The organism is Gilliamella sp. BG7, assembly GCF_046635565.1.
Classification (GTDB): Bacteria; Pseudomonadota; Gammaproteobacteria; order Enterobacterales; family Orbaceae; genus Gilliamella; species Gilliamella apicola_P.
The window spans coordinates 5318-62988 of record NZ_JBIDFB010000008.1; the positions used below are offsets into that span (position 1 = coordinate 5318).

The 57671-nt window shown below is 32.3% G+C and carries 54 protein-coding genes, 3 tRNA genes, 1 other RNA gene and 4 pseudogenes; 23 read left to right on the forward strand and 39 right to left on the reverse strand.

Going from position 1 to position 57671, the window contains the following annotated elements; all coding sequences use genetic code 11:
- The 18 genes and pseudogenes from ACGH49_RS06430 to thrS form a co-directional block, all read right to left on the reverse strand.
- On the reverse strand, positions 1–2886 hold a 2886-nt coding region (locus tag ACGH49_RS06430; protein ID WP_411588702.1), incomplete at its 3' end, for a CDP-glycerol:glycerophosphate glycerophosphotransferase.
- A 77-nt stretch (positions 2887–2963) separates the two neighbouring features.
- Positions 2964–4046 carry a capsule biosynthesis protein CapC gene (locus ACGH49_RS06435; RefSeq protein WP_411588703.1) on the reverse strand — a complete coding sequence of 361 codons (1083 nt, stop codon included), beginning with the start codon at positions 4044–4046 and terminating at the stop codon, positions 2964–2966.
- 34 nt (positions 4047–4080) lie between these two features.
- Complete coding sequence (locus ACGH49_RS06440) at positions 4081–4377, reverse strand: hypothetical protein (RefSeq protein WP_411588704.1); 297 nt, start codon at positions 4375–4377, stop codon at positions 4081–4083.
- A gap of 54 nt (positions 4378–4431) precedes the next feature.
- Positions 4432–5625 carry a capsule biosynthesis protein gene (locus ACGH49_RS06445; protein WP_411588705.1) on the reverse strand — a complete coding sequence of 398 codons (1194 nt, stop codon included), beginning with the start codon at positions 5623–5625 and terminating at the stop codon, positions 4432–4434.
- 298 nt (positions 5626–5923) lie between these two features.
- Positions 5924–7008, reverse strand: a pseudogene (locus tag ACGH49_RS06450) (IS3 family transposase).
- Positions 7009–7325: 317 nt separating this feature from the next.
- Positions 7326–9404, reverse strand: coding sequence for a capsular polysaccharide biosynthesis protein (locus ACGH49_RS06455; RefSeq protein ID WP_065608450.1), 2079 nt, complete (start codon positions 9402–9404; stop codon positions 7326–7328).
- A gap of 23 nt (positions 9405–9427) precedes the next feature.
- Positions 9428–10087, reverse strand: coding sequence for an ABC transporter ATP-binding protein (locus ACGH49_RS06460; RefSeq protein ID WP_065608448.1), 660 nt, complete (start codon positions 10085–10087; stop codon positions 9428–9430).
- Positions 10087–10890: an ABC transporter permease gene (locus ACGH49_RS06465; RefSeq protein WP_065608446.1), complete on the reverse strand. Its 804-nt coding sequence runs from the start codon at positions 10888–10890 to the stop codon at positions 10087–10089. Before ACGH49_RS06465 ends, ACGH49_RS06460 begins: the two co-directional genes overlap by 1 nt.
- Complete coding sequence (locus ACGH49_RS06470) at positions 10890–11789, reverse strand: hypothetical protein (RefSeq protein WP_065608444.1); 900 nt, start codon at positions 11787–11789, stop codon at positions 10890–10892. The genes ACGH49_RS06465 and ACGH49_RS06470 overlap by 1 nt, the downstream gene beginning before the upstream one ends.
- A gap of 29 nt (positions 11790–11818) precedes the next feature.
- Entirely contained in the window at positions 11819–12964 is a 1146-nt protein-coding gene (locus tag ACGH49_RS06475) for a polysaccharide biosynthesis/export family protein (RefSeq protein WP_411588708.1), read from the reverse strand.
- Between the two features lie 142 nt (positions 12965–13106).
- Positions 13107–13202: signal recognition particle sRNA small type (gene ffs / locus ACGH49_RS06480), an RNA gene on the reverse strand.
- A 144-nt stretch (positions 13203–13346) separates the two neighbouring features.
- Positions 13347–13640 (reverse strand): integration host factor subunit alpha, encoded by a 294-nt coding sequence (locus ACGH49_RS06485; RefSeq protein ID WP_034913150.1) that lies wholly within the window; start codon positions 13638–13640, stop codon positions 13347–13349.
- Between the two features lie 5 nt (positions 13641–13645).
- Positions 13646–16033 (reverse strand): phenylalanine--tRNA ligase subunit beta, encoded by a 2388-nt coding sequence (gene pheT / locus ACGH49_RS06490; protein ID WP_411588710.1) that lies wholly within the window; start codon positions 16031–16033, stop codon positions 13646–13648.
- Between the two features lie 16 nt (positions 16034–16049).
- Positions 16050–17033, reverse strand: coding sequence for a phenylalanine--tRNA ligase subunit alpha (pheS, locus tag ACGH49_RS06495; RefSeq protein ID WP_034913145.1), 984 nt, complete (start codon positions 17031–17033; stop codon positions 16050–16052).
- Between the two features lie 209 nt (positions 17034–17242).
- Positions 17243–17596, reverse strand: coding sequence for a 50S ribosomal protein L20 (rplT, locus tag ACGH49_RS06500; RefSeq protein WP_024496189.1), 354 nt, complete (start codon positions 17594–17596; stop codon positions 17243–17245).
- Positions 17597–17626: 30 nt separating this feature from the next.
- On the reverse strand, positions 17627–17824 hold the full coding sequence (gene rpmI, locus ACGH49_RS06505; protein WP_034913143.1) for a 50S ribosomal protein L35: 198 nt from the start codon (positions 17822–17824) through the stop codon (positions 17627–17629).
- Positions 17825–17909: 85 nt separating this feature from the next.
- Positions 17910–18449, reverse strand: a complete 540-nt coding sequence (infC, locus tag ACGH49_RS06510) for a translation initiation factor IF-3 (RefSeq protein ID WP_411588787.1) — start codon at positions 18447–18449, stop codon at positions 17910–17912.
- 27 nt (positions 18450–18476) lie between these two features.
- Positions 18477–20402, reverse strand: coding sequence for a threonine--tRNA ligase (thrS, locus tag ACGH49_RS06515; RefSeq protein WP_411588712.1), 1926 nt, complete (start codon positions 20400–20402; stop codon positions 18477–18479).
- A gap of 242 nt (positions 20403–20644) precedes the next feature.
- On the opposite strand from thrS, the gene ACGH49_RS06520 reads away from it, so the two are divergent.
- Positions 20645–21094: a YaiI/YqxD family protein gene (locus ACGH49_RS06520; protein ID WP_411588788.1), complete on the forward strand. Its 450-nt coding sequence runs from the start codon at positions 20645–20647 to the stop codon at positions 21092–21094.
- A 42-nt stretch (positions 21095–21136) separates the two neighbouring features.
- Here ACGH49_RS06520 and recO read toward each other — a convergent pair whose 3' ends face one another.
- The gene (recO, locus tag ACGH49_RS06525; RefSeq protein WP_411588713.1) at positions 21137–21829 is read right to left on the reverse strand and encodes a DNA repair protein RecO; all 693 of its coding nucleotides are present in this window, start codon (positions 21827–21829) and stop codon (positions 21137–21139) included.
- A gap of 156 nt (positions 21830–21985) precedes the next feature.
- Between recO and ACGH49_RS06530 the strand changes: the two genes are divergently transcribed.
- The 14 genes and pseudogenes from ACGH49_RS06530 (at position 21986) to ACGH49_RS06595 (ending at position 33761) form a co-directional block, all read left to right on the forward strand.
- Positions 21986–23617 carry a Na+/H+ antiporter gene (locus ACGH49_RS06530; RefSeq protein ID WP_065608432.1) on the forward strand — a complete coding sequence of 544 codons (1632 nt, stop codon included), beginning with the start codon at positions 21986–21988 and terminating at the stop codon, positions 23615–23617.
- 21 nt (positions 23618–23638) lie between these two features.
- Entirely contained in the window at positions 23639–24124 is a 486-nt protein-coding gene (locus tag ACGH49_RS06535; RefSeq protein WP_411588789.1) for an SCP2 domain-containing protein, read from the forward strand.
- A gap of 213 nt (positions 24125–24337) precedes the next feature.
- Positions 24338–25783, forward strand: coding sequence for an exodeoxyribonuclease I (sbcB, locus tag ACGH49_RS06540; protein ID WP_411588714.1), 1446 nt, complete (start codon positions 24338–24340; stop codon positions 25781–25783).
- Positions 25784–25870: 87 nt separating this feature from the next.
- Positions 25871–26326: a CidA/LrgA family protein gene (locus ACGH49_RS06545; RefSeq protein WP_081296801.1), complete on the forward strand. Its 456-nt coding sequence runs from the start codon at positions 25871–25873 to the stop codon at positions 26324–26326.
- The gene (locus ACGH49_RS06550) at positions 26323–27012 is read left to right on the forward strand and encodes a CidB/LrgB family autolysis modulator (RefSeq protein ID WP_065608427.1); all 690 of its coding nucleotides are present in this window, start codon (positions 26323–26325) and stop codon (positions 27010–27012) included. Before ACGH49_RS06545 ends, ACGH49_RS06550 begins: the two co-directional genes overlap by 4 nt.
- 1 nt (position 27013) lies before the next feature.
- Positions 27014–27643, forward strand: a pseudogene (locus tag ACGH49_RS06555) (ElyC/SanA/YdcF family protein); the annotation flags it as partial.
- 180 nt (positions 27644–27823) lie between these two features.
- Complete coding sequence (gene artP / locus ACGH49_RS06560) at positions 27824–28552, forward strand: arginine ABC transporter ATP-binding protein ArtP (protein WP_065590899.1); 729 nt, start codon at positions 27824–27826, stop codon at positions 28550–28552.
- 23 nt (positions 28553–28575) lie between these two features.
- Entirely contained in the window at positions 28576–29310 is a 735-nt protein-coding gene (locus tag ACGH49_RS06565; protein ID WP_411588715.1) for a transporter substrate-binding domain-containing protein, read from the forward strand.
- 133 nt (positions 29311–29443) lie between these two features.
- Positions 29444–30172, forward strand: a complete 729-nt coding sequence (gene artQ, locus ACGH49_RS06570) for an arginine ABC transporter permease ArtQ (protein ID WP_411588790.1) — start codon at positions 29444–29446, stop codon at positions 30170–30172.
- 12 nt (positions 30173–30184) lie between these two features.
- Positions 30185–30862 carry an arginine ABC transporter permease ArtM gene (gene artM / locus ACGH49_RS06575; RefSeq protein WP_411588716.1) on the forward strand — a complete coding sequence of 226 codons (678 nt, stop codon included), beginning with the start codon at positions 30185–30187 and terminating at the stop codon, positions 30860–30862.
- A 1-nt stretch (position 30863) separates the two neighbouring features.
- Positions 30864–32699: an excinuclease ABC subunit UvrC gene (gene uvrC / locus ACGH49_RS06580; RefSeq protein ID WP_411588717.1), complete on the forward strand. Its 1836-nt coding sequence runs from the start codon at positions 30864–30866 to the stop codon at positions 32697–32699.
- Positions 32700–32812: 113 nt separating this feature from the next.
- Positions 32813–33367 (forward strand): CDP-diacylglycerol--glycerol-3-phosphate 3-phosphatidyltransferase, encoded by a 555-nt coding sequence (gene pgsA / locus ACGH49_RS06585; RefSeq protein ID WP_296210280.1) that lies wholly within the window; start codon positions 32813–32815, stop codon positions 33365–33367.
- Positions 33368–33585: 218 nt separating this feature from the next.
- A tRNA-Leu gene (locus ACGH49_RS06590) sits at positions 33586–33673 on the forward strand.
- A gap of 12 nt (positions 33674–33685) precedes the next feature.
- A tRNA-Gly gene (locus ACGH49_RS06595) sits at positions 33686–33761 on the forward strand.
- A gap of 87 nt (positions 33762–33848) precedes the next feature.
- Here ACGH49_RS06595 and ACGH49_RS06600 read toward each other — a convergent pair.
- Both ACGH49_RS06600 and ACGH49_RS06605 read right to left on the reverse strand, forming a co-directional pair.
- Positions 33849–34130, reverse strand: a complete 282-nt coding sequence (locus ACGH49_RS06600; protein WP_411588719.1) for a hypothetical protein — start codon at positions 34128–34130, stop codon at positions 33849–33851.
- 112 nt (positions 34131–34242) lie between these two features.
- Positions 34243–34435 (reverse strand): annotated as a pseudogene (locus ACGH49_RS06605) (transposase); the annotation flags it as partial.
- 774 nt (positions 34436–35209) lie between these two features.
- Here ACGH49_RS06605 and ACGH49_RS06610 point away from each other — a divergent pair.
- The 3 genes from ACGH49_RS06610 to ACGH49_RS06620 all read left to right on the forward strand — a co-directional run bounded on the left by ACGH49_RS06610 (position 35210) and on the right by ACGH49_RS06620 (position 37472).
- The gene (locus tag ACGH49_RS06610; protein ID WP_411588720.1) at positions 35210–36802 is read left to right on the forward strand and encodes an ABC-F family ATPase; all 1593 of its coding nucleotides are present in this window, start codon (positions 35210–35212) and stop codon (positions 36800–36802) included.
- A 165-nt stretch (positions 36803–36967) separates the two neighbouring features.
- Positions 36968–37222, forward strand: a complete 255-nt coding sequence (locus ACGH49_RS06615; protein WP_411588721.1) for a type II toxin-antitoxin system prevent-host-death family antitoxin — start codon at positions 36968–36970, stop codon at positions 37220–37222.
- Positions 37215–37472: a Txe/YoeB family addiction module toxin gene (locus ACGH49_RS06620; protein ID WP_065607187.1), complete on the forward strand. Its 258-nt coding sequence runs from the start codon at positions 37215–37217 to the stop codon at positions 37470–37472. The genes ACGH49_RS06615 and ACGH49_RS06620 overlap by 8 nt, the downstream gene beginning before the upstream one ends.
- A gap of 83 nt (positions 37473–37555) precedes the next feature.
- Here the strand turns inward: ACGH49_RS06620 and ACGH49_RS06625 are convergent.
- Together ACGH49_RS06625 and ACGH49_RS06630 are read right to left on the reverse strand one after the other, a co-directional pair.
- Positions 37556–37890: pseudogene (locus tag ACGH49_RS06625) on the reverse strand (YggL family protein).
- Between the two features lie 32 nt (positions 37891–37922).
- Entirely contained in the window at positions 37923–39227 is a 1305-nt protein-coding gene (locus ACGH49_RS06630; RefSeq protein WP_081298030.1) for a DEAD/DEAH box helicase, read from the reverse strand.
- Positions 39228–39688: 461 nt separating this feature from the next.
- Here ACGH49_RS06630 and ACGH49_RS06635 point away from each other — a divergent pair, with 461 nt between their 5' ends.
- On the forward strand, positions 39689–39874 hold the full coding sequence (locus ACGH49_RS06635; RefSeq protein WP_411588723.1) for a hypothetical protein: 186 nt from the start codon (positions 39689–39691) through the stop codon (positions 39872–39874).
- 134 nt (positions 39875–40008) lie between these two features.
- Positions 40009–40191, forward strand: coding sequence for a hypothetical protein (locus tag ACGH49_RS06640; protein WP_065607190.1), 183 nt, complete (start codon positions 40009–40011; stop codon positions 40189–40191).
- A gap of 17 nt (positions 40192–40208) precedes the next feature.
- On the opposite strand, the gene ACGH49_RS06645 is transcribed toward ACGH49_RS06640, so the two are convergent.
- From ACGH49_RS06645 to ACGH49_RS06710, 14 genes are all read right to left on the reverse strand, one after another.
- Entirely contained in the window at positions 40209–40640 is a 432-nt protein-coding gene (locus ACGH49_RS06645) for a hypothetical protein (protein WP_065607192.1), read from the reverse strand.
- Positions 40641–40900: 260 nt separating this feature from the next.
- The gene (locus tag ACGH49_RS06650; RefSeq protein ID WP_065560105.1) at positions 40901–41107 is read right to left on the reverse strand and encodes a hypothetical protein; all 207 of its coding nucleotides are present in this window, start codon (positions 41105–41107) and stop codon (positions 40901–40903) included.
- Positions 41108–41477: 370 nt separating this feature from the next.
- Positions 41478–41747 carry a hypothetical protein gene (locus ACGH49_RS06655; RefSeq protein WP_065607195.1) on the reverse strand — a complete coding sequence of 90 codons (270 nt, stop codon included), beginning with the start codon at positions 41745–41747 and terminating at the stop codon, positions 41478–41480.
- A 371-nt stretch (positions 41748–42118) separates the two neighbouring features.
- Entirely contained in the window at positions 42119–43021 is a 903-nt protein-coding gene (locus ACGH49_RS06660) for an endonuclease/exonuclease/phosphatase family protein (RefSeq protein WP_411588725.1), read from the reverse strand.
- Between the two features lie 447 nt (positions 43022–43468).
- Positions 43469–43542, reverse strand: a tRNA-Cys gene (locus ACGH49_RS06665).
- 537 nt (positions 43543–44079) lie between these two features.
- Positions 44080–44484 (reverse strand): DUF4878 domain-containing protein, encoded by a 405-nt coding sequence (locus ACGH49_RS06670; RefSeq protein ID WP_411588727.1) that lies wholly within the window; start codon positions 44482–44484, stop codon positions 44080–44082.
- Between the two features lie 152 nt (positions 44485–44636).
- The gene (gene truC, locus ACGH49_RS06675; protein ID WP_411588728.1) at positions 44637–45344 is read right to left on the reverse strand and encodes a tRNA pseudouridine(65) synthase TruC; all 708 of its coding nucleotides are present in this window, start codon (positions 45342–45344) and stop codon (positions 44637–44639) included.
- Between the two features lie 22 nt (positions 45345–45366).
- On the reverse strand, positions 45367–46185 hold the full coding sequence (locus tag ACGH49_RS06680) for a pyridoxal phosphatase (protein WP_411588729.1): 819 nt from the start codon (positions 46183–46185) through the stop codon (positions 45367–45369).
- A gap of 66 nt (positions 46186–46251) precedes the next feature.
- The gene (recR, locus tag ACGH49_RS06685; RefSeq protein WP_411588730.1) at positions 46252–46857 is read right to left on the reverse strand and encodes a recombination mediator RecR; all 606 of its coding nucleotides are present in this window, start codon (positions 46855–46857) and stop codon (positions 46252–46254) included.
- A gap of 211 nt (positions 46858–47068) precedes the next feature.
- On the reverse strand, positions 47069–47671 hold the full coding sequence (gene plsY, locus ACGH49_RS06690) for a glycerol-3-phosphate 1-O-acyltransferase PlsY (RefSeq protein ID WP_411588731.1): 603 nt from the start codon (positions 47669–47671) through the stop codon (positions 47069–47071).
- 181 nt (positions 47672–47852) lie between these two features.
- A complete protein-coding gene (gene uvrA / locus ACGH49_RS06695; protein ID WP_411588791.1) occupies positions 47853–50693 on the reverse strand; it encodes an excinuclease ABC subunit UvrA in 2841 nt (946 codons plus the stop codon).
- A gap of 232 nt (positions 50694–50925) precedes the next feature.
- Complete coding sequence (locus ACGH49_RS06700) at positions 50926–51861, reverse strand: sugar kinase (protein ID WP_411588732.1); 936 nt, start codon at positions 51859–51861, stop codon at positions 50926–50928.
- A 25-nt stretch (positions 51862–51886) separates the two neighbouring features.
- On the reverse strand, positions 51887–52357 hold the full coding sequence (locus ACGH49_RS06705) for a YhcH/YjgK/YiaL family protein (protein WP_065607208.1): 471 nt from the start codon (positions 52355–52357) through the stop codon (positions 51887–51889).
- An 872-nt stretch (positions 52358–53229) separates the two neighbouring features.
- Entirely contained in the window at positions 53230–53847 is a 618-nt protein-coding gene (locus tag ACGH49_RS06710; protein WP_065607210.1) for a riboflavin synthase, read from the reverse strand.
- A gap of 165 nt (positions 53848–54012) precedes the next feature.
- Here ACGH49_RS06710 and crcB point away from each other — a divergent pair, with 165 nt between their 5' ends.
- Together crcB and ACGH49_RS06720 are read left to right on the forward strand one after the other, a co-directional pair.
- Positions 54013–54390 (forward strand): fluoride efflux transporter CrcB, encoded by a 378-nt coding sequence (gene crcB / locus ACGH49_RS06715; protein ID WP_411588733.1) that lies wholly within the window; start codon positions 54013–54015, stop codon positions 54388–54390.
- Positions 54391–54495: 105 nt separating this feature from the next.
- Entirely contained in the window at positions 54496–54894 is a 399-nt protein-coding gene (locus ACGH49_RS06720) for a cell division inhibitor SulA (RefSeq protein ID WP_411588734.1), read from the forward strand.
- A gap of 440 nt (positions 54895–55334) precedes the next feature.
- Here ACGH49_RS06720 and ACGH49_RS06725 read toward each other — a convergent pair whose 3' ends face one another.
- Positions 55335–56234: a LysR family transcriptional regulator gene (locus ACGH49_RS06725; protein ID WP_065560092.1), complete on the reverse strand. Its 900-nt coding sequence runs from the start codon at positions 56232–56234 to the stop codon at positions 55335–55337.
- A gap of 143 nt (positions 56235–56377) precedes the next feature.
- On the opposite strand from ACGH49_RS06725, the gene ACGH49_RS06730 reads away from it, so the two are divergent.
- Positions 56378–56779: a DoxX family protein gene (locus ACGH49_RS06730; protein ID WP_034913068.1), complete on the forward strand. Its 402-nt coding sequence runs from the start codon at positions 56378–56380 to the stop codon at positions 56777–56779.
- A 211-nt stretch (positions 56780–56990) separates the two neighbouring features.
- Here ACGH49_RS06730 and ACGH49_RS06735 read toward each other — a convergent pair whose 3' ends face one another.
- Entirely contained in the window at positions 56991–57554 is a 564-nt protein-coding gene (locus tag ACGH49_RS06735) for a cysteine hydrolase family protein (protein ID WP_034913065.1), read from the reverse strand.
- Positions 57555–57671 lie beyond the last annotated feature (117 nt).

The following is a 57671-nucleotide window of genomic DNA, read 5'->3' on the forward strand; positions in this document are numbered from 1 at the left end:
AATCTCTTGTTTGTTAATTGCTATATCCCAGTATGAATAAGCTTCTTCCCATTTTTCACAAGCCATTAAAATCAAAGCTTTAGTTTTGTTATCTTTAATTTGTTCAAAATTTATATCAGCATTATTGAAAAATATTGATGGTTGATATTGATGGTAACTCGCTTCGGCTAAAATTTGGTACGCAATATTTTTATGTTTGTTGTAACCAAGTAATAAAATTCTTTTCGAACGTTCTATAGCACTGTTCCAGTCTCTATGATAACTAGACATTAACATAAACCTTTTCAAAATTTCTAAATCAACAAATTTATTTGTTGAAGGCTTATCTAAATTTTTGATGGCTTGAAAAATTCGCTCACAACATTTTCCATCTCTAAAAGGATAAAGATTTTTTATTCTAGATATGTATGGTTGTTCAATAATAAACCCATTACGAACAATTTTATCTATAGCTTCAATTAACTCATTTTCTTTGGTCACTACTGGACCAAATCCATCTTTTCTAAAATCAAAATATCCTTTAGTATAAGTATGTTTCCCTGAATAAAACTCATCTTCATCAAATTGATAATAAATAACTTGTTTTTCCAAAAAAGCCATATCAAAAGCAACAGAGGAATAATCAGTTACCAATAGTGACGATTTTAAAAATAAATTTTGTATACTCTCATCTTGAGATTTCCATGTTTCAATATAAGCAGGCAATTCAAAATTATCAAGATAAGGCTCTATATTTTTATGTGGTGCAAAAATTATCTTAATATTTTTATTTGAAATTTCTTTCAACCTTGAATTTTTTAAAAAACTTTGCCAATAAATTGCATATTGCGTTAGCATAAAATTAGAATTTATATCTCTTTTAAACTGTCCTAATTTAGTCGCAGGTAAAATATAATTTCTCCATGTGGGCATAATTAAAATAATTTTATCATTTGATGAAAATTTTTTATGTTTAAAAAAAAGGGAATCATGCCTTGCTAAACCTGTTAAAACCACTTCTTTTGCTGTCAAATAGTATTGTTGATTAAACGTAATAGAGTCTTTTTCCGCTTTAGTACTTGTAATCATTAAATCAATATTAGGTTTACCATTTAACCATGTTGATAAATCTTGACTTATTACTCCATGTTGCAAAAATACAAATTGTTGTTTTATCATAGAGTTATCACTAAAAAAATTATGGATATGTTTCTCTGCATGACTACTGATAATCTTAGATGCTCTTTTTAATAAAAATTTATGTTGTGCAGAATTAAACTCTAGTAATTTAAAATTATCTGCTTTTAATCTATTCCAATCATGAGAATCTTTTGAAAGTACATAATAAATTTTTTGTTCAGGATGATTTTTATTTATATATCGATATAAGTGCTCAGCGTTATCGTCTGCTTGAATATCTCTATCCATTAATATCCAATGTTCATCTTGGTTTTCAGGCAATAATTTTTTTAGGTGAGTAAATAAACTTTCTCTAGTTAATTTATTAAAAACTTGACCAGAAAGTGAAATTCTCGACAAAATACCGTTAATTATTATTTGAAAATTATTAAAATGATCAGGTAATTTTATCCACATTTTATTTGTTGTAACAAAATACTCTGCAGCGAAGGTATGCCGCTTCTGTTTTATGTATCTTGGTATTGTATCCTCACCATCAAACATCACAGAAATTACACTATCTTCAAAGGAATTATAAGAAATCAATATTTCTTGTTTAGCTTGATCAAATCTCTCGATATAAGCTGTTTGTTTAAAACTATCATCATTTTTAAATGCCCCCAACATTCCTATTTTAAAGAATAACCAGATACCAGCCAATTCAAAGTCTAAAATTACTTTTCTATTAATATATCTAAAAGTTTTTTTTACATTTTGATGAAATTTTTTCTTTTGTTCTTCGTCTAAAATTTCCAAAGGAGATGGATTGTTCAAAAGATACTTACAATACCATGATAAATCATATAATACTTGTCGTTGAATAAACTCTGGTACTTTTCCTTGCATTTTGTTATGATAAAATTCTAGAATAAAAATGTAACCATATTCAAATATATCTAGATATTTGCGAGTATCTTGCCAAGATTTATCAATAGTTGAAGACTCATCTGCTCTTTTCCTGTAATAATATTTTGCGTTAGGTATAAAAGCAGCCTGAAGAGATTGCATATAGAATAAATATTCCGAAATAAATCTTGCATCCTCAAATGTAGGTTTCACTTTCTTATGAAAAAGTAAACCATTATTAATAATTATTTTTAAATCAAAAACAGAAGAACTAGCGGACATAATAATATTTTTTTCAAGATTACTTCCAGAAGTATATACAACGCCATTTTGGAATTTATATTTCAAGGCATGAGTGTCGCTATATTGTCTAGATTTTTCATAAAAAAATACTAAATTACAATTAATAATTCCTAAGTTAGGATTATTATCAATAGTTTTAGCAATTTCTTCGAAATAATCTAAACAGATAAAGTCATCTGGATCAATGAAGCTTACCCATTTTGTTTTCGCAAAATCCATACCTAAATTACGTGCAGATGCTTGCCCACCATTTTCTTTGTGAATATAGGTAATATTATCAGGATATTTTTCTACCCATTCATGAATAATTTTTGCTGAGTTATCAGGAGAATCATCATCAACCAAAATTAAATGAATATGTGATTTAAAACCAATTGTCTGATTTACCAGACTCTTAAAATAATCATTTAGATATTTTTCCACACCATATACAGCTGATATAACCGTAAATACTTGTTCAGTTTTATATCTTCTTTTCGGAGTGTATTTTAATATGTTATTTTTTCTTTTTTGATACATATCAGAGAAAAAGATCTTAGGATTTCTCTTGAATTTTTTCCATTTTTTATCTATTGACATAGTAATATAATCCTTATACATGGTCACAACAACCCAACATTATTATTGTAATTATTTGTAAATTAATAATAAAATTACTAGGTATAAAAAGACTTTAAAAAATTCATTAAATCTTTTTGATACTGTAATCCTATTTTTTTTGTTAGAAAATCATTTGCACAAATAGAATGTGGCAGCATTTTATTATTTTTATAATACAAAATACGGTAATTTGTATTAGCAAATGCTGAACGAATATTAAAGTAATAACAAATATCACGAGCCAATATTGATTGGCTTTCAAGGTACATCATCCATGGCACTAAAAATGTAGCTAAATTAATATCATTATCAGCTCTAAATTTATTATTAATAAATTCCTCAATATCTTTATAAAAATAATCCCATGCAAAATTAAAATAAGTTTTTTTTAACGGTATGTATGTATGAACTAAGGGAATATTTATATCTTTTCCATACTTTTTAAATAATAGTCTTCTAGAGTTTAACGATGCTAATAATGTAGGAGTACTAATTCCTTTTTTGAGCATAACATCTAAATTTTTATTATTTAGGAATAGAGATGATAAATTATTGCCACTTAAAAAATGAGATTTAGGTAAATCTCTAGCGACAAAGACATCATCATTAAAATAAATAAAGTTCTCTGATAAATTAGGTATATTATGTAGATGAGCTTCTATCACATGAGAATTAAAAGTAGGAAGATGTTTTTTATCAATTATTTGATTATGATCAACAATAACAACTTTATCAGGTAACTTAAATTCTGGGATTTGATTGTCCGTAACTAAAAATATATTTCTTACCCATGGCATAAAATTTTTAATACTTTTAATCACATAATACAACTCGCCATGATATTCAAACCGTGCATTATCTATGGAGATGGGATTAATGCCATTAATTTGTTTATTTTTATAATATTCAAACTTTGCTACCCAATCAGGAGCTTGATTATTTACCCATGTAATAACTACATCAACAGGTTCATTACATTCATTTGCAGTAATATCATATAATCTAAAATCATTTTCAATCAAAATATTTTCATGCAATAAATTATGGCCTTGTTCATCTAAGGACAATGGGTATTTTTTTATAAAATAATCTCTAAAAAATATTCCCGGATTTTTTAAAAGTTTATTAAGTTTACTCATATTATGAATCTAATGTATATCAATAGTAAATTTGTTATAACAGAGTCTTGGTTATTTTTTCGAAATAAACATTATTTTGAATAACATATAGTTTTAATATCAATTCATCATTTTGATAAAACGATTCTTTAAAATCCTCACTTTTAAGTTCACTATAATATTCTAATTTATTGAAAGTTAATTTTATCTGTAATTTATAAGTCCCATCAGGAATATCATCAATTGATAAACCTTCATTTCTAAAACTTAACATACCTGCTTTATCATAACTAATATAATCACCATTAAATAACTTCCTACTAATTTCCTTTATTATCTGAATAATAACCATCCACGTTGATATTTGCCACTGTATATTTCATTTATGTTTTCTCTTATGAATAAACTACTCAATATTTAACTTAAAGTCAGCATAATAAATAGATCCCTTAATTTGAGATTTATTACACAAATAACTACGATATCTTTCAAACAACTGAGTGTTGGGTTTCTGCCTTTCCTTCCAAAAACGGTCGAGCCCGTTTTGAAAAGTTAACCCTTTTATATCATAATGTGCTTTACCGAGAGCAATAACAGGTAATCCATGAATCAAAGCTGAAAGTCCACAAGTACTGTTAACTGTTACCAATCCAATTGCTTTTCTAAGTAAAATTGGCATAGGAACGCCGAGGATATATATCACCCGTTTACTAACATCATAACGACTAGCCAATTTTTTTATTAATCGGTTATAATTATTAAAACCTTCATCCATCGGATGATGCTTGATTAGTAAATAGCTTTTTTCATCAGCAAATAAAGAAAATGAGCGTATAACTCTGAAAATATATGATTTCATAGAGTGATAATGACTATGCACTTGAATTTGAAAATCTTGATTGCATTGCAAAGGAAAAATATAGAATGGTTTATACTCATTGTTAATAACATTTTTTATCAATCTAGGTTTTATTAACCTTGATTTCAATTTTCTAATTAAAGCTAAAGCCCAATGGGAAGCATAAAAAGATAATGATGTTTTCCTATGGTGTATATAATTAGAATATTTATATTTCTTTAATAGCATAAAAATATAATAAACAACACTGTAGTAAATCATTGAATAATAATGAGATTTACCATTATTTTCATCTATAGAGGTAATTTCAACATTCTGATAAAAATCATGATTTTTGGGTAAGAGAGAAAAACCATTAACCCCATCTTTCTCAAAAGTAATATAATGAGGTCTAAGATAACCTTCTTCAAACACCCAAAATGACAAATTTGGATTAGAATCTACTACTGACTTGGCTATTTTATGATAAGTACGGCAATCACCAAAAACAACAATGGCATCGATAGTATGTTGTCGAATGTAATTTTCCAAAAATTGAGGGAAGGCCTCAATCGAGTCATAGAAAGAAACACTATTACATGGATAAAAATGCTCATCACCTCCATTTAAATTTATTTTGAAAACATTATTGTTAAAATTTTGTAACCAATCTGCAACTTTGTTAAAGAAAGGACCTACAGGACCTTGTAACAATAGTATATTTCTCTTGGTATGGGCTAGTTCGTGTAAATAGTGGCTCATTTATATCCATTATGTATCAAGTAAATTCTATTAATTATCCATATTTTAAATATGAAACTCATAAGCTTTCAATTTAAGGTCATAATCGCTAATTAGCATCAACATTTACTTTAGTATTTAAAAATAATTTTAAAATACTCTATTACTTTATCATAAATTTATATTAATTTGTAATTTTTTATTAAAAATATTGAAAAAATCAATTTTCTCAATAAAAAAACTGAATACCACTTTTTTTCTAATCAGTAAATGAATTGTAAATCCCCCCCCAAACCTAGTACACAATTCACGTAGAAAATTAAGCTGCTTGTTTTAGTGTTTTATACTCTATCGGTGTCATGTTATTTAATGCCTCATGCGGTCTTTCCGTGTTATCAATCGTTAACCATTCTTCGGTTATTCTCCTTGCTTGTGCTAAGTTGTTAAAAAGATATAAATCGAGTACTTCAGTACGATAGGTACGATTAAATCGTTCAATATAGCCATTTTGATAAGCGCTACCAGGCTTTATATAATCAATGACTATATCATGTGATTTAGCCCAGTTTATAAAGGTTTTTCCTGTAAATTCTGGTCCATTATCGACTCGTATTTTTAATGGATACCCATGATATTCGGCCAGTTTATCTAAGTAACGGGTAATTCTTCCTGCTGGTAAGCTTACTGCAATATTAATACCTAACGCCTCACGATTAAAGTCATCGATGACATTGAATGTTCTAAAGCGACGTTGATTACGGCTACTATCACTCATAAAATCCATTGACCAACATTCACCTTGTTTATTAGGCACCAATAGCTTTTCCGGGCATCGTGGAGGAATGCGTTTTTTACGCTTTACTCTGAGATTAAGCTTTAATTCACAATACACCCGATACACCCGTTTATGATTCCATTTATAGCCGAGCTTTTTGATACGATTAAAGCATTTAGGAAAGCCCCAGCGTAAATGCCGGTCAGTGATAGCACTCAACACCGAAATAATCACTGAATCATCCTGTAACTTAGGTTGATAATAGTAAGCACAACGGCTTAAGCCAACAATGGCACAACTCATAGCAATACTAACCTATTGATTTTGTTGTGGTTGCTGTGCCCACGTTTTACGTGCCGTTGTGGGCACTAAAGCTTTTTTATGATTTCTTCCTGAAGCTGTGATTTTAAGCTCAGTTCGGCAAACATCTGCTTAAACTTGCGGTTTTAAGCTTCAAGCTCCTTTAAGTGTTTGATATCCGAAGTTTCCATTCCGCCGTATTTTTCTCGCCATTTATAAAAAGTTGAATTACCCATGCCATATTTATGGCACAGCTCTTTAACGGAAAGACCAGCTTCAGCTTCTTTTAAAATAGCTACGATTTGATGTTCAGTCATTTTTTTCATCATTAAATCCCCTCTTCTTTTATCATAGAGAATTTTCTACCTTTTTGCTGTACTATTTTAGGAGGTAGTTACAATTGAAGCTTTTTGTGCCTTTAACCAATAAAAATGAACGTTATAAAACCATTTGTTATAGTATTAAACTCTGGTTAAAGTCGAAAAATCTATTGAAGATAAATTAAGACGGCAAGCTAAACGCTATAACAAAACCTATCCGGGTGAAATGCTACACGTTGATACCAAACGTTTACCTTTACTTAAAAATGAAACAACTCAGCGTTTTCCTACAAATAAAATTAATAAAGTCTAAAATTTATATCATATTAATTTAATTTCATATTATAAATAAGAAAAATAATCTGCTTTAACTTATTGAATTGTTTTTTTAACCAAAATTGTCTAATTTGTTTTGAAGTTTTCAATTTTTTATGATTTAAGCAATTAATCAAAGTTTCAGGATCAGTAAAATTTAAAGAATCAGGATGAATATAAATAGCATAATCATACATTACAATATAAATTAATTCGTGTAGTGTTAACTCTCTATTTCTTCTAAAATTAGGGTGCATATCAATTGTTAATCCCCAGCCTGAGTAAAATGGTTGCCCATAACAAATGACGCGTTTGTTTCGAATTAGAGCTTCAAATCCCGCTAGAGAAGTGATTGTATGAATTTCGTCAACCTGCTCAATGCAATCAATAATATCAACAAACTCAATGATATTATCAACATATTTTTTTATTTCGGAGTCATTAACCTTTCCTATTCGATTACCACTTAGAACATCAGGATGTGGTTTATAGATAATATAATCGTTGGGATTATTTTCTCTTACTGTTTTTATTAGTTCTAGGTTTGTTTTTACAACAGGCGAACCGTATAAAATGGAAGCATCATCTTCAACCTGTCCAGGTATTAAAATGATTTTTTCTTTGTTCCCAATAGGCCTAATATTCATTTTCTTACCAACATTGTATTTTCCTAATTTAGTTACAATTAATAAATCTTGTAGTGAGCTAGCTTTTTCTTTTTCTTCTTTATTAACGTTTTTATTTAATAATAAAAATTCTAATTCACTCATGCTCTGAGAATTAAAATAAATACCTAATTTATCAATAACCAGTGAATAAGGCATAACTAGATTAGATCCTAAACCAATAGAACGGATAAAACCATCTTCAATACGAAATGCATTCATACTGTTAATAATTGGAAGTAATGCTTTTTTTCCTTGTCCCCATATTAATAATTTTTCAGTTTTAACTTTGTTTTCTATATCTTTATCATTAAGAATTTTTATATATCTACTGATTGAATAGAATCGACATTTTACAGAAGGTAGTCTTAAATAAGGTAATAATACTTGTTTCTTCCAGAATGAAAATCCAACTAAGTTAATCGTACCTCTAAGTTTATTATTGAGTGTTTTGATTTTTATTAAATAGTTAATAACATCAAATATAGTTCCTTTTTTGCCTGTATAAGGATTAATGTATTTACAATATAATATATAGCTTGCGGTGAACAACTCTAAGACTGTAGCTTGAGTTCTTCTATTAATTACTCGTAAATGGTTTATATTTTTATGCCGATCATCGGTAACTCCCCAACCAGCATACCAGGGCAAACCAAAGGTAATAACCTGTTTACCTAATAAAAGTGCTTCAAATCCCATATGCGATGTAACAACATAAACTTTATTAACATGTTTAAGTAATGAAAAAGTATTTACATCTTCACTAAATAAAATAACAGACTTTTGACCAGCTATTTGAGTTAAATAGCCTTTCTTATATCCATTGATTACATCTGTATGGGTTTTTACATAAATTGTCGAAGATGGATTCTCTTCAATTGCGCAATTTAGCATTGATATAAAAGTTTGTTGACTTGCTCCTCCTAATTCAACAGCCATATCTCCAAAAGTTTGATCAATCACTAACACTTTTTCATTTTGATTGTTAGTTTTATCTTTGAAACCACTAAAATCAGAAGCATGATTATATTTCGTTAACTGTGCTTCAATAATTAATTTTAATGCAGAAGTTGCTTCTTTAATATGTTGATTTAAAATTATTTTATTTTTAATTAATATTTCTAATTCTGAAGGTTTTCTCGAATCATAATAAATTCCAATATTATCAGCAATAAGTGATAGTGGAGGATAGCCTTCTAGTCCTAGACCAATAGAGCGTAAAAAACCATCTTCAAGAGTAATAAATGGTAGTAAATGTTTAGTTGCATATGCCCTAGCTTTAATTGTCGTTGGTCGATATCCCCATCCAGCAACAGCATCAATTTTATTTTTAGTATTTTTATTACTAAACGATAGATCAGAGAAAAAGTGACTAATACTTTTTATAGTTAAAATTTTTTTTGAAAAAACTAGGACATTTTTCATTTAGAGTGCTGTTAATAAAAAGGTTATGTAATTTTCTGTTGATTATTATGGTAAATGTAAGCTTGTTCAATCGTATCAAATTGATATAAGTAACCAGCATCAAGCACCATAGCTCTATCACAATAATTTTTTATAGCATTCATGTTATGTGAAACTAAGATAAGAGCGCGATCTTTTTTATTTTCAAATAATTCTATTTTACATTTTTCTGTAAATCTAGAGTCACCAACGGCAATTACTTCATCAATTAAATAACAATCAAACTCAATTGATAAAGACAAAGCAAAGGCTAGGCGAGCTTTCATTCCTGAAGAATATTTTTTTACTGGCTCATATAAATAATCACCTAATTCCGCAAAATTTTCAACATATTCTTTCGTATTCTCAATGTTACATCCATAAATTCGACAAATAAATCTTAAATTATCCATTCCCGTTAAACTACCTTGAAATGCACCAGAAAAAGCTAATGGCCAAGAGACTGACATATTTCTTATTATTGAACCTGTAGTTGGTTTTTCTATTTCACTTAGAAGTCTAATTAGTGTAGATTTACCCGCACCATTACACCCTAAAATACCAATTTTTTCACCTCTATGTAAAAAGAAATTGATATTATTGAGGACCGTTTTATACCCTTTCCTAGTTAAGTATTGTTTACTTACATTCTTAACAATAATCATCAATTACCCTCAAGAATATAATCTTCATTAATTTTTACCAGAGTTAATCCCAAAAATAACAAAACAATATTACAAAAAACTAAATAACTCACACTTTGATGTGTTATAACTGAGGGACCAAAATATCCGGATCGAAACATTTCTGTTCCATTTATTGGCGGAATATAAAGCAATAATTTTTGAATTTCATGGGGAAAAGTGTCAACCCAAAAAAAAGCTCCAGATAAAGGCATAAGTAGAAAACTTAAAGTTCCCCACATTTTATTGAAAACTTCATATTTAGCAGATAAAACAAAAATAATTAAACTTAGGCCTAAAGAAAACCAACACATTAATCCCCAAGCACACAGCATATAAAAAGGATCATAAGGTGTAGCAATTAGTCCAGCAAATATAAAAATTGATATAACAAATACTTGAGCTGCACTAGCTCCAATCATTTCAAGAAGAAGTCGTGCGTAGACTAAATCTAAAATTTTAATATTACGATGATATAGCAACGCTTGATTGGCGGTTACTGCGCTCTTTGCTCTAGATGAAGCATTACGCCACATCATTACCATTGGATAACCAGTTAATACAAATGCAACAATGTTAAGATTTGATATAGCGTTTATTTTAAAAAAATACCACATTAAACTTATTAGAAAAGTTAGTGACATAGGTTCAACAAATAACCAAAGAAACCCAATATTGTTACGCCCATAACGAGTAATAATTTCTCTTAAAATTAAAGCATTTAATACATTAATTTGTATTTTTAATGAACGTACAAATGAAGTTTTAGTAACTACTTCAGCCATTAATCTTTATGCTCTCTTATACCAGCTATGAACAAATTAATAATGCCATATACTAGAAAACTAATTATAAACGTTGCAATGATGTTATATATACGTGCAGGTTTAAATGAAACATCAGATACACTAGGCTGTTCAATTCGTTCAAGATAGAGTTGCTTTTTTGTAATCTCAACTTGAGCATTACGTAAAGATAAAGTAGCCGCTTCGAATTGTTGTTTGGCCACAGTGTTATTAATTAATATCTGTTGATATTCGGCTAAATTCGCATCCTCATTTTTATTTTTTTGAAATTCAGCAAGCGCTTGAGCCTCTTTTTTCATTTGTAATTCGGCATTTTTAAGTTCTGATAATGATGCTGTTATGAGATCTTGTTTAGCTCGTAAATTTATTTGATTAACAAAACCTTCAGCTTGTTTTAATAATTGTTCGTTAATTTTGAATGCATCTTGCATATCAAAAGCATTCACATTAATAGTAGCAATACCAGTTGAACTATCAAAATTAACACTTATCATATTACTCATATATCTAAAAAAATACTCTTTTTTATTATAATAATTAAGGTTAAATCCATTAAAACGGGATATTATATCTCCTTTTTTTGTATACCATTCTTGTACCGGTAGAATTTTTTCAACAGCAGATAGGGCATCTCTAGATTTTATATATGATAAAACTACGTATGAATCATCATTAGAACGTGAAAGACCAACTTTTGAAAAAAAACTACCCAAACCACCCAATGATGATTGAGTATCCGAAGAACGTATAATATATGTTGCTTCAGATGTATAAATATTTTCAGCAACTAATCCAAAATAAATTATCGATAGTAAAGTTGGTAATGATACAATTAGATGCAATAACCAACTTTTTTTTCTTTTAAAATTTAAAAACATAAAATCTCACTAGTGTAATAATTAAAAACTTATTCACTAATCTGGTTAATTTGATTAACAACTCCAACACCCGGTGAGAAAATCGCATATAAGAATTTTTGTAGTTCTAAAATTGGCGCAGATGCAACGTAAACAATATCATTATTCTTAATTTGAAAATTCTTCATTATAAATAATGAGTTAGGATTATTTAAATCTATTTGGAACACCGTAGGTACAAGTTCTTTCTTATTATCAATTGACAAGGTGTCTTGATACCTAAATACAAATACACCTCGTGCATCAGATTGACTATCTCGTAAACCACCAATACGAGCTAATGCTTGAGACAAATTTATTCCAACAGCTTCAAACCTAATTTCTTTAGTTGCCCCTATCGCACCCATTGAAATGAAAGAGCTAGGTTTATTGATCAAAGTAATAACATCATTTTTTTGAAGTTGAACATTAAATTTAGGATTGGATAATACCAAACTTAAAGGAATTTTATTAACTTTATTATTTCTAGTAATTTGTATTAAAGTATCTTTAATATCATACATACTATTACCCAACATGGCAATAGCATCTAACAGTTGTTCGCCTTTAGCTGTTATCGGTATTTTACCACTAAATCTATCACCAATAACTATAGCACTTGACGAACGTTTTTCTAAAACAGAGACAATTACTTGTGGTCGGTTTGCAATACCAGACAGCCTCTCAACTATCTCTTTTTGTATTTGCGTAGGAGTTTTATTAACAACATTTATATTGCCAACAAATGGCAAAGAAATAAATCCTTGAGAATCAACAACGACTATTGGTAATTCAGTTAATCCTGTTTTTGGTACACCTGTATCACTTGAACCTGTAAATAATATTGCTGGAGGTGTTTCGATTACAGAAATTTTAATGCTATCGCCTTTCCCTATATTATCTACTATTTTTTTATCTTGATTGCCTCTTTCATTGATAAATTTCGTAAAGTTAAATGAATTATTTTGGGAGACTTTTATATATTCAGGTGAAATATTCAAATTGACAATTTTAACTTTGCTATAAATTTTATCTACTTCAGAGCGCTGTTTATTCATATTTTTTATAGATGAAAAATTTGGTCCCGAATGAGGTAATAAAGTACAACCGCTTAAAATAATTGCTAGCGTGATTGGAAGAAGGGGTGGTAATTTCAAAACAAATTTCCTTATTCATCAATTAATTATATATTTTCAAGGTGCGTTAGATTACAAATTCACACTTATTATTATTTAATAAAACATTTTATTTATAATTTAAAAAATAGACAAATTTACTACAAATATGCATTGGAGGAGACTCCATTGGCCACATCCCACACACATATTTTTTACTTTGGCTGCTTCCTTCCGGACCTGACCTAATGAGCAAAAAAATGTTGCAAGAGGACCCATAGAGCCTCCATAGAAGAGAGGTATTATGCTTGAATTATAAAATTTTTACAACTACTTTTTATTAAAAAGTAGTTGTTTGACCCCTTTTTAGTTGTTATATCAAGAAAAAAGCTATTATTTATGATGACAGTATTTAATTCAATGATTAGATTACTAAATTTTTCTCAACTCGCTCTCTAAATTTTATACCAGGTCTGAATGTAACAACTCGGCGGGCTGAAATATCAACACTTTCACCTGTTTTTGGATTTCTACCCGGACGTGAATTTTTATCACGTACTGTAAAATTACCAAATCCAGATAATTTAACTGGTTCCCCTTTTTCTAAAGCCACTCGAATCTCTTCAAAAAATAGCTCTACAAGGATTTTAGATTCTTGTCGATCAATATTAAATTTTTCGGCAAGACGATCTGCAATATCAGCTTTAGTTAATGTCATATTATTTATTCTCTTAATAGGGCTTTAAAACGATTTTGTAAGGCTGCAACGCACTTGCTTACAATATTAGTTATGTCTTCTTCTTCAAGCGTGCGTGATTTATCTTGTAAAATCAAACTAATAGCAATACTTTTTTGATCTTCTTTGATATTTTCACCTTGATACACATCAAAAAGAGTCACTTTAATAAGTTGCTCACCACCCGCTTTTTTACACTCTAAAATAATATCCGCTGCTGGTATTGTATTTGAAACAATAATTGCTATATCACGTTTATTTGACGGATATTTGGATAAATATTGAGCTACAGGCACTTTCCTTTCACTAATTTTAGCTAAATTTATTTCAAAAACAAGCGTTTTACTATTTAAAGACAATTTTTTTTCAATTTCTGGATGTAAAACGCCTAAATGACCTAATAACTCATCATTTAAATAAATCGCTGCGCTTTGTCCTGGATGTAAAGCAGGGAGTTCAGATTTTTTAAACTGTATTTGATCACCGCACCCTAAAAGAGAAAAAATTGATTCAAGATCACCTTTGAGATCATAAAAATCTACGTTTTTTTTAGGGAGTTGCCAGTGTTCTTCATATAAATTACCAGTAACAATACCTGCTAACATTAACTCCTGACGTACGCCAAATTCACAATTTTCATCAGGAATAAAACGCAATCCAGTTTCAAATAATCGGGCACGCGTTTGTTGACGATTTTGGTTATATAGTATCGCATCTAATAACCCAGACCAAAGCGATAAACGCATAACTGACATTTCACTTGAAATCGGATTAGGTAATTTAATTTCTGGATATTCAGGATATAATATTTGCTGAACTTTTGGATCAACAAAGCTATATGTCACCGCTTCCTGATACCCTCTATCAACCAATAAATCCTTTACTCTACGTAATGGGATTTGACTTTCTGGTTTCGGTTTCATTACTGATTCAATTTTCAAATTGGCATTTGGGATATTGTTATATCCGTAAATACGGGCAACTTCCTCAACTAAATCTTCTTCAATTTGCAAATCAAAACGCCAACTTGGTGATTTTACAATCCAAACATTGTCTTTATATTCAACTTCACAACCGAGTCTAATTAAAATATCGGTAATCTTTTGTGTTTCGATTGTATAACCAATAATGCGATCAATTTTATTACGTCGCAATTGGATAGTTGCTTGTGCAGGAAGTTCAGCTTCATGTGTCACATCAATAACTGGACCTGCTTCTCCACCACAAATATCAATTAATAATTGGCTTGCTCGTTCCATTGCTGTAAATTGTAAGAAAGGATCAACTCCTCGTTCATAGCGGTGTGACGCTTCTGTATGTAAACCGTATTCACGTGCTTTACCTGTTATAACTAATGGATTGAAGAATGCTGCTTCAAGAAATATATCTTTGGTTGTTTGTGTTACACCAGATTTTTCACCACCCATAATCCCCGCTAGCGCTAAGATTTTTTGGTGATCGGCAATTACTAAAGTTTTATCATTAAGTTTAACGTCATTACCATTAAGTAAAGTCAGTTTTTCATCTTTGCTTGCATAACGAACAATTATGCCCTTTTCAATCTGCGATAAATCAAATGCATGCATTGGATGGCCAATTTCTAATAATACAAAATTAGTTATATCAACAACGGCATCGATTGAACGAATTCCACCACGACGCAACTTTTCTTTCATCCATAGTGGCGTTTGAGCATTAACATTAATATTTTTAATTACCCTACCCAAATAGCGAGGTGATGCTGTGGGTTCATCTATTTTTATTGATACTGTGTCGGAAATTGTTGCCTGTACACTGTTAACTTTAAGTGCTTGCATTGGAATATTGTTAACTGCAGAAATATCTCTAGCAATCCCAACAATACCAAAGCAATCAGCCCTATTAGGTGTTACACTAATATCAATTGTGACATCGTTTAAATTTAAATATTCACGAATATCTCGTCCCAAAGGAGCATCATCAGGTAATTCAATAATACCATTATGTTCATCAGCAATCCCCAGTTCTGAGTATGAACATAGCATGCCTTCTGACGGTTCACCTCGTAACTTAGCTGATTTGATTTTAAAATTACCTGGTAAAACAGCCCCCACTGTAGCACATGCAACAGTCAAACCTTGTCGACAGTTTGGCGCGCCACAAACGATATCAAGTAATTCTTCTTTGCCTATATCAACTTTTGTTACACGAAGTTTATCAGCATTCGGGTGCTGCATACATTCAACGACTTTACCAATAACGACACCTGTAAAGTCACCTGCTACTTTTTCGACATCATCAACTTCTAAACCAGCCATTGTTAATTGATCAGCTAGCGTTTCGCTACTAATTTCTGGATTGATCCATTCACGTAGCCAACTTTCACTAAATTTCATGTTTTGATCTCCAGAATTAATTAAATTGCTTTAAAAAACGTAAATCATTTTCAAAGAAAGAACGCAAATCAGTGACGCCGTAACGTAACATAGTTAATCGTTCTATCCCCATACCAAATGCAAAACCACTATAAACTTCAGGATCAATGCCTACATTACGTAATACATTAGGATGAACCATTCCGCAGCCTAAGACTTCTAGCCATTTACCATTTTTAGCTTTAATATCAACTTCAGCCGATGGTTCTGTAAATGGAAAGTAACCCGGCCTAAAGCGTATTTCCATATTATCTTCAAAAAAGCAGTGTAGAAAATCATGCAATAACCCTTTTAAATGTGTAAAACTGATATCTTTATCAACCAGCAAACCTTCCATTTGATGGAACATTGGTGTGTGTGTTTGGTCATAATCATTTCGATATGTTCTTCCAGGAGCAATTATTCGAATGGGTGGTTTTTGATTTTCCATTGTGCGAATTTGTACTGTTGAAGTTTGCGTTCTTAATAAGCGTTTTGCATCAAACCAAAATGTATCATGATCTGCACGAGCAGGATGATGAGCAGGAATATTTAATGCATCAAAATTATGGTAGTCATCTTCTATTTCTGGACCGGTTTCAACAACAAAACCCAGTTCACCAAAAAAATCAACTAATCGATTAATTGTTTTTGTAACTGGATGTAATCCGCCTAGTTCAAGTGAGTTGCCAGGCAATGTAATATCAATTGTTTCATTGGCTAGTTTTGCATTAAGAGCCTGACGCTCTAAATAATTGCGCTTTTGATTCAATAGCTGAACAACTTCTTGCTTTGCATCATTGATTTTTTGACCCACAGATGGACGTTCATCGGCAGGAACATCACGTAAAGAAGCCATTTGCATTGTAAAATAGCCTTTTTTACCAAAATATTCCACTCGAATTTGTTCGATCGAATTAATATCATTAGCACTTTCAATAGCGGATTTGGCGTTATTCACCAGTTCAACTAATTGAGACATACAGTTCTCCTGCTTATTGTGTTTATTGCATAAAAAAAGCCTCTTTTGAGGCTTTTATAATTATTTTTTGTTTTTTCTTTGCCTCACGAGTTAGTATTGCTAAAGAAACCAAAAAAGAAACAAAAAATAACTATATTCATAATAAATTTACTCTTAACATATTAAAATTGAATGATAAAAGCCGAGATAACTCGGCTTTTATAAAGCTATTATAGTGCTGCTTTTGCTTTTTCAACTAATGCAGCAAATGCATTTTTGTCAAATACAGCAATATCAGCTAAGATCTTACGATCAATTTCAATTGACGCTTTCTTTAAACCATTGATAAATCGGCTATAAGAAAGACCGCATTGACGAGCTGCAGCATTGATACGAACAATCCATAATTGACGGAATTGACGTTTACGTTGGCGACGGTCACGGTAAGCATATTGTCCAGCTTTAATTACAGCTTGGAAAGCAACACGATATACACGTGAACGAGCTCCATAATAACCTTTTGCTTGTTTTAAAATTTTCTTGTGACGTGCACGAGCAATAACACCACGTTTAACACGAGCCATAAACTATATCCTCTAATAATTAATCAAAACTTAAACGTATGGAACACACGCAGTAACTAAACCTAAATCGCCTTTTGACACAGTAGTCAAACCACGTAAATGACGTTTACGCTTAGTTGATTTTTTAGTTAGGATATGACTCTTGTTAGCTTGCTTATGCTTAAAGCCACCAGAAGCTGTTTTTTTAAAGCGCTTTGCTGCGCCTTTTACAGTTTTAATTTTAGGCATTTTATTAATTTCCACTTCGCATTGTTAATAAAAACAAAATAATGGTGTAGTTTTCAATAGTATCAAAATCTAGCTTGTTGAACCATTATTTCTTCTTCGGCGCTAGCACCATAATCATTTGTCGACCTTCAATCTTAGTTGGATAAGATTCAATAACCGCCAAATCAGCTAAATCCTTTTTAATACGATCAAGCATTTCAGAACCTAACTGTTGGTGAGCCATTTCACGACCACGAAAACGTAACGTTACTTTAGCTTTATCGCCATCTTCAAGAAAGCGAATCAGGCTGCGGAGTTTTACCTGATAGTCGCCTTCGTCTGTACCAGGTCGGAACTTAATTTCCTTAACCTGAACAACCTTTTGCTTCTTCTTCTGCTCTTTTGTTGCTTTACTCTTTTCATAGAGGAACTTGCCATAATCCATAATTCGACAAACAGGTGGCTCTGCATTAGGGCTTATTTCAACTAAATCTAAAGTTGCTTCTTCAGCTTGTTTTAAAGCTTCATCTAAGCTTACTATACCGAGCTGCTCACCATCGACGCCGGTTAACCTCACCTCACGAACTGTAATTTCATCATTGATTTTATGTGCTCGTGTTGACTGAATTCGTTTACTGACTTTAATATCTCATTCCTCCAAATTAATTTATCATTAATTCATTTGTTCTAATGAACGACTATGAATTTCGTTAAGCAACAATTCTATAACATGTTTCACTTCAAAGCTACCAAGATCTTTACCTTGACGAGTTCGAACTGAAATTGTTCCTGATTCCATTTCTTTGTCTCCACAAACAAACATATAAGGAACACGTTTTAGAGTATGCTCGCGAATTTTAAACCCTATTTTCTCATTTCTCAAGTCCGCTTTTGCTCTAATGCCAACTTTTTGTAATTGTGCGGTTAATTGTTTGGCATATTCAGCTTGATTATCGGTAATGTTAATTACTGCAACTTGCAATGGAGCAAGCCAAGTAGGGAAAAAACCTGCACAGTTTTCAGTCAAGATACCCATAAAACGCTCCATAGAACCTAAAATAGCTCTATGAATCATAACCGGGACATGACGTTCATTATCTTCACCTACATAAGTCGCATCTAAACGTTCAGGTAGCATAAAATCAAGCTGAACTGTACCGCATTGCCATGCTCTACCTAAACAGTCATGCAAGGTAAATTCTATTTTTGGGCCATAAAAAGCGCCTTCACCTGGTAAATATTCGAATTCAATGCCATTTTCTGTTAAACATTCAGCTAAATCTTTTTCAGCAAGATCCCAAGTTTCATCCTTACCAATTCGTTTTTCAGGACGGGTTGATAACTTAACAGTAATATCATTAAAACCGAAAGTACTATAAGTATCATAAACCATTTTGATACAGCTATTTACTTCACTGCGAATTTGATCTTCAGTACAAAAGATATGTGCATCATCTTGTGTAAAACCTCGAACGCGCATCAAACCATGTAAAGATCCTGAAGGTTCATTACGATGGCAACTACCAAATTCCGCCATACGTAATGGTAAATCACGATAAGATTTTAAGCCTTGATTAAAAATTTGTACATGTCCTGGACAGTTCATTGGTTTAATACAATATTCACGATTTTCAGAAGAAGTAACAAACATTAACTCTTTATAATTACCCCAGTGACCTGTTTTTTCCCACAAAACACGATCCATCATAAATGGACCTTTTACTTCTTGATAATCGTATTCTTTCAATTTAGTGCGAACAAAAACCTCAAGCTCACGGAAAATAATCCAACCATCATTATGCCAAAACACCATACCAGGCGCCTCTTCTTGCATATGATAAAGATCTAGTTGCTTACCAATTTTGCGATGATCTCGTTTAGCGGCTTCTTCTAAAAATTGTAAATAGCTATCAAGTTGTTTTTTATCTACCCATGCTGTTCCATAAATACGTTGTAACATTTTATTATCACTGTTACCGCGCCAATAAGCTCCAGCAATTTTTTGCAATTTAAAATGATGGCAAAAACGCATATTAGGTACATGTGGTCCACGACACATATCAATATATTCTTCGTGATGATAAAGAGCTGGTTTTGAATCTTTTGGAATATTTTCATCTAAAATAGCAATTTTGTATGGTTCATGTCGCTCCCAAAAAACTTCTCTAGCGCGCTCCCAACTAACCACTTCTTTTTTTACTTCATAATTTTTTTTAGCCAACTCATGCATGCGTTTTTCTAGTGCATCAAGGTCTTCCTGAGTTAAAGAGTGATCTAAATCAACATCATAATAAAAACCATTATCAATTGTTGGACCAATAGCCATTTGTGTATTAGGCCATAGTTGTTTAATTGCGTGACCCAATAAATGTGCACAAGAATGACGAATAATTTCGAGTCCATCTTCATCTTTGGCTGTAATGATGGCTAATGTTGCATCTTGATCAATGACATCACAGGCATCTTTACGCTCGCCATTTACACGCCCAGCTATACAAGCTTTAGCAAGACCTGCTCCAATACTTTGAGCAACTTCTAAAACAGTAACGGGTTTATCGAATTGACGTTGGCTTCCGTCAGGAAGAGTAATAATTGGCATAACAAATCCTTATAACAGTGGTGCGCCACACGAAAGCGCACTTGCTTACTTAAAAAATAGGTCGAATATACTACCACTTATCATCTGGATTTAAAATAGAAAGAATCATATTAATATGAAGCTTAATAAATATACTAAAACACATAGTTACCGGAAACTTTTTTACAAATAAATGGTTATTTTTGTATAACAAAGATTATAATCATTAACTAATAAAAGTTTATAATATGAACACATATGCTATGAATATTTGGATTGATGCTGATGCCTGCCCTAACCCAATTAAAGAGATTTTATATCGAGTTGCAAATCGAAAAGCAATAAATACAACATTAATTGCAAATCAATGTTTAACTATCCCCTTGTCACCTTATATTAAAACTTTATTAGTTGAAAAAGGATTTGATGTAGCAGATAGAAAAATAATTGAGTCGGTTCAAAAAAATGATTTAGTTATTACCTCAGACATTTCACTTGCATCCGAAGTTTTAAATAAAAATGCATTAGTGCTTACGCCACGAGGTAAACAATATACACTAGATATCATTAAAGAACGATTAATTATGAGAGATTTTATGGAAACCATGCGAGCAAGTGGAATACAATCTAAAGGTTCAGCTCCGTTTTCCAGCAAAGACCGAGAAAAATTTGCTAATCAGCTTGATATATTGCTTAATTCAACATCTAAATGAATTTAATAACTCTTTAAAATCGAGTCAGCAAAATTAGCAAAACTAAATTTTTAGAAATAGCTCTCTGCTTTTGAATGGTTTTGATCCTACATAAGGTTTCAACGCCATCCTAGTAAAGCGTTTAGCTGCTTTTAACGTATCGATATTATCAAATTGGCGTTTCCCTAAAGCTAAAACCTGCTCGCCAGTAAAGCTGATACTATTTTGTAATAAACTACTGATAAATCCTTTTTCCGATTGATAATGATAATGCATCGATTTAACAATGTCATCGCCAGTTACAGAGCAGTGAAAAAAATCAACGTGATATCCTAAATTTTCTAATAACGATAATTCAAAAGCTCGCAATACATTTTCAGCTGGAACCTGTTGTGCTAATTGTTGCAGACTTTTTAGATAATCATCAAAAAGAGTTAGCATTTCTACTTCTGCAACTAAAACTCGATGTAATAGTTCATTTAAATAAAATGCGCTATACAAAAAAACAGATACCAATGGCAATGTAAGCGACATAGCTTCAACTTTACGCAATGTTTTTATTTCACCTTGGCCTGAATATTGCACAATAAGTGGAGTAAAAGGTTGTAACATACCCTTCAGGGCTGAACTCTTTCTTCTAGCTCCTTTAGCTAATGCCTTTATTTTTCCGACATTCTCAACAAACAGATCGACTAATAAGCTGCTTTCAGTATAAGAGCGAGTATGTAGTATAAATGCTCTTTGCCAACTTTCCATTCAAAATACCTTTCAATCACACCACTGTTTTCTGATTAATAAATTGTATCTGACCAAAATTTAGATAAATCTATGAAATTTTCAACTGAAATTTAACTAAAGATCCGATATAATCAATGCAAACAATAGGATTATAGGATAAATAAAAGAGAAGCTATGGATCTTTTTTCAATAATTTTACTACTAGTATTAATTGTATCACTTTCTGGCGTCGTTATTAAAATGTTACCGATACAAATCCCATTGCCTCTAATGCAAATATTATTAGGTTGTATATTGGCTGCCTTTGGTGTTTATGTCAAATTTGACCCAGAGTTATTTCTTGTTTTATTCATTCCACCTTTACTCTTTGCCGATGGGCGTAAAACATCAGTAAAAGATTTTGTGCACAATGTTAGAGAAATTGTTGGGCTAGCGCTAGTTTTAGTTGTAATAACAATTGTAGCTGTTGGTTATTTACTTTATTGGATGTTACCAAAAGGAATCGATCTAGCAGCAACATTTGCATTGGCTGCTGTATTATCGCCAACTGATGCCGTAGCATTAAGTGGAATTGTTGGTAAAGGTCGTATCGAAAAAGAAAAGATGGAAATCATCGAAGGTGAAGCACTGATGAATGATGCTTCAGGTTTGGTTTCTTTAAAATTTGCTATTGCTATTGCCGTCGGTGATGCAGTATTTAACATCTTTGATATTAGTGTGCAATTTTTTGTAGTTGCTATTGGTGGATTAGTTATCGGTGTCTTATTTACTTGGTTATATGCACGTATTTTACGTAAAATAAATAAGCTTACTCACAATGACCCTGCAATTCAAATAGTATTACTATTTTTACTACCATTTGCCGCTTATATTATTGCTGAGGAATGCCATTGTTCTGGTATTTTAGCTGCAGTAAGTGCAGGTATGACAGTGAACCATTCTGGTATGATGAGAAATGCACCTTTAACAGCACGTTTGCAATCAGATAGTACATGGTCAATGTTAACGTTTGTCTTTAATGGTTTTGTATTTGTTTTATTAGGTATTCAGTTACCAAGCATTTTTAATAATACTTTTGCAGAAAACCAAATCGATACATCAATTGAAGTATGGCAATTATGTTTAATTGTTTTATTTGTTTTTGTTGTATTGATGGGAACTCGATTTGCTTGGTTATGGTCAATGAAACATATGCCAACGATGCCTTTTGGAACTAAGAGACCTCTTGCATTTAGAGCATACTCAACCAGAGATCTTTTAATTTCAACATTTGCTGGCGTTAGAGGCGCTATTACTCTAGCTGGTGTATTATCCATTACAACGACAATTAATGGACGTTATCAATTGGTCTTTATTGCGACAGGCATCATTTTAATCTCATTGATTGCAGCGGTGATAATCTTACCTATCTTATTACGAGGTAGTGTAATTTTAGATAATTCTGAACAAAAAAATGAAATTTTATCAGTTAAAGGCCAAATGGCAGAAGAAGCGATTATCAGTCTTGAAAAAATGCAAAATAATTTATTACAGGAAACTTCTGAATCTGGCTTAGATCAAGAAATTATACATGAAATTGGTTCTCGTGTTATTGGTTCATTAAGACGCCGAACTGGACTTAAAGATTTAGAACAAAAAGCACTAGAGGCTGAAAACTTAGAAAGACGTATGCGTCTAGTTGCAATTGGTGCAGAACGTACAGCTTTACTACAAATGAAAGTTCGTAATGAAGTGAGCGAAGAGGTTTTTGAGCATTTGAATACCGACTTGGATATTTATGAAAAAATGATTTCTGGGGATGCATAAATGATTGGAGCAAAAAGCCAAATTTTAAACAAAATTCATTCACAGTTTGTCAATAAAGCGCCCCATATTTTGGGGTTTACCTTACGATGCATTCCTTTTAATATCAAAAAACAAACCATAGAGCGATTATTGAAATTACAATTTGAACATTCTCTACAAGATGGTGATCTAGATTTTTTAGAAAATCGTTGGCTTAAAATTCAAGTTACTGATCTGGAACTTGTGTGGTTTGTTAGTTTAATCGATAACAAATTAGTTGTTAGCCGAGAAGAAATTGCTGATGTAAGCTTTATAGGTAATGCTAATGATTTGATTATGATAGCAACTAGACGACAAGATCCCGATACGCTATTTTTTCAACGTCGTTTGATTGTTGAAGGTGATACTGAATTAGGGTTATATGTAAAAAACTTAATGGATTCTATAGAGTTGGAAGCTATGCCAAAATTTTTAAGGCTAACACTTGAAAAATTAGCCGACATTATCGAAAGCGCACCAACCAATTAAGAATAAATTATACTCATTTTAAATCATTCAAAATATTTATTCTGTGTAATGATAGATTTCATTGAAAATTTTGAATTGATTAATTTCTATCTTGTAAATAATAGATTATTCTAACCCCCCATATAAAATGGGGAAAAGAAGCTGATTATTTTGAGTATATATAATGAAATTTATGAGTTTCTTTACAGAAAACATAAAATATATGGTTACAAAATGAAAAATAACCAAGAACAGCCAACTTTTTACTTCCACGATTATGAAACATTTGGAACTCATCCTGCATTAGATCGCCCTGCTCAATTTGCTGGAATTCGAACTGATGAGAATTTTAATATTATTGAAGATCCTTTGGTTATATATTGTTGTCAAGCTCAAGACTATCTACCCAATCCAGAAGCGGTACTAATTACTGGCATAACACCTCAAGAAACTAATAACAAAGGAGTTTGTGAAGCTGAATTTACTCGACAAATTCATCAAGCTTTTAGCAAACCTAATACTTGTATTTTAGGATATAACAATATTCGTTTTGATGATGAAGTAACGCGTAATCTTTTATATCGTAATTTTTATGACCCTTATACTTATTGTTGGCAACACAACAATTCAAGATGGGATCTACTTGATGTAGTTCGTGCTTGTTATGCGCTAAGACCAGAAGGAATTAATTGGCCAACTAATGATGAAGGCCTACCAAGTTTTCGTTTAGAACATCTAACAAAAGCAAATAACATTAAGCATGAACATGCACATGATGCAATGTCTGATGTTTATGCAACTATAGCAATGGCTAAATTAATAAAAGAAAAACAACCTAAACTGTTTAATTATTTTTTCTCATTACGTAAAAAAAATAAAGTTGCTGAACTTATTGATACAGTTAATATGACACCAATAGTTTATGTATCAGGCATGTTAGGTAGCCATCGTGGTAATCTATCTTTAGTTTCACCTATAATTTGGCATCCAGTACAAAATAGTGCCACTGTTATTTGCGATTTAACTGGAGATATAGATCTCTTAATCGATCTCCCCGTTGAGCAAATAAAGGAAAGGCTCTACACCAAAACTGAAGATCTACAATTTGGTGAATCACGAATACCTTTAAAATTGATTCATACCAATAAATGTCCTATTATTGCACCATTAAAGACATTATTACCTGAAAATGCTGAACGGTTTAACATTGATATAGAGCAATGTTTAATAAACCAACATAAATTGTTAGAAAATCAAAATTTATTACAAAATAAAATGCAGACGTTATTTAATATTGATAATAATAGTCCCATTAATACTATTAACGCTGATGTTGATGCTCAAATTTATGGAAAATTTCTAAATAACCAAGATAAGTTACGCTGCGAGACTATTCGAACAACTCCAATCCATCTATTAGGTAGTTTATCATTAACGTTTGATGATCCTCGTTTACCAACACTATTTTTTCGTTATAAAGCGCGAAATTACCCACAAACATTAACAGAGCATGAACAGATTATTTGGAAAGATTACTGTCGTGATAAACTCACCCCCCCAAAAATTCAAGATTACTTATTAGTATTAGAACAATATGCTGAAACTTATATTCACCAACCAGAAAAACTAGCAATAATTAAACAACTTTATCATTACTGCCATTATTTAGTTGGTAATTAATTTTGACGAGCGTATCATATAAACAAATAACTTTATGTCACACTAGCACCGTCATAATTTATAATTAAGATTAATAGCATTTACGTTATGAAACATTTTCTAGCTAAGCACGCCACCATCAGACATAGACTATATTCTTTATACTATACACTTTTTAGTTATGGTCGTGGATTGGTCATATTAACTCTTTGTTTATGGGTGGGTAATATTATTTCTAAAATATTACCTATAATGATTCCTGGCAGTATTATTGGTTTATTGATCCTGTTCTTCTTACTTGCATTTCAGTTAATTCCCACTTGCTGGATCAAAAATAGCTGTAATCTATTCATGCGTTACATGACATTGTTATTTATTCCTGCAGCAATGGGGATTATGGATAATTATTCACTTTTATTACAAAATTGGGTTCCGATTATATTTGGCTGTGTAGGTGGTTCTCTTATTGTATTGATTCTAACTGCATTTTTAACGGAACAATGTCATAAAGTCGCAGCAAAAAATTCAATTTCATCACCAAAAGGTGAGGTCAATCAGCCATGATATGGATGCTACCATTAACACTTTTTGTTTTCTTCATTATTAGAAAAATATCATTTAAAATAAAAAATCCGTTATTTAATCCCCTAGTGATTACGGTCATAGTATTAATTCCAATTTTACTGATAACAAATACCAGCTATACACAATACGTTGACAACGTACAAATCATTAATGACCTATTGCCTTATTCTGTTGTTGCTCTCGCCTATCCTTTATATGAACTTATCCCCCAAATTAAAGCTCGTTGGAAGTCAATAATGATTATTACTTTTACAGCATCGCTTGCTTCAATGATAACCGGTGTTTGTATTGTATTTTGGTTAGGTGGAAGTATCGAGATTGCTGCATCTGTGCTACCTAAATCTGTTACTACTGCCATTGCAGTAACAATTGCAAGTAATCAAGATGGTGTACCGTCAATAGCTGCATTATGCGTGATATTAGTTGGAACATTAGGCGGTATATTTGGACATCAAATATTAAATTTAGTAAAAATAAAATCAGCACCAGCAAGAGGATTAGCTATCGGTGCTGTTTCACATGCTGTCGGCACTGCCCGTTGTATTGAAGTTGATTATAACGAAGGTGCGTATAGTTCGTTATCATTAGTTTTATGTGGTGTTATGACCTCATTGACAGCACCTTTTTTATTTCCAATAATGGTATTTATTTTTAACTGGTTTTAGCATGAAATTAAAAAAGCTTATTGCTTATATTGCTAGTTTCTGCTTGATTTCAATAACTGCTATTGTAAGTTTAGATTATTGGATCAGCTATAAAACGGCTCCTTATATTTATCATGATGAAAACAAACTTCCTTACCGAACTATTGGTGTTGTACTTGGAACATCGAAATATGTTCGAGGAGGAGGTTTAAATGATTTTTATCGTAATCGTATTGATGGAGCAATTGATCTTTATTGGCAAAACAAAGTTGATTACTTATTATTAAGTGGTGATAACGCTCTTTTAAGCTACAACGAACCAATTACTATGAAGAAGGATTTGATAAAAGCTGGAATTCCTAGCGATGTGATCGTTTTGGATTATGCTGGTTTTAGAACTTTCGATTCGGTGGTTCGTGCCAATAAAGTATTTGATGCAAATAATTTTACTATTATCACTCAAGAGTTTCATTGCGAACGAGCTATTTTTATTGCCCTTGCACAAGACATACAAGCGCAATGTTTTGCTGTGCCCTCCCCTAAAAATATGAAGTTAGTCCGTATTCGCGAAATGTTTGCGCGTGTTAGTGCATTTATTGATCTTTATATTCTAAAAAAAGAACCTAGATATCTTGGTCCTGTAATTCCTATTTTATCTAATGCTCAATAACCATCCTAAATAACAAAAGATTGTAAAAACTTTCAGGAAAGTGCATCTTTAAGTATAAAAACCAGACAAAAGAGGGCTTGTCTAATAAATTAGATTGCATTTTTATGCAGAAAAAAGTAATATTTAATCAACTTTAGCATCAAGAAAAATGTATAACTAACAATGAATATTGAATTAAACCATATTAACTGTTTTTATGGTAAACATCAGGCCTTAAATGATGTTTCACTCTGCTATCCACTTGGTGAAACCATTGTATTACTTGGTCAAAGTGGAGCAGGAAAAAGCTCTTTATTAAAAGTTTTTAATTTACTTGAAATACCTAGTTCAGGGCAGATGACCATTGCTAACACTCATTTTGATTTTTCTGAAAAAATCAGTGAATCAACAATTAGACATCTCCGTAAAAATGTAGGCATGGTATTTCAAAACTATAATTTATGGCCGCATTTGACGGTACTAGAAAATTTGATTGAAGCACCTTGCCAAGTATTAAAGTTATCTAAAAAAGAAGCTTGCGATAAAGCAATGGCGATATTACAAAGATTGCAAATTGATGATATGGCACAACGCTACCCGCTCCACCTCTCAGGTGGACAACAGCAACGTGTCGCTATTGCTAGAGCGTTAATGATGGAACCTCAAATATTATTATTCGATGAACCTACAGCAGCATTAGATCCAGCAATTACATCGCAAATTGCCGAAATTATCAATGAGCTATCTCAAACAGGTATTACACAAATTATAGTTACGCATGAAGTTGATTTTGCACGCAAAATTGCTTCACAAGTAATTTATATGGAGCAAGGTAAAATTATTGAGCGAGGACAACTCGAATGTTTTGCTCATCCTAAAACTGAAGAGTTTAAAGCTTATTTGTCACATTAATTAAAATAAAATTAGGTGGGTATATGAAAAAAACGTTACTAGCTATTTGTCTTGCAGGAACAGCTTTTGTAGCTCAAGCAGCAGACACCTTAACAATCGGAACAGAAGCAACTTATGCGCCTTTTGAATTTACTAATGAAAAAAATGAAATCATCGGCTTTGATATTGATGTGATTAATAAGATTTGTGATGAAATAAAAGTTTCATGCAAAATTGTCAATCAATCATTTGATGGTTTAATTCCTAGCTTAAAAACTCGTCGAATTGATGCCGCTATAGCAGGAATTGATATTACGCCAGAACGACAAAAACAAGTTGATTTTACTAAAATTTATTATGATAATAGCTCAATCCAATTTGTTACATTGAAAGATACATTAACTAATCTCGATCAACTAAAAGGTAAACGAGTTGGTCTACAAAAAGGAACAACTTATCCTAAATATTTAAGTGATAAATTCCCAGATATGAAAGCGGTTAGCTATGATAGTTATCAGTACGCTATTTTAGATTTAAAAGCGAAGAGAATTGATGCAATAGTTTCAAGCTCAATTGTAGCTGGAGAATGGCTAGGCAAAGAGGCAGATATTGTTGCTTTAAGCGATAAAATCACTGACCACGACTATTTTGGTGAAGGTTTAGGAATTGCTATCCGTAAGGGTAACGAAAAATTACTTAACCAATTTGATCAAGCGATAGATAAATTAAAAGCTAATGGTGAGTTAGATGCTATCTATAAAAGATGGTTCAATAAATAAACTATATTTTTAAATAAATATAACATATGATAATCTCGCCGCATTATCTTGCGGCGAATTTATTTTTTAAATTAACCTTGGTTTTTTTATGTTTGATTTTTTTGCAAATAAAATGATATGGATCTCATCGTTAATGGATGGGTATATTTTGCCGCTTATACAAGCAACAGGTGTCACATTATCATTGGCCTTTGTATCATTAATTATCGGAATTGTTTTCGCTTTAATTTTCTCAATACTAGAATCTGTTCCATTTAAACCCGTTGCGTGGGCAATGTCCTTATTTAACTTAACAATTCGCGCGTTACCTGAATTATTAATTGTGGTAGCTATTTATAACGGATTACCACTATTATTAATATTATTAAATGATGGTTTCACAATCGATCTTTATTATTTGTCGTTGACGATACAATTAGATATTCAAGATTTTAATATTAGTCCTTTTTTATGCGGTGTTGCAGCACTATCACTTTTATACGCTGTTTATGCCTCTCAAACGTTACGCGGTGCATTTAAAGCAATTTCTAACGGACAAAAACAAGCAGCTCAAGTACTTGGGTTAAGTAAATCACGCACGTTTCTTCGCATTATAATGCCACAAATGTGGCGTCATGCCTTGCCTGGATTAAGTAATCAGTGGTTAATTTTGTTAAAAGACACCGCATTAGTTTCAGCAATTGCAATTGATGATTTAATGATGCAAACCAAAACTATCATCGCGCGAACCAACCAACCTTTTTTATGGTATTTTGTTGCAATGATCATTTATCTAATTATCTCAATTTTAAGTCAAAAGGTTATAACGCGTATTGAAAAACGCTCAACCTATTTTGAACAACCTACATCAGCGAAAAATTAGTAAGGCCGTATTATGTCTGATAATTTTATTCATTACATTAACATCATTGCCCAAGGTTTACCCAATACATTAATTTTAGGTATTTTGGGTATTTTATCTGCTGGATTGATTGCTGCTTGTCTATCATGTCTATTATCATTAAATCACTTTATATTAAATAAAGTTATACGCACATATGTCATTATATTTACAGGTACACCTTTGCTAGTACAACTTTTACTAATTTATTATGGACCATCACAATTTAGAGATATTTTAATCAAAATACCGACGTTTTATAACATTATTTCTTCGCCTTGGTTTTGTGCCTATTTAACATTAACACTCAATAGTGCCGCCTATACAACTCAAATTTTTTATGGTTCATTAAAAAACTTACCTAAAGGACAGTGGCAAGCTTGTGAAGCACTTGGCATGAATAAAAAACAAACTTTAAAAGTTGTTTTGCCTTATACATTAAAACGAGCACTTTCGACTTATTCAAATGAAGTTGTCTTTGTAGTAAAAGGCACAGCATTAGCGTCAATGATTCCTGTTATGGATGTTATGGGCTACAGCAATGAATTGAATGCGGATTATTATGATTTCACTATTTTTATTGCTGCTGGGTTAATATATCTCTTGATAAATGGTTTACTTAGCACCATTATGAGGATTATAGAGAAAAAAGCCCTCAAATTCGAAAACTAATATGAACCAATTTGATTCAGCATCCTTTTTAAAAACAGTCCCACATAAGCCGGGAATTTATCAAATGTTTAATGATAAACAGACGATTATTTATGTGGGAAAGGCTAAAGATCTTAATAATCGCTTAAAAAGTTACTTTAATAATAGTAAAAAAACGCTAAAAACGGATATGCTTGTTAGTCATATCCATCATATTGAATTTACAATTACCAATACCGAAACCGAAGCCTTACTGCTTGAACAGACTTATATTAAAAAGTATCAACCCCGATACAATGTACTGTTAAAAGATGACAAAAGTTACCCATTTATAAAGTTAAGCAAAGAACAACATCCGCAATTGTCTCTTTATCGTGGTGCAGTCAATCGAAAAAAAGATGAATTTTTTGGCCCTTATCCAAGTGGATATGCAGTAAAGCAAATATTAGTTTTATTACAAAAAACATTTCCAATAAGACAGTGTTTAAATTCAACCTATCGCAACCGAACTCGACCCTGCCTACAATATCAAATTAAACGTTGCTTAGGCCCTTGTGTGCCTGGATTAGTCAGTGATGAAGATTACCTAGAACAAGTTAACTATGTTAGATTATTTTTATCTGGTCAATCAGATCAAATAATACAAAAAATAACTGAAGATATGCAAAAAGCTAGTAGCGAACTCAACTTTGAAAAAGCAGTAGTTTTGCGTGATCAACTACAAGCAATAAAGCATATCAATGAAAAACAAGCCATATACAACAACAACGATAATCTTGATGTGATCGGTTTTCATTATGAGTCTGGTTTAGCTTGTATATATGTCTTATTTATTCGCAATGGACAAACATTTGGGCATCGTTCTTATTTCCCTAAAGTTCCATCAAATACTGAGCTAGAAGAAGTTATCGAAACCTTTTTAGGACAGTTTTATTTACAAGGCAATCAAAACAGAAATATCCCTAAAAAGATTTTACTTAACTTCTCATTGTCTGATAAACAACCAATGGAACAGACACTATCGCTTATTGCTGAACATCAAGTTAAATTAGTTGATGAGCCTAAAGGCGATAATCTCAAATTACTCAATATTGCAACTGTGAATGCTCAAACTGAAGTCAAAAATAAACTACTAGCAAACTCAACAATAAAACAACGTTATGACGGATTAAAAGACTTTTTAAAAATTGACAAAATTAACAGAATGGAATGTTTTGATATCAGTCATTTTATGGGTAAAAATACCATTGCATCTTGTGTTGTTTTTGATGATAATGGCCCTGTTAAATCGGAATTTCGACGCTATAATATTACAGGAATTACACCCGGTGATGATTATGCAGCAATGCAACAAGTATTAACGCGCCGTTACAATAAAAAAGATCTCCCCATCGAAAAAGTTCCTGATATTATTTTTATCGACGGTGGTAAAGGACAACTTAATCAAGCACTAAAGGTATTTGAACAATTAGAGGTAAGTTGGAACAAAAATCATCCTATTCTAATTGGAGTTGCTAAAGGTGCTGAGCGCAAAGAAGGTCTAGAAACACTATTTTTTGAAGCATACGGTAAAGGATATTATCTTGATGATCACTCACCTGCTCTATTACTCATCCAGCAAATAAGAAATGCATCACATGATCATGCCATTGTTGGTCAACGTAAAAAAGGGACAAAACAATTAACCGACAGCGCTTTAGAACACATTGAAGGTATTGGAGCCAAAAGACGTCAAGCACTACTGAAACATTTTGGAGGATTAAGAGAGTTAAAAAATGCCAGTATTGACGAAATTGCGCAAGTTCAAGGGATATCCAAACAATTAGCTGAAAAAATTTATCTAAATTTACAACAATAACCCATTGAAAAAATAACATATTTCAGGCAACATAATTATTAAGAAAATACTGTTTTTTATTAATCTATAATGTATTGATTAATAAAATAAAATGAAAAAAGAGATTGTGTCACATGAAAATTAATTTTCCAACATTCTTAACACTACTTCGAGTTATTTTAATTCCTTTTTTTGTACTGGCATTTTATTTGTTTCCTCATGAATGGTCTGGCATTTTTTCTGCGTTGCTTTTTTTAATTGCGACAGTGACTGATATATTAGATGGTTATTTAGCTCGCCGCTTAGGACAGACAACTAAGTTTGGTGCTTTTTTAGATCCTGTTGCCGATAAAATCATGGTAACAATAGCGCTTGTTTTAATTACACAATATTACAAAGCATGGTGGATCTCAATCCCTGCTATTATTATTGTTTCACGAGAAATTATAATATCTGCCTTACGTGAATGGATGGCTGAAATTGGTAAACGTAACAAAGTAGCCGTATCTTCAATTGGTAAAATTAAAACGATAACACAAATGACAGCAATAACTTGGCTACTTTGGCGCCCTTGTAATATTGTTATTTACGCAGGCCTTGCCACATTATTTATTGCTACAGTATTGACCCTGTTATCAATGTTACAATATTTATGGATAGCACATAGTGATTTATTAGAAGAAGAATAATTCTTAATTAATATTCTATATGAGTAGTTTTGTTCATATATTCTAGTAAACAAAATTACTCATCGCTTTCAAAATCGACCAGTAACTTCTAATTAAACCGTCAATCAGTCAAACATTAAGCAATCAATCGATTTATTTAAAATTTTTATTGACTGAAACCATAAGATAGGTAAAATGCACTACATCAAAACGAATTACTTTTTAGTGATCAATTTTGAGCCCGGGTGGTGAAATCGGTAGACACAAGGGATTTAAAATCCCTCGGCCTTTTTGGTCGTGCGAGTTCAAGTCTCGCCCCGGGCACCACTTCTTACCTATGCGGGAATAGCTCAGTTGGTAGAGCACGACCTTGCCAAGGTCGGGGTCGCGAGTTCGAACCTCGTTTCCCGCTCCAGTTCATGATGTATAACGCTGTAATGAAATATACAACTTGTAGTATATTCCTTTTGAAATCACTCAATAAATACTATTTTCCATTCTATTAAAAAGAACAAAAAATTTGGGTAACTAATAACCTTTCCGGGCATCGTGGATGAATGCGTTTTTTTCGCTTTATCCTGAGATTAAGCTTTAACTCACAATACACCCGTTTATGATTCCATTTATAGCCGAGCTTTTTGATACGATTAAAGCATTTAGGAAAGCCCCAGCGTAAATGCCGGTCAGTGATAGCACTCAACACCGAAATAATCACTGAATCATCCTGTAACTTAGGTTGATAATAGTAAGCACAACGGCTTAAGCCAACAATGGCACAACTCATAGCAATACTAACCTATTGATTTTGTTGTGGTTGCTGTGCCCACGTTTTACGTGCCGTTGTGGGCACTAAAGCTTTTTTATGATTTCTTCCTGAAGCTGGGATTTTAAGCTCAGTTCGGCAAACATCTGCTTAAGCTTGCGGTTTTCAGCCTCCAGCTCCTTTAAGCGTTTGATATCCGAAGTTTCCATTCCGCCGTATTTTTCTCGCCATTTATAAAAAGTTGAATTACCCATGCCATATTTACGGCACAGCTCTTTAACGGGAAGACCAGCTTCAGCTTCTTGATGTTCAGTCATTTTTTTCATATATCATAGAGAATTTTCTACTTTTTTGCTGTACTATTTTAGGAGATAGTTACAATTTGAATTCGATACTAAATTTTTTGACCATGATATTTGTCTCCTATGATTTTGTTTATATCATAGAGGTCACTTTTGTCCATTTTTTTGGCTAGGATCAAAGTTAGAATGAAAAATTAATATAAAAAAGTCTCCCCATCCTTTTTTTTATTTTATGTTACTGTTTTTACTAATTTTATTATTCATTAATGCTATTTTTTCTATTCCATATTTATGAGTTTAGTGCACTTTTTTTACATTTGAGTTTGGGTAGTACATCGATTGTTTGAGTGTGAATGCCTTTGTGCCCTTGCTTATTCCCCTATGTGTGACTGACTATAGTGGTGTTTCGTTGGGTGTGATTGCGTTGGTAAACGCTGATGGCATTGATAGTATTCGACACTAACTCTGTTTTCACTGCTTTAAATATGCTTTGCAATTGCGTTATCATAGGGACAGCCTTTGCGATTTAATGAACTTTTAATACCAAATTCTGTTAAGCTCTCATCAATCAGATGATTATCAAAAATCTTTACCTCTATGAGAATAAAGAACTCAATAGCCTGTAAATTCATTGGAATTTAACTATGAGTTATTTTGCTATCAACGTCAGTATATAAATCGGGATCCTCAAAAGTAATTAATTATGGCATAATATGCGCCAATTCATATTTTCGCGACTTCACTCAAAGGCTAATTATTACTTATGAGTGAAACGCATGTTAAAGAGAGTAAATTCTAGTGTTAAGTACAAATAACATCACAATGCAATTTGGAAGTAAGCCATTATTTGAAAATATCTCGGTTAAATTCGGTAATGGCAATCGTTATGGTTTAATTGGTGCCAATGGTAGCGGTAAATCAACTTTTATGAAGATTATTGGTGGTGATTTAGTGCCAACATCTGGTAATGTTGCTTTAGATCCGCATGAACGATTAGGTAAGTTACGCCAAGACCAATTTGCGTTTGAAGAGTTTACCGTACTTGATACCGTAATTATGGGACATACCGAATTATGGCAGATCAAGCAAGAACGTGATCGCATCTATTCACTTCCCGAAATGAGTGAAGAAGACGGCTTTAAAGTTGCTGATTTGGAAACCCAATATGCCGAAATGGATGGTTATAGCGCTGAAGCTCGTGCGGGTGAATTATTATTAGGTGTTGGTATTCCAATTGAGCAACATTATGGATTAATGAGCGAAATCGCACCAGGCTGGAAATTACGAGTATTATTAGCCCAAGCCTTATTCTCAAATCCCGATATTTTATTGCTTGACGAACCGACCAATAACTTGGATATCGATACTATCCGTTGGCTTGAAGACACCTTAAATCAACGCGAAAGCACCATGATTATTATTTCGCATGACCGCCATTTTTTGAATATGGTCTGTACCCATATGGCAGACATGGATTATGGTGAGCTTCGCATCTACCCTGGTAACTATGATGATTATATGACAGCATCAACGCAAGCGAGAGAGCGTTTATTAGCTGACAATGCCAAAAAGAAAGCACAAATCAGTGAGCTACAATCTTTTGTTAGTCGATTTAGTGCCAATGCGTCTAAATCAAAACAAGCAACTTCGCGCGCAAAACAAATTGAAAAAATTAAACTTGAAGAAGTCAAAGCCTCTAGTCGCCAAAATCCATTTATTCGTTTTGAACAAGATAAAAAACTATTCCGTAATGCGCTTGTTGTTAAAAAACTGACCAAAGGTTTTGATAATGGTCCACTATTTAAAAACTTAAACCTAATGGTCGAAGTGGGCGAAAAAGTCGCTATTTTAGGGACTAACGGTATTGGTAAAACTACATTAATAAAAACACTGATGGGCGAGCTTACTCCCGAACAGGGCGATATAAAATGGTCTGAAAATGCCAATATTGGTTATTATGCACAAGATCACGAATACGAATTTGAAGGCGATTTAACTGTATTTGACTGGATGAGCCAATGGAAGCAGCCAACCGATGACGAGCAAGCCGTACGTAGTGTTTTAGGTCGATTGTTATTTTCACAAGATGATATTAAAAAGCAAGTTAAAGTCCTATCTGGTGGTGAAAAAGGACGTATGTTATTTGGTAAATTGATGATGCAACGTCCTAACATTATTGTTATGGACGAGCCTACTAACCATTTAGATATGGAATCCATTGAATCACTCAATATGGCATTAGAGCTTTATCAAGGCACGCTATTTTTTGTTTCACACGATCGTGAATTTGTTAGTTCGTTGGCAACACGAATTATTGAAATCACACCTGAAAAAGTGATTGACTATACAGGTAATTATGAAGATTACTTACGTAGCCAAGGGATTGAATAATTAGCCATTACTAAAAATAGCCACAAATACCAATGTGGCTATTATTTTCTTACATTGTGTTAAGATGAGTTTTCCCCATTTTTAAATAATATTCAGTAAAATGAATCGCACCTCAATTGACATTGTACAATGACTCTCAGTAATTACATTCCAATGGGGAATATTATGAGACACGTTAGCTATTCAGCCGCAAGGGCAAATCTAGCAGCAACAATGGATGAAGTTGTTAACGACCGAATGCCAACAATTATTACACGCCAAAATGGCAATAACTGCATTTTAATGTCATATGATGAATTTACATCTTTAGAAGAAACCGCCCGCTTGTACCGTCCACCAGCCAATACAAAACATTTATTACGTTCATTAGAGCAAATTAACAACGGCCAACTACAGGAACGTGATCTACAAGATGAATAAGTTATTTTCAGATGAATCGTGGCATGACTACTTTTATTGGCAAAAAATAGATAAAAAAGTGATTAAACGCATCAATGAACTTATTAAAGATATCAGCAGGACGCCGTTTTCAGGTCTAGGTAAGCCAGAGGCGCTAAAATTTAATTTATCAGGTTATTGGTCGCGAAGAATTAGTGGAGAACACAGGTTAATTTATAAAATTGAAAATAACTGTATTATTATACTCTCTTGCCGTTATCATTATGAATAATGATATTTCTCACCTTATCAATCTAATCAGCCAAAAAATAGCCAAATCAGTGACTAACTTATTTCAATTAATTACTTAGCAAATTAAAACTCTAACTCATCCCACCAAATATCGATAAGTGGACTGGTTTTGACATTTTTTAAGCCGTGACTTTCAAGCCACTTTGTGACAATGTCACGATACTCTTCGGTACAATTGTCTAGTTTTTGGGTGCAAATAGTCCCTTTCCAATTTAAATAACCACTCCCCTCATAAGCTAAACCATTTGGTTGAATAGCTTCAAGAATAAATTGATCAACAATATTATCTAAGGTTTCTTCAGTTGTACTTTCGTCAAAAGACCAACTAACAGTAAAACCTAATTCTTTAACTCGTCGATGTGTAATTTTTTTCGTAAACGTCTACTACGATTAACCATAATCATTTCCTTCTTTTCTATTAAATATTCGTTTATTTATTTCTAGTATAATGCTGTCTGTTAGCGGATTTTACACTATTTTGCTTTGGTTGCGACGATCGATTTGTTGTTGAGCTTGCTCTTTTTGGCGCGGTTCGTCTTGCTGACGATTTTTTAACAGGCTCTGGTTTTATTTTAGGATCGACTTCAAATCCTTGTGTTGTTAGTTCAGGAATTGACCTTTTAATCAACTTTTCAATCGCTTTTAGTTGTGGAAGTTCATCAACACAAACTAATGAAATAGCTTGTCCTTGATTTTGCGCACGTCCTGTTCGACCAATACGATGTACATAATCTTCAGCAACTTGTGGTAATTCATAATTAACAACATAAGGCAATAACTCAATATCAAGCCCACGAGCAGCAATATCGGTTGCCACTAACGCCCTAATTTGCCCTGTTTTAAAATCCGCTAACGCTTTAGTACGAGCACCCTGGCTTTTATTACCATGAATTGCAGCAGCCTTAATGCCATCTTTGGTTAATTGATCTGCCAAATGATTAGCACCGTATTTAGTGCGAGTAAATATTAGCACTTGTTGCCACTGATTTTTACCAATTAAATAAGAAAGTAACTCACGCTTACGACGTTTATCAACCCGATGCACATATTGCGTGATCTGCTCTGAAGCACTATTGGTTTTAGCAACCTCAATCAATTTTGGTGAATGTAAAATTGTTTCGGCTAAGGCTTTTATTTCGCTTGAAAAAGTCGCTGAAAACATTAAATTTTGGCGTTTTTTAGGTAACTTAGCGATCACACGGCGAATATCATGAATAAAGCCCATGTCTAACATACGATCGGCTTCATCCAACACCAACATTTTAACAGTAGCAAGATCCACCGCATTTTGTTGTACTAAATCAAGCAACCGCCCTGGTGTTGCAATCAAAACATCAACACCACCGCGTAACTTCATCATTTGCGGATTAATACTCACCCCACCAAAAACTACCAATGAACGAGTGGGCAAATAACGACTATAATCGCGAATATTTTCGCCTATTTGCGCAGCCAGTTCGCGCGTTGGGGCTAAAATCAAGGCATATAAAGGACGTTTGCCTTTTTTAGGTTTTGGATTATTAGCTTTTTTTGTTTGCTGTTCAATAAGCTTTTGTAATATTGGTAAACCAAAGCCTGCCGTTTTACCTGTTCCTGTTTGTGCACTCGCCATAACGTCTTTACCAGATAAAATTACAGGTATGGCTTGTTGTTGAATGGGAGTTGGATCGGTATAGTTTTGTTCTTGAATTGCTTTTAAAATCTTGGCATCTAAACCAAGAGAGTCAAATGACATGAAATGTATCCTAAATAAACGAAAAAAAATTATTCATATGCATTATAAAGCAATTCAATAATATTTGTCTGATTATTTAGCAAATTTACTTACCGACTATTATGTATGCTAATTTAAATTTTAAAATATTACACAAATCTTTATTTAAAATTATCGGACCACCTTTAATATATAACTATGTTATAAAAAATAGTATTGATTTTAATTGTGTTTATCCATCAAAAATATAAATGATATTTATTATCATATAATGATTATGTTAATATTTTACTTTTTAATAATAATTTACTGGATTAAACATGCCTTTAAACGTTAGCCACATTAAAAAGCTATTAATTGTCTAACTTTTATCGATTTTTAGCTTTAACTGTTTTGCAAAAGATAATATCACTTTTGCAAACTTCCGAGATATTTGCGATTTGAATCCACACCTTTATGGGAGTGAAATGTAGGCTCAAAATATGCTCTATGGGTCGCTTGTTCATTATAATCAAGATAGCACATTTTCTCCTTGGCTTGCTAAAAGCTGGACTATTACAAACCAAGAAAAAGCCAATATGTTTAAACTGAGAAAAGATGTTACCTTTAGTTATAGTGCTAAATTTGATGCTCACAGTGCAAAATTAAACTGGGATGTCATCCTGTAAAATAAAGTGCGCCATACATGGCTTGAAATGGTACGTTTAATTACTGAATTCAAAGCGGTAGATGATTATACTCTTCAAGTTAATCTGTCAGAGCCTTACTCCCCGTTTTTGATTAAATTGCAGTAACCAGACCCATGCGCTTTATTTCACCGAATTCAATGATCGATGGTGAAATAAAAAATGGCGTTAAATCTTATATTAGCACAGGCCTTTATGTTTTAGGTGATCATAAAAAAGATCAGTATGCTGTTTTTAACGCAAATCCTAACTATTGGGGTGTTATGTATAATAATCTCAAAATAAAGTGTCAACAATAGCGATAAATTTAACCTATTTAATTTTGTTCTTCACAAATTTCATCTATTGATAACGTTGCTGGCACGTTACGCTCATCATTGAATTGAAAACGAAATAAAAACCGAATATCATAAGCACGTAACACTTCAATCACGTCTTGATTATTACAAAATTGAGCATTAAGCCCAAGCCTTATATCTTCTGTAATATCTTCTATTGACACGCTTTGGCTATCGGTCGGCATGTTATATTCAAAAACGATACTATTAGGGTTACTAAAAATGTTAGTTATTTCATAACCCGCATCCATTTGAACCGGAAATTCACCACCTTCACCTAATATCGACCTTTTGGCACTATCGGCAAAGGCTTTGGTTATGTTTGCTGACGGTGGTAAATCGGTACTATATGCGCTCGAAATCATAAAAAAAGCAGAAAATAGCACTACCAATTTCATTAGTTTTTTCACTTCAATAATCCTTAAATTTAGACTTAAATAGTCATATTGATTTTATTATAAAAAACATCTAAATGAAAAACAAATCAAACAACTTACCATCAAAATAAACAGTTCATAAAATAAGTATAACTATATGGAAAAATTGATATTTAAATTTAATTGTGACGTTGTCACACATATAACTTGCAATAAAAAAGATCGTTATAAATCGATGTAATCTAAAAAGGTAACCATATTGGTTACCTTTTAATAGTATTAACGGACTAATATTACTTTTTATTTGGATGAGGATCCTTAACTGAATCACCCTGTCCAGACATAATATACCAGCCATTTTTGCTATGTGGCTTTTTATTATAATCAGGGCAAGGAGGTAACGATTTCTTACTTTGGTTTGAATAAATATAGCTACAGTCAGCGCACTTATAAGTGCCAGATGAAACATCACTACCGTATGGAGCAAATTTTTGTACCATTATAAGTACCTCCTAAATTAAATTAGTGACAAACCCAATGCTTATCACTGTTATATCTAAGCTCTGAATTGAGAAAAAAGCAAGTGTAGTTTTTAAAAATTGTTCAATAAGCGAATCGTTTTAAGTGATATGAAAAAATCTCAGATAGAACATTAATTTTATTTTTTAGTGAAGCTAATAATTTTTATAGTATACGTTCAATTTTTATATATTAGTTGATTTTGTTTTTTATTCTAATAAACAACTGAAATTTTTTATTTATCAGTTACTATAATTATCTATGTTGTTGAGTTAAAAATAGCTTTGTACTAATTGATTATTTTACATAATCTATTTTTAATTTATTAGTTTATCGATAAAAATTCTATTATTAGCATGAGTGCTCTTTTTTCAAAATCACCTGAATGTAGCAGAAATACTTTGGTTTTCTCGATTGGATATTTGGATAAAATCGCATTACCGTAATTACCCTCCCTTTTATTTCGACTGCTTTACCAAAAACATAATACATTCCCGATTTTTCGGCAATAATTACTTGATCCAAAGTATCACTACGTATCGTGTTTTGATCAACTTTCTCCAGCGTAACTATATTTGCTCCACCTTGCTTTAATTGCTTTGGCAACCAAATTAAGTTCAAAGTTGTGTTTCCTTAGTCCGCGAGCGATATTAAAGCTAGCTATGGTTATTTGAGGTTGTTCACTTTTTTCATAAACTTTATTGGGTCAGCTGTAATATTATATTTCGACTAAATCAGTAGATTCTGTTGCTGCACTAATATATGAAAACAGTGTAAACATCCCAATTAAACTCAATACAAAAATATTCTTTTTCATAAAACTCTCCTTTTATATATACAAAATAGAGGGAGATTTACTTTTTAAATTGCGATCTTTATCATAAATAACAATTTATAAGATAAAATTAGTGCATTGAGTTTTATAGTTTTATTAAAATCGTGTAGTTGCGACACGGTTTTTTGATTTTTGTAACAATTTTGACTCTTTTAGTTTATTGATTATTTTTGATTATCATCTGTACCGGATAATGATCTGAATAGTTATCGGTAAATTCATCTTTTATCACTTTCACATTAACTACATTTTTTTCAAGTAAAGGAGAAACATAAATATAATCATAACGTAAAGGCGTTGATGATTGATCATAAAAAACTTTTGTTGGTGCGGTAGCAATAAATTGTTTGTTTTTGATTTTTAATACATCAATAAATCCTGCATCAATAAGGTTTTGTTGGACAGTATAATTGAGTTGACCATTAACTAGATTTTCGAGAATTGGTCTTTGCTTTTCCTTTTCTTTTATATCGTTAAGTAAATTACTTTTATCATAAGCTGGTTTGTCTGCTGGTGAGAAAGAGTTTAGATCCCCAGCTATAATCCATTTGCCTTTAGGATCACGGCTATATTTTATTGAATCAATGATAAGATTCATTTCGTCTATTCTTTTAGCTGTCCAAAACGGATTGATGTGGGTTACAACAAAATGATAGTTACCAATATCAGCATATAATACTCCATGCCATAAATTATCTACCACTTTATTTACATTAACTATTGGATATTTAGATGTGATAGCCACAGGGAAAGATGCAGGATCATCAGGTGATTCTTTTAATAGTACGGCATATTTATGACCATAACTTGCGGCAAATTTTTCTAGTTTATCACGAGTAAAAAAGTTCATCTCTTGCCACGCAATTATATCGGCATCTTGTATTTTTGCCCATTCAATAAATTTATGTTTACCATCTGATTTATCTAACTTCATGCCATTGTATACATTATAGCTAATCATTTTTAATTCTTTTACATCCTCAATAGAAGCAAAAACTGATGAGCTACAGAGGATAATACTACTCATAAATGCAATAAGTTTTGACTTTGATTTGTTCATTTGCTCGTCCTTTCTCGATTGATATTATTAATCAGTATCATCTTGACCAAAAACAAAACAAATCTTTTTTATGATTTTTGTGATATGTGTCAATAAATTAATTTGTTTAATTGTTATATTCATATATGGTAATTTGAGTTTATAGCTTATTCAAAACTAATAAAAAACAAAATTAACACCTTATCATAAGTAAGTTATATGAGTGTCACCAATATCAATAAAACAAAAATAACCATCATGATTTGGCAAAATGGCAGAATATTTACAAAGTGTTAAGGAAAGCGTAATTGAAGCTGTTTATCCTTTGAAGCAGTAAAAAAGAACGTTATGAAACTGTTAGTTATGGTATTAAACTTCTGATATAAGTTTAAAAATAAAAACCACTACTATCTTAGCGCACTTAATATTATCAATTTAAGAAATTGTTAGGTAAGTCATTGATTTTAATGGAGGCGCGTCCCGGAGTCGAACCGAGGTAGACGGATTTGCAATCCGCAGCATGGCCACTCTGCCAACGCGCCTTGGAGGTCTATCTGAATAGGCTGCAAATAGTATCACTGGCTTGACTAATCGTCAAGATTAAATAGATTATAATTACAGCAGTCACTTTATTTTTAACTAAATTTTAAAAATCAAATTTTTGTTCACAAATTTTTGAGTTTAATGCAGAGTTTATATGAAAAGTATAACTATCAATACTATTGAGAATTGCTCTCCCTACAACATAATACTATTAAGTCTTAATTTGATATTTCTGAACTAGTAAAGTATCAAACGATAAATTGAAAAATTTTATAACCTACTAACGGATTATAGCGCAATATTTAAATCATAACCTCGGCATGAGTAAACAGCATATTCCCCAAAAAGATCACACAAAATATGTGGTTAAATTTTATTTTATGCTAGAGCAAATTGTACAATATTATTCTGAATTAACATCATACAAAGATAATAGCAATATCTCATCAAAAATCGTTTCTTAATAAAAAAGGGTAATCACTATTTACCCTTTTTAGATTCTTCTAAAAGTATAATCTATATTGACAATAATATAGCTATTTAAGATTAATTAGCCATTTACCATCAACTTTAATCACCGATATGTTTTTTTCCTCTTTTTTAGTAGCATCTTTAAAGATAACAGTAGTACTAACTATTGCCATATTTTTTTCATCATTAGTATATTTTACGAGTTCAGATTCGACTTTATTAAGTCCTCCATGTTCATCAGCAAATTGTTTACCTCGCTGTAGTGCTTCTTGCATTTTGCTTTTAACGAACATTCGCATATCCATACCTTTGTTATCATCATCTTTAGGAAAATTGATGAGATTTATAACAGTATCTGAATCACCCTTGTAGATCGCTGAGATAAATTTTTCTGCTACTTGTTCAGGAGAATCATTATTCGAACATGCAGTTACCATAAGTGCTAATAAAAATACACTTAAAAATTTCATTATCAATTTCATTTTTAATCCCATCATCAATTTAAATTATAATTAAAATATTACATAAATTCCCTTTGGTAAAAATAAACATCATCAAAGGAAATGATGTTAAATAATACTATATAATCAAATACTTGCAAAGTAATATGGAATAATAACTACTATTTAAAATTTAAAAGGATATCTTGCCAACTTTGATCTAATTTAGCTTCAATAATCATTGGTTTATGTTGGGTTGGATGTTTGATTTGAAGTTTGCTTGCGTGTAACATCAATCGTTTGATATTAAAATAAGTTGCAAATGCACGATTCTGATGTAAATCACCATGTTTGCTATCCCCCAATATCGGATGGAAAATATGTTTCATATGGCGACGTAGTTGATGTTTACGACCGGTTTGTGGTTTTAATTCAACAAAACTATACCTTGCTGTTTCAAATTTGCTAACCTTAATCGGAACTTCAATTTTGCTGATAGATTTGTAAAATGTGACGGCATCTTGTGCTGGTTTATTCTTATTAGTAAATTTATCTGCAATTTTATCTAATTCTTCAACTAAAGGGTAATCAATCACCGCTTCCCCCTCAACATAACCGCGCACAATCGCATGATACGTTTTTTCAATTTGTTTTTTTGCAAATTCTTCTGACATAATTCTTGCTACATCACTAGAAAGAGCAAACAACAAAACACCAGAGGTTGGTCTATCTAGCCTATGTATAGGGAAAACATGTTGACCGATTTGATCACGCAATGTTTGCATCACAACAACTGTTTCAGTTTTATCTAACCAACTGCGATGCACAAGCCAACCAGATGGTTTGTTAATGGCAATTAAGTCATCATCTTGATAAAGAATTTCAAACATAAAATATTTATTAAAATATCAATTATAAAAAGAGCTCTTCAAGCTCCTTAGCTATACTAGGGCCATTATTATCGCCAATGGCATAATTTGCTTTGGCTTTAACTTCATCATCAGCATTACCCATCGCAATTCCTAATCCAGCAATAGATAACATACTTATGTCATTATAACTGTCACCAAAAGCGACAACTTCGCTTAAATCAATATTTTCGTGCTCTGCCCAGTGAATTAACCCATTTCCTTTGGTATTTCCTTTAACTGCTACATCTGCTCGATTTGACCAAGACCATTCACACGAAAACACACCTAAGGAATCAACTGCATTTGAAAATTGTTGTAAAGTAGGTATATTATGACTACTTGTTGCAAATTTAAAAATAGCGTCAGATTGCTCAATAACATTTTCAAAATTATCTACTTTTTTAATTTCAGGTTGTAAAAACTCAGGCAATGATTTAACCCACTTAAAAAAGCTTTCTAAATGATCATCTAACAATTCATAAGTCATCATTTTATCAGTATAAATTAATGTATGAATACCATATTGATTGACAAGATTTAGTAGCATTCGAGCCTGATCTTTCGTCATTGGTTTAGCGGCAAAAGCGTTTTGTTTATCAAAATTATAGATATAAGATCCATTACAACAAATTGCCGGGGTTGATAATTTGAGCTGATAGTAATAAGGATAAATTACAGAATGATGCCGTCCTGAAACTAAAATAACTTTCACACCTTTAGAACTAATTTTTTCAATGGCCGTTATTGTTTCTGGTAAAATTAAACGATTGCTGTCTAACAACGTACCATCCATATCAAAGGCTACGGCTTTATACTTCATATAATACCTCTTTTCATTTCTGATCTTAGCTATAAAGGCTGGCTAAGTACTAAAAGTTCAATAAAATTATAATTCTATTTTTTGACGACCAACAAACGAATGCGATAAGGTGGTACCATCTACCATTTCGAGTTCACCACCAACTGGAACACCATGAGCTATTCTTGTTGTTGTTACATTAAACTCTGCACACATTTGCGCAATATAATTAGCTGTTGCATCACCTTCGACGGTGGGATTAGTGGCTAAAATAACTTCGCTAATCGACTCTGAAGATAGCTTTTTTTTCAATAAATCAAGACCTATATCACTAGGTCCAATACCATCTAAAGGTGATAAATGCCCTAATAATACAAAATAGCGACCACTATACTGCCCAGTTTGTTCAATGGCTACTATATCTGCTGGAGTTTCAACCACACAAAGCTGCTCACTACTTTGACGACGAGCATTTGCACAAATAGTACAGATTTCTTGTTCGGTAAAAGTTCGGCATTCCTTGCAATGGCCGATATTTATCATTGCTTCATGTAGCTCATGAGCTAATTTAATGCCACCTTGTCGATTTCGTTGTAATAAATGAAAGGCCATTCGTTGCGCCGATTTTGGACCAACGCCAGGTAAACAACGCAATGCTTCCATAAATGATTCTAATAATGGGCTTATTTGCATGAATTATTTGGTTTCCACATATTTGAGTTTTAAGATAATAATACCTTTTTTAAAAAATCTATCAAACAAGAATTATTCTATTGTTTAATTAACCAACGATAAAGTCAAAAAGATTGCAGAAAATAAGTAGGTAGGATGTTACATAACGTACAATCTATGTTATAAAAGCACATATTCAAATATATAACATTATTATGTATAATTTTTTAGACTATCTTTTGTTCTTGCTACGATGATAACTTTTTGGTTCTTCACCTTTAAAAAGGCGCATAATGTTATTATTATGGCGAACAATAATCAAACACGAAAGCATTGCAACTGGTAAACTAAGCTCAGGTTTGAATAACCAAACATAAAATGGCGCCATAAGAAAACCAATAATTGCAGCTACCGAAGAATATACTGTAATTAGTAAAGTAAATAACCAAGTTAAAATAAAGCAAGCTGTAAAATCAAACCCAATTGGAGCCATCATACCTAACGCAGTTGCAACTCCTTTTCCTCCACGAAAATGAAAAAAACAGGGGAAAATATGTCCTAAACAAGCAAAAATACCAATAATACCTAAAAAGAAAGGTGTAATACCAATCCGATATGAAATATAAACAGGAATTGTACCTTTTAACATATCAAAGATTAAAACAAAAATGGCTGGTAATTTACCATTGAGTCGTAAAATGTTGGTTGCTCCAGGATTGTGAGATCCATGTTCTGAAGGATTAGGTAAATGCATGATGCGACTAATGATCATTGCACCAGAAAGCGAGCCAAAAATATAGGCGACTATGATCATCAATACAATTAGCAATGTCAAAATACCCCCCTTTCATCAACCAAACCATGCTGATAATTGCACTTAAGAATCTTACCAAACTCGTTATAAATTCAGTTTCTGTCTATTTTCAGTACTTATCTAACTATAATGTAAATTAAAGTATATAAAAAGACTGGGCGTTGCTCCTCGCCCGTTCTTTATATGCTAATTAATAATAATCCTAGACTACTTTTTGTTTTTCCAACAACGGTTTTAAATATTTTCCAGTGAAGGAGTGTTTAGATTTTGCAACCTCTTCTGGCGTCCCTTCGGCAATAATTTCTCCACCACCATTACCACCTTCTGGCCCTAAGTCCACAATCCAGTCTGCTGTTTTAACTACATCCAAATTATGTTCGATAACAACGATAGTATTGCCTTTATCTCGCAAAGAATGTAATTGCGTTAATAATTGTTTCACATCAGCAAAATGTAGCCCTGTTGTTGGTTCATCTAAGATATACAAAGTACGACCAGTATCTCGCTTAGATAATTCTTTTGCGAGTTTTACTCGTTGCGCTTCACCACCCGATAATGTTGTTGCTGACTGTCCAATGGTAATATAAGAAAGCCCAACATCAATCAATGTTTGCAGTTTGCGTGCTATCATTGGCACGGCATCGAAAAACTCGCGACCTTCTTCAACTGTCATATTTAAAATTTTGTTAATAGACTTTCCTTTATATTTGATCTCTAAGGTCTCACGGTTATAGCGAGCGCCATGACACTGATCACAAGGAACATAAATATCAGGCAAAAAGTGCATTTCAACTTTGATTAAGCCATCACCTTGACAAGCTTCACAGCGTCCACCCTTAACATTAAAACTAAAGCGCCCTGGATTATAGCCTCGAGCTCGAGATTCTGGTACACCAGCATAAAGTTCACGGATAGAAGTAAAAAATCCAGTATAAGTTGCTGGATTAGAACGTGGCGTACGTCCAATTGGGCTTTGGTCAATCGCAATTACTTTATCAAAATGGTTAAGTCCTTTGATTGATTTATAGGGTGCTATTTCTGTTTTTTCTGCACCATTGAGTTCGTTTTGGGCAAGGGGATATAAGGTATCATTAATTAAGGTTGATTTTCCCGAGCCCGATACACCAGTGATACATGTAAATAAGCCAACTGGAATATTTAATGTCACATCTTTAAGATTATTGCCGGTTGCACCAATAAGAGATAACATTTTTTTCTTATCGACTTTGGTGCGAATAGTTGGTATTTCAATTTTTTCTTTACCGGATAAATATTTTCCTGTTAAAGATGTTTTACATGCCATTATTTGTTTGGGTGTTCCCTGAGCAACAACTTCACCACCATGAACCCCTGCCCCAGGACCAATATCAATCACATAATCAGCAGCCATAATAGCTTCTTCATCATGTTCAACGACTATAACAGTATTACCTAAGTCACGTAAATGCGTTAAAGTGTCAATCAGACGAGTATTATCTCGCTGATGCAATCCAATAGAAGGTTCATCCAGCACATACATCACGCCAACAAGACCTGCACCAATTTGGCTTGCTAATCGAATACGTTGTGCTTCACCACCTGATAATGTTTCAGCGGATCTTGAAAGCGTTAAATAGTTAAGTCCAACGTTAATCAAAAATTGTAAACGATCGTTGATCTCTTTCAAGATTTTTTCTGCAATTTGAGCTCGTTGCCCAGTCAATGTCAATTTATCAAAAAAATCCTTGGCTTGTTGCGTACTTAAATCACTAATTGTTGGTAAATTTGTATCATTAATAAACACATTTCTTGCTGCCGTACATAACCTAGAACCACCACAACAAGGACAAGGTCGATGGCTAATATATTTTGCTAGCTCTTCACGGATAGTTTGTGATTCAGTTTCTTTATACCGACGAGCTAAATTATTAATAATCCCTTCAAATGGATGTTTACGCTTAACCACATCACCACGATCGTTTGAATAAACAAACTGAATTTCGGTATTACCTGAACCATTTAATAAAATGTCTTTTATCTTTTCAGGTAATTTTTCATACGGTTTATCAATGTCAAACTTATAATGATCTGCTAATGATTTTAGCATCTGGAAATAGTAAAAATTGCGACGATCCCAACCTTTAATCGCACCCGCAGCTAATGAAACTTCTGGCATCTGAACAATACGTTTTTGATCAAAATATTGTTGCACACCCAAACCATCACACTCAGGGCACGCACCAGCAGGATTATTGAACGAGAATAATCTCGGTTCTAATTCAGAAATACTGTAACCACAAATAGGACAAGCAAAATTAGCCGAAAACAAATATTCTTCAGCTTGTGGATCATCCAAATTGGCGACTTTAACAATACCATTAGTGATCGAAAGAACCGTTTCAATCGACTCCGCTAAACGAAGTTTTAAGTCGTCACGAATACGAAAACGATCAACAACAATTTCAATGGTATGTTTTTTTTGCAATTCAAGAATTGGCGGATCAGAAAGATCATATACATCACCATCCACTCGTACCCGAATATAACCACTAGCAGCAAGTTGCTCGAACAGTTTAACAAACTCCCCTTTACGCTCAGTAACCACAGGGGCAAGTAGCATATAACGATTATCAGACGGTAACGCCATGATGCTATCGACCATCTGCGATATCGTTTGTGCAGCTAACGGTAAATGATGATTTGGACAACGAGGTTCTCCAATTCGAGCAAAAAGCAAACGTAAGTAATCATAAATTTCAGTGATAGTCCCTACTGTCGAACGAGGGTTATGCGAAGTTGATTTTTGCTCAATCGAAATTGCAGGTGATAATCCTTCAATATGATCTACATCAGGTTTTTCCATCAATGATAAAAACTGACGAGCATACGCCGACAACGATTCAACATAGCGTCGTTGCCCTTCGGCATATAAAGTATCAAATGCTAACGAAGATTTACCTGATCCAGAAAGACCTGTAATAACAACTAATTTATCTCTTGGAATGGTTACATTAATGTTTTTTAGATTGTGCGTTCTCGCACCACGAATATCGATATCTTTGATTGACATAGATCTCTTCTTTTTTGTGTTTTTAAACAAAATGGATAGAAAATTAACTGTATATTATACCAGTAACATTTGATTAAATATACAACTATATAGCTGAATATACTACTTGGCTAATTTTATACTAAAACACAGTATTACCGGAAACTTTTTGACAAAAAATAAACTAAAAATATTTATTTTTACAGCAAAAAAAACGGTCATTAATGACCGTATTCGTTTATTTAATTTAGTATATCAATTTTGGGGTCGCATCAACAGGAATAATTGCGCCACAATATTGTATAACCGTGCCAGCCACCAAGTGCCCCTGTAATGCTGACTGAGAAGGGCTCCTTCCACTTAAACGAGCCCCAAGATAACCAGCACTGAATGAATCACCAGCGGCCGTAGTATCAATCACTTTATCTTTAGCAATTTTATTAGCAGGAACTTCAAAACGACCATCAGCAGAATCAATAATACAGCTATCATTGCCACGTTTAATAACAATTTCAGTTACACCAAATTGTTTTGTACGCTCAATAACTTGCTCATAAGGTAGCTTACCCCATAATAAATCTTCGTCATCTAATGTTAAAAATGCAATATCTGTAAAGCTAAGAATATCAGCATAAACACTACGAGCCAAATCAAGACTACTCCATAAACGTGGACGAAAATTATTATCAAAAATAACTTTACCACCATTGGCTTTAACACGTTTTAAAAGATCTAATAACTTAAGGATACTTTCAGCATCTAAAATAGCAATACTAATACCGCTCAAATATACATAATCATAATGTTCAATTTGCTGAATTATTCTATCTGTTTCAGTTGTTTTCAACCAAAATTTAGCAGCAGCATCATTACGCCAATAATAAAAAGACCGTTCACCATGTTCATCAGTAACAATAGAATAAAGCCCCGGCATTTTATCAGACATTCTTTGTATTAAATCTGTTTGAATGTTTTCTGTTTGCCAACAATCTAACATTTCTTGACTGAAAGGATCGGCACCAAGTCCGGTTACATAATGTATTGAAAAATCATTAAATTTTAGTAAACGAGACAAATAAACCGATGTATTAAGCGTATCACCACCAAAACCACGCGTAGTCGAATCCTGTTTCATAGACAATTCAATCATACATTCGCCAATAACAGCTATTTTTGTAGTCATAATATACCTATCATCCTTAATCTTTTTATAAATAATCTAACGCTATTTTTACCACAACTTTGCGAACTGTTTCGATCTTATTATCAACTGCACAAAGCGGTTTATGCACTTCATTAGGTAAAAACACGATAAAATCATTTGGGTGTAATATCAACAAGGTTTCTTCTTTTGGTGTTTCAATAAAGGCAATATCATTTTCTACTAATTTATTATCTAACACTTTGGTATACGGCGGTAACGTACTTACTGCCATACCCTCTTTCCCAACTAAAACAATCTGAACGTCAATATATTTTTCATGATATTCCGGATTAACGTCATGAATATGTCGCGATGTACTATCAGATACCATAAAAAACATATTATCACCATCAATATCGTAACGCCCCACAGGCGTGTTATTATTGACATTATCTTTAATATATTCAATTGATTGCTTAATTTTTTCGGGTAAATAAGGAATTAACCCTAAATGATTAATATTACCTAAAATCATACCAAATAATCCTTAAAAATATTGATGAAAATTAATACAAATAACCAAATTAGTTGTAACTAACTTATACTATGATAAAGTTAATTAAATTGATAAAGAGTATATACATAAGTCACTTATTTTTGTAGATTATTTGTTAATAAGTTTTTTATAATTTTCTATCTTGTACTTTTTAAGGAAAATATCTGGTTGATGGTGGATTGAACTAAATTATCAATGTTTTATATTTTGGTTTTTGTTACTTAATTATGTAAAAATAATTCAGGAGTCTATACCGTAATTAAAAAACGCACTAGATGAGGTTTAAAGGCTCAAAGCTTTTAAAATTATTTCAAACTATTAGAGGAAAACAAAATTACAATTAAAATGTAAGAAATGCAAATTTTTTATGTAAACATATCATTGTTAACACATAATTCCTATATAAAATTACACTGATTGAATTTCGTTCATTATCGCCATTTATTGTTTCATCACACTAAATGCTGGCTACTGCCATCGTGACGTTATCATATTAAAACGCAATTATAGAGTGCGTTTGAGTTTGATAAAACAATGATAAAAATATAAGGAACGAAAATAAAATTAGAATAAAGGTTACAAACACTCATACAAAAACATACTAGGAAATAATGAATTATGCCAAAATAAAAAACGCTATAAATACTCCATAGCCCAGTACACAACTCACATATCAAAAAATCGGCCAACTCCAAGGACATCATCAGAATAACAAAATAATCCCCCTTCTCTTGCACAAAACAGGGAGGCGTTTTTCTATATCTAATATTCCCCCTCTTTTATTTATTTAAGCAACATATACTAATTTTTAGTGTAAATCTTGCAAAAATTTATAATATACCTTTATTCGTTTAATCAACGCAATTTTTCTGATATAATACCCGTTCAACTGTATCAACAATGGCTTGAGTTTGGGAATCAATTTCGATATTAACTTTATCTCCGACTTTTTTAGCGTCTAACGTGGTAATAGCTAACGTTTCAGGGATTAAATGAATAGCAAAACGATCTTCTTTTACCTGCCCAATTGTTAGGCTCGCGCCATCAATACCTATAAAGCCTTTATATAATACATATTTCATAAATTCTTTCGGCAATTGTAACGTCATTTCACAATTTGTGGCAGTTTTTTGAATATCAATAATAGTTGCAGTGCAAGATATATGCCCAGACATCACATGACCACCAATTTCGTCACCATATTTAGCACTACGCTCAATATTTACAAAATCATCGATTTTTTTATCGCCCAATGTCGTTAATGCAAGAGTTTCTTCCATAATATCAAACGATACGATATCTTTATCAAACCCCGTTACTGTTAAACAACATCCATCATTGGCGATCGACGCTCCTATTTCAATTTTATTGGTTAATTGATGTGGTAATTTAACTTTATATGTTCTTAATTTATTTTGATCAACAATATCAATAATTTGACCAACACCTTGAACAATGCCTGTAAACATAGAGATACCTCAAATTTTCTTAATATTGAATATTCTATCTCAATCTGATTAGGAATTCCTATTTCTATTTTCTACTGGTATGATCTTTTATATACTTCTCGATCACTTATTATCTATAGCGATAACAAATTCATATTTCAAATGTATAGTCAAGGATATATCATTATGTTGAAACTGATTTTAGCCATTTCAGTCGGTTCAGTAGCGGGAGGATTAATGCGTTGGTTCTTATCACTTAAACTCAATGTTATTGCTTTTACTATTCCACTAGGTACATTGCTATCTAATTTAGTTGCTGGCTATATTATTGGCTTTGCTATTGCCATTTTTAATCACTCTAACCTTTCTGCTGAATGGAGGTTATTGGTAATCACAGGTTTTTGTGGTGGTTTATCAACCTTTTCAACCTTTTCTGCCGAGGTCGTTAACTTTTTGCAAGAAGGTCGAATATCTTGGGGTTTAGCAACTATATTGATTCATGTGATTGGCTCAGTTTTAATGACATATTCGGGTATTTTATCGTATCAATATTTGCGATCTTAAAATAACTCAATTAATAAATTACATAAAAAATAATCATAAATAGAGTTTACAACCCCAAAACACTGTATTAATATACACTGTATGTAAACACAGTGCAGGGTTATTATGCTTATTGAATATTCAACACAACAACTTATGGCTATTAATTTTGAGTCTCCTTTTCAACAAGTATTACAACAACAACGCCCTTTATTAAAATCACTTAATAAAGCTAAAAAATGGCAATTATGGCTTTCTGACCGACCGATGTTAAAACGTTCATGGGTTAATACCGCTGGTTTAGATAAAAACAAGGTGATTCATCTGACAAATTTAAATAACGAAAACTTAATATCAACTATTGAAAAAGCTCTACAATGCAAAACCTGTAGCTATGTGGTTGCTTGTATCAATAATCTTAATGATCAAGACAAAGCACGCTTACAAAAAGCCGTATCATTAAGTGATACTTGTTTACTTTTAGTACACGATGAGCAAAGTGAACAATCTATCCAATATCATTAAAAACAAACATATTATTTAAATAAAAGCATATTTTTTAATTTTAGAAAGCAAATCTAAAATGTTTAATAAACCAATATTCCGCTATAAAAAATTAAGTTAATCATGTGATGTATAAAAAAATCAGGGCTGAGCATTTAACAATGTTCAGCTTTTTTTTGATAGTTATTAATAATAGCAATTGTCGTAGTTTTTTTTCGATCAACCTTTCCAATCGCCGTCATGAATGATTGTTCTATAATACCATCGTATCACCTGCGCAGATACTGTAGAATACTACCGGATAATATCAATTTTACCAAACAGGCATGAAAACAGACACATTTCCTAATTCTTTATTTATTTTATTAAAATTGATATAAAATTTAATTAGGTAAATTTCAATAACCTATTTGATTATATAAAACATTTCAAATAATAACTGTTATGTTTTAACTAACTGATCATTGATAATTTTTTAGTTCGCTAACTAAAAAATCGATTAAACATCGAGTTCGGAGCGGTAATAATTTACGGCTTGGATAAACGGCATAAATATTCAAATCCTCGACTTTATAATTCAACAAAACACGAACTAAACGGCCTATTTTAATATCTTTACCAATAATAAAATCAGGTTGCAACGAAATACCACCTCCTTGTAACATAATTTGGCGGCAAGTATCGCCATTATTACAATAGATATTCGCTTTTAAATTCACCGAGTAATGGGCATTGTCTTTATAAAAATGCCATTGCTCTTTTTTAGCCCACTGACTATACATCACAATTTTATGATTCAACAAATCATCAGGATCATTCGGCATGCCATATTTAGCAATATAATCAGGCGACGCGGCGGCTATGATTTGCGTAGTTGCCAACTTACGGCTAATCAGCGACGAACTTTCTAGCCGACCAATTCGAACAGCAAGATCGTAGCCCTCCTCAAGCAGATCAACCACACGATCTGACAACGTAATATCTAGCTCAATTTTAGGGTATTTATTGATAAATTTTTGCCATAAAGGCGCCAAATGCAAAATACCAAAACTAACAGGCACATTAACCCGAAGAATACCTTGTGGACTTGCATGATCTAAAGTGAGGCTATTTTCTGCTTCTGTAGTAGCATTAATAATGGCTTTAGCTTGCAAATAAAAAATTTGCCCCTCATGGGTAATGACCATTTTGCGAGTTGTACGTTGTAACAACCGAACTTGCAAGCGATTTTCTAATGCTTGAATATAACGTGACACTGCCTGCTTAGACATATTTAACTTAACTGACGCATCAACAAAACTATTACAATCAACTACCGCCACAAAAACCATCATTTCTAGTAATTTATTAGATCTATCCATCTGCCTTTCACCAACACCAAACAATTGTCCCACTTATTTTGACAATAAATCACATAATAGCTTATTTATCTACAAAATAATAACCATTATCATAAACAAATGGTGCTAACCAATCACAATAATTAACTTACAGGAAAAATAAAATGAAACAATATCAAACAGATCTAGCTTCACTCATGTTACGAATTGCCTTGGGTGTCATGTTCTTGGCGCACGGTTTTACTAAACTACTCGTCTTTACTCCCTCTGGTACTGCGCAATATTTTCAATCACTTGGCTTTCCTTGGTTCATTGGTTATTTAGCCATTATGTTTGAAATTGGCGGCGGTTTGTTATTGCTTTTAGGTATTTTAACCCGCATTGTTAGTTTATTGGCAGTGATTCAAATGATTGTTATTACATTTATTCACTCAGTGAATGGTTGGTCATTTAGTAACGCAGGTGGCGGTTGGGAATATCCTGCCTTTATGGCGCTAACAGCACTCAGTTTAGCATTGCTAGGAAGTGGTCGCTTTAGTGTATTAGCTAAATATTTGGCGTATTAGAGGGGGAGATATTATTTTTTTTTTTGACAAAACAGTTGAATAAAAAACTCAATAAAATAAATACTTTTTCTGACTGATCTTTACTTAGGGTTGAGTGGGTTAGAAGAGTAAAAGGCTCGGTTTGTGATCGAGCCAATTTAGATTGTTTATAATTATGTTATCGCTTTTTTGGCATCCATTATCCATAATCATTTAATTACAATGCTATAATTTATAAAATAGCCAGTTTGGTTTGAACAAACATTTCACAACTTACAACCGATGCAAAATTTGTTAAGGCAGACATAAAGTTGTTATGTACCACTTGGGATGGAATCGTTTTACCATCAAATTCGAGATCACAAGTTGTACAAGCATCGTGGATTAATATCGGTTGATAACCTAGTTCGGATGCGTGACGTGTTGTTGAGTCAACACACATATGGCTCATCATTCCACAAATAACCATCTGCTGGATCTGTTCTTGTTGTAATTTTTTTTGTAGCTCAGTTTGATAAAAACTATTAGGGAATGTTTTTTTGACAAGATACTCATGCAAGTTACCAAGCGGTAACAAACTTGGATGAATTTCAGCGCCTAAACTTCCGTTAGCAAAAAAATCCGCATGAGGATCAGACTTTATATGCTGAATATAAAAGATCGGTAATTGTTGTGCTCTAAAGTGTTTTTGTAGTTTTAAGGTATTTTGTAAAGTTAATTCTGTATTGTTTAAAGTAAATTTACCCGTTGGGAAATAGTCATTTTGTACGTCGATAATTATTAACCCTTGTTTCATTGTTTTGTCCTTAAATTATGTTTGAGTTGATAATTATGCGATAATTACGCTATCTGTTACATAATGAATTGAAAGTATTATTACTTACCTACTTTCAAAATGAAAAAGATAAACAAG

What these genes read in the sequence shown, in the direction of transcription:
- ACGH49_RS06435 (WP_411588703.1), bottom strand. Translation starts at nt 4,046, where the DNA reads ATGAGTAAACTTAATAAACTTTTAAAAAATCCGGGAATATTTTTTAGA.
- ACGH49_RS06440 (WP_411588704.1), bottom strand. Translation starts at nt 4,377, where the DNA reads ATGGTTATTATTCAGATAATAAAGGAAATTAGTAGGAAGTTATTTAAT.
- ACGH49_RS06445 (WP_411588705.1), bottom strand. Translation starts at nt 5,625, where the DNA reads ATGAGCCACTATTTACACGAACTAGCCCATACCAAGAGAAATATACTA.
- ACGH49_RS06455 (WP_065608450.1), bottom strand. Translation starts at nt 9,404, where the DNA reads ATGAAAAATGTCCTAGTTTTTTCAAAAAAAATTTTAACTATAAAAAGT.
- ACGH49_RS06460 (WP_065608448.1), bottom strand. Translation starts at nt 10,087, where the DNA reads ATGATTATTGTTAAGAATGTAAGTAAACAATACTTAACTAGGAAAGGG.
- ACGH49_RS06465 (WP_065608446.1), bottom strand. Translation starts at nt 10,890, where the DNA reads ATGGCTGAAGTAGTTACTAAAACTTCATTTGTACGTTCATTAAAAATA.
- ACGH49_RS06470 (WP_065608444.1), bottom strand. Translation starts at nt 11,789, where the DNA reads ATGTTTTTAAATTTTAAAAGAAAAAAAAGTTGGTTATTGCATCTAATT.
- ACGH49_RS06485 (WP_034913150.1), bottom strand. Translation starts at nt 13,640, where the DNA reads ATGACATTAACTAAAGCTGATATTGCAGATCGTCTTGCCGAAAAATTT.
- pheT (WP_411588710.1), bottom strand. Translation starts at nt 16,033, where the DNA reads ATGAAATTTAGTGAAAGTTGGCTACGTGAATGGATCAATCCAGAAATT.
- pheS (WP_034913145.1), bottom strand. Translation starts at nt 17,033, where the DNA reads ATGTCTCAATTAGTTGAACTGGTGAATAACGCCAAATCCGCTATTGAA.
- rplT (WP_024496189.1), bottom strand. Translation starts at nt 17,596, where the DNA reads ATGGCTCGTGTTAAACGTGGTGTTATTGCTCGTGCACGTCACAAGAAA.
- rpmI (WP_034913143.1), bottom strand. Translation starts at nt 17,824, where the DNA reads ATGCCTAAAATTAAAACTGTAAAAGGCGCAGCAAAGCGCTTTAAAAAA.
- thrS (WP_411588712.1), bottom strand. Translation starts at nt 20,402, where the DNA reads ATGCCAATTATTACTCTTCCTGACGGAAGCCAACGTCAATTCGATAAA.
- ACGH49_RS06520 (WP_411588788.1), top strand. Translation starts at nt 20,645, where the DNA reads ATGAATATTTGGATTGATGCTGATGCCTGCCCTAACCCAATTAAAGAG.
- recO (WP_411588713.1), bottom strand. Translation starts at nt 21,829, where the DNA reads ATGGAAAGTTGGCAAAGAGCATTTATACTACATACTCGCTCTTATACT.
- ACGH49_RS06530 (WP_065608432.1), top strand. Translation starts at nt 21,986, where the DNA reads ATGGATCTTTTTTCAATAATTTTACTACTAGTATTAATTGTATCACTT.
- sbcB (WP_411588714.1), top strand. Translation starts at nt 24,338, where the DNA reads ATGAAAAATAACCAAGAACAGCCAACTTTTTACTTCCACGATTATGAA.
- ACGH49_RS06545 (WP_081296801.1), top strand. Translation starts at nt 25,871, where the DNA reads ATGAAACATTTTCTAGCTAAGCACGCCACCATCAGACATAGACTATAT.
- ACGH49_RS06550 (WP_065608427.1), top strand. Translation starts at nt 26,323, where the DNA reads ATGATATGGATGCTACCATTAACACTTTTTGTTTTCTTCATTATTAGA.
- artP (WP_065590899.1), top strand. Translation starts at nt 27,824, where the DNA reads ATGAATATTGAATTAAACCATATTAACTGTTTTTATGGTAAACATCAG.
- ACGH49_RS06565 (WP_411588715.1), top strand. Translation starts at nt 28,576, where the DNA reads ATGAAAAAAACGTTACTAGCTATTTGTCTTGCAGGAACAGCTTTTGTA.
- artQ (WP_411588790.1), top strand. Translation starts at nt 29,444, where the DNA reads ATGGATGGGTATATTTTGCCGCTTATACAAGCAACAGGTGTCACATTA.
- artM (WP_411588716.1), top strand. Translation starts at nt 30,185, where the DNA reads ATGTCTGATAATTTTATTCATTACATTAACATCATTGCCCAAGGTTTA.
- uvrC (WP_411588717.1), top strand. Translation starts at nt 30,864, where the DNA reads ATGAACCAATTTGATTCAGCATCCTTTTTAAAAACAGTCCCACATAAG.
- pgsA (WP_296210280.1), top strand. Translation starts at nt 32,813, where the DNA reads ATGAAAATTAATTTTCCAACATTCTTAACACTACTTCGAGTTATTTTA.
- ACGH49_RS06600 (WP_411588719.1), bottom strand. Translation starts at nt 34,130, where the DNA reads ATGAGTTGTGCCATTGTTGGCTTAAGCCGTTGTGCTTACTATTATCAA.
- ACGH49_RS06615 (WP_411588721.1), top strand. Translation starts at nt 36,968, where the DNA reads ATGAGACACGTTAGCTATTCAGCCGCAAGGGCAAATCTAGCAGCAACA.
- ACGH49_RS06620 (WP_065607187.1), top strand. Translation starts at nt 37,215, where the DNA reads ATGAATAAGTTATTTTCAGATGAATCGTGGCATGACTACTTTTATTGG.
- ACGH49_RS06630 (WP_081298030.1), bottom strand. Translation starts at nt 39,227, where the DNA reads ATGTCATTTGACTCTCTTGGTTTAGATGCCAAGATTTTAAAAGCAATT.
- ACGH49_RS06635 (WP_411588723.1), top strand. Translation starts at nt 39,689, where the DNA reads ATGCTCTATGGGTCGCTTGTTCATTATAATCAAGATAGCACATTTTCT.
- ACGH49_RS06640 (WP_065607190.1), top strand. Translation starts at nt 40,009, where the DNA reads ATGCGCTTTATTTCACCGAATTCAATGATCGATGGTGAAATAAAAAAT.
- ACGH49_RS06650 (WP_065560105.1), bottom strand. Translation starts at nt 41,107, where the DNA reads ATGGTACAAAAATTTGCTCCATACGGTAGTGATGTTTCATCTGGCACT.
- ACGH49_RS06660 (WP_411588725.1), bottom strand. Translation starts at nt 43,021, where the DNA reads ATGAACAAATCAAAGTCAAAACTTATTGCATTTATGAGTAGTATTATC.
- ACGH49_RS06670 (WP_411588727.1), bottom strand. Translation starts at nt 44,484, where the DNA reads ATGAAATTTTTAAGTGTATTTTTATTAGCACTTATGGTAACTGCATGT.
- truC (WP_411588728.1), bottom strand. Translation starts at nt 45,344, where the DNA reads ATGTTTGAAATTCTTTATCAAGATGATGACTTAATTGCCATTAACAAA.
- ACGH49_RS06680 (WP_411588729.1), bottom strand. Translation starts at nt 46,185, where the DNA reads ATGAAGTATAAAGCCGTAGCCTTTGATATGGATGGTACGTTGTTAGAC.
- recR (WP_411588730.1), bottom strand. Translation starts at nt 46,857, where the DNA reads ATGCAAATAAGCCCATTATTAGAATCATTTATGGAAGCATTGCGTTGT.
- ACGH49_RS06700 (WP_411588732.1), bottom strand. Translation starts at nt 51,861, where the DNA reads ATGACTACAAAAATAGCTGTTATTGGCGAATGTATGATTGAATTGTCT.
- ACGH49_RS06705 (WP_065607208.1), bottom strand. Translation starts at nt 52,357, where the DNA reads ATGATTTTAGGTAATATTAATCATTTAGGGTTAATTCCTTATTTACCC.
- ACGH49_RS06710 (WP_065607210.1), bottom strand. Translation starts at nt 53,847, where the DNA reads ATGTTTACAGGCATTGTTCAAGGTGTTGGTCAAATTATTGATATTGTT.
- crcB (WP_411588733.1), top strand. Translation starts at nt 54,013, where the DNA reads ATGTTGAAACTGATTTTAGCCATTTCAGTCGGTTCAGTAGCGGGAGGA.
- ACGH49_RS06720 (WP_411588734.1), top strand. Translation starts at nt 54,496, where the DNA reads ATGCTTATTGAATATTCAACACAACAACTTATGGCTATTAATTTTGAG.
- ACGH49_RS06725 (WP_065560092.1), bottom strand. Translation starts at nt 56,234, where the DNA reads ATGGATAGATCTAATAAATTACTAGAAATGATGGTTTTTGTGGCGGTA.
- ACGH49_RS06730 (WP_034913068.1), top strand. Translation starts at nt 56,378, where the DNA reads ATGAAACAATATCAAACAGATCTAGCTTCACTCATGTTACGAATTGCC.
- ACGH49_RS06735 (WP_034913065.1), bottom strand. Translation starts at nt 57,554, where the DNA reads ATGAAACAAGGGTTAATAATTATCGACGTACAAAATGACTATTTCCCA.